This window comes from Lysinibacillus macroides (genome assembly GCF_001281525.1).
In the GTDB taxonomy this organism is placed as follows: domain Bacteria; phylum Bacillota; class Bacilli; order Bacillales_A; family Planococcaceae; genus Lysinibacillus; species Lysinibacillus macroides.
The window spans coordinates 63,028-120,698 of the sequence record NZ_LGCI01000008.1 but is presented as its reverse complement, the minus strand read 5'-3'; the positions used below and the strand labels follow the sequence as shown (position 1 = coordinate 120,698).

The window sequence follows — 57,671 nt, the reverse complement described above, 5'->3', positions numbered from 1 at the left end:
ATCCCATTTCGACATAAATAAGCGTCAAGCTGCGTTTCTCCAGCCCAGGTTTGCAGCCCTCCAGCAAGCGCGTCACTAACACCATATATTTCTGTATAAACATCCTCATACTTCTCAAACAGCACATCCAATTCTTCTCCTACATCAGGCAATGATAAATGAGGTTGCCATATAATTTGATAAGAAACGAAATCACGCTCATCAGCATTGACTTCTTCTACCCCTTCTGGCAACTTTGTCAAAGCTAAATTCGTTAAATCCCCATTATAATAAATAACTTGATGATCAACATCATAGGCGGGTTCATCCATACCTAAAAAGAAATAAAGCATCCCTGATGATGGCCAATGATCTGAAGGTAAAAATGGCAATTCACTTAAATTAATTTGTGCAAGAAAAGTATAAGCTTCCCCATCCTCAGTACAAGGCCAGTCGATAGATGGTGGTAAATCAGGACAACCAGCTATACGGCTACTGCCAACCTGCTTATAATTTTCCTTATCCACAAGAGTAAACTGTAACGAAACTTGGACATGCTCTAGTAAAATTGCTTCCAGTTCGTTCTCTCCTGCTAAATGATATTCATTTAAGAGATCTGCAATCGCTTGTTTACGCCAGCTTTCTCGCATCATTCCCACTCCTTTTTATGGCAAACCTTTTATATAATTTTAGTTTAACATATATGCTAAAATCAAATAAAAGGAGGAATGGACCATGAAAGAAATTGCAGCGTTTTTCAATCTGCCGTTTGAAGATATTCAGGAAATTGTCTATGAAATATCACAACCTATGTATGACCACACTGGAGATTGTTTTTTTGAAGGTTCAGCTTATTTTGTTGCCTACACAATATATGGTGCCAGAATTGAAATTGCTGAGATAGACAGCCGTTTTCTTCAAATCAAAAAACTAATCGAAATTGACCTCTCTTTACAAAACAACAAAGTCCTTTATACAAGGAGTTGAAGCAGATGAGTATCGTACAAATCAAAATCGAGCGCGACAAAAATATTGTAAAATACATTACCCTTATTCGAAAATTTAACAATACGCTACCAATGACTATTATTAAAAGCAATATTGAAAGCAAAAATTATGTTATCCACCATGATTTGTATGCCTATGATGTTGTAGATGATTTACTAAACATCGACCATACAGCTCGCTTTAGACAGCTATTAGCAGACTTAATAACTGCTGGAGCAAAGCTGCAAATTTATTGTGATGAAGAACAATGTACATTGGAATATTTAGACAACAGGATAACAGCCATGCGGGAAATTGAAAAAGAATTGCAATTGGAAATGGATAGGGCCTTAAGAGAAGAATAGCGGGCTATAGAGCAAAACCATTCTCCCTATAGCCCCTTTTCATTTCTCCAAGGGTTCCCTTCATTACTATTCAACCACAAAAGAAAATTATCGGTTACATCATTTTCGCTAGGAACACCATATCCATCACTTACCAATTGGAAATGAACTGCCTCTGCTGTAGCCTCCATTAAAAGCTGATAACCACCGTGATCATTACCAATAGAAATAAAATTAGCCGCATAACCCTGCACTTCATAAGCTTTATTCATTTCAATTAGCTCATCTGTTGAATATACCTTTGCTAAATTACCAAGCATACCGTTAGATATATACAAAAACTCTTTATATACTTTTGGCAACACCCTTTGCAGCTTTCGTTCAACTTTTTGAATATCTTCTACAGTTGCTGGAGCATACAACTCAATTACCCATTCTTTGCAACAAAATTTTGCATCATGTTCTTTAGCCATTTATACCTCCAAAATGTAATCTCTTACTTTACTATATAACAAGCGTTGTTATAAGGCCTTGTAAATATGTATCAAAATCAATATTCATCATCCACTACAAAATAAAATGGATAGATTGCTTTGTCATTATTTCTCATGGACAATCTATTAATTAATAAAGCCTTTTACCTATTTGTCATTACATCCTCTGATAGTGTGAATTTGCCTTCTATCTCTACAATTTCTTCCTACACACTTTTTACCATCAGCGCTTATTAAGTTCTTACTAACGGAGATTGTCTAATATAAAAATAAACCTGAACCATTATCAAACACTAAATAAGCATTTCACATGATAGTTCAGGTTGTTTTATAAGGCTTGTTTTATTTTGCTACACGGCTTTGTAATACTTGAATTCTTTTAGCTAATTTTTGTTTCCATTCATCCGCTAGTGCATCTACAGCTAAAATTCGCTGCATCGCCTCAGCATCTTTATTTTGGAAATACACTTCATTACAATACAACACTGAAATACGCGCAGGATCTTTTTCGATAAGCTCAATTGGTGAATCCGCATATATTGTTCCTTCTTCCAGCACACGTGCAAGAAAGCCTGTATAACCTGTTTCAATTAAACGCTTCAATAAAATATTTGCCTCTGTATATTTATCAATCGTGCTACACGGCACACGTCCCTGAGTGATTTGAATCACTGTTTCACCGATTTTATAAATATCACCAATACAAATATCCGCTTCGGTCATATTGGTTACAGTTAAGTTCTCACCAAATGCTGCTACTGGCAATGTTTTCCCAAGCTCCTGCTCCCACTGAGGATAATGCTCTGCTGGATATAAACAAACAGCACGATCTGGACCACCATGATGCTTTTTATCTGCCACATCATCTCCCTCAAAGCCACATGCTGCTAAATAAACCTCAGGTACAGCCTGCTTTTTAATTCCTGTTATTACTGTACGTCCATTGCCATAATGGAGCTCCTGTGGCATACCAACAGCAAGTGTATGAATTGTTGCTATATTTTTTTCCATATGTATCCCCCTCATCCAAGCCTTGTAGCCTGCACTTAGTTTACTATAATTAGCACTTTATCAGTTATTTTTTTATGTAACAACCTCTTATTGCTAAGTTCAGATAGATGTTGTTGCCTTAAATTAAAGACTCCAAAATATTAGTGCCTATGTATGATATAGTGCTAGAGTATGACTTGAAATTGCTAATTCCAATCGTCTTGTCCTCACTATTAACCTACACACTTTATAAAATGAAAGTATTTTAAATAACTCCTACTTAATTTTAAGATAAAAAGCTGTATCCAAAATAAAAGGATAGACGCAAATAGAATTCACTGCATCTATACTGCAAACTCTACTACAACACAAATACAGCTTTTTTCTTTTCAGTATTACATATTACTTTTATTGTGCTGTATAGCCACCATCTAAAATAATTGCCTGACCAGTCATACCTTTAGCAGAATCACTCGCTAAATAAAGAGCTAAATCTGTAATTTCCTTTACATCCAGTAATCTTTTTTGTGGAACAAGGGGGTATAATACTTCTTCTAGCACTTGTTCGACTTTAATATGACGTGTTTTGGCTAAATCTTCAAATTGATTTCTAACAAGTGCGGTATCCACATATCCTGGACAAATTGCATTCACAGTAATTGAATCTGTGGCAGTTTCCAAAGCTGCGACTTTTGTTAAGCCGATTACACCATGCTTTGCTGAATTGTAGGCTGCTTTTCCAGCAAACCCAATAACACCATTAATCGAAGCCATATTAATAATTCGACCAAATTGCTGATTTCTCATATGTGGCAATGCATATTTCATTGCAATAAATGGTGCAGTTAACATTATTTTTACAAGTAATTCAAATTTTTCTGTAGGAAAATCCTCAATCATAGATATGTGCTGCATACCTGCGTTGTTAATTAAAATATCGAGACGTCCAAAAGTAGCTACAGTAAATTTAATAGCATGCTCAATGTCTGCTTCCTTTGTAACATCACAAACAATTCCTTTAGCCTGTCCCTGTAGCTGAGCAACTGCATTATCTACTGCTTCTTGCGTTAAATCGGAAATAACAACGTATGCTCCAGCTTCAACAAATGCCTTAGCAATATCCAAGCCAATGCCTCTCGCTGCTCCAGTAATAAATAAAACCTTCCCCTTCATAACAACATCTCTCCTCACCTACTAAATTAAATAGCTGTCCAGCCACCATCTACTTTAATTGTTTCGCCTGTCACAAAATTCGCCAAATTTGATGCTAAATACAAGACAGCTCCTGAAATATCTTGCGGCTGTGCAAGCTCTCCCAATAAAATTCGCTTTTCTACATCCGTTTTAAAGGCTTGGTCTGTAAACATTTTTTCTGTTAACTCTGTTTCAATAAATGTTGGTGCCACAGCATTTACTTTTATACCGCATTGAGCCCACTCCACTGCCAATGCTTTTGTTAGTTGCACAAGACCACCTTTACTAGAGCAGTAAGCAGCACGTTTATAATAGCCTACAAACGCCATTTGTGAAGCAATATTAATAATTTTACCGCTCTTTTGAGCCATCATATATTTTGCCGCTGCTTGGCTAGCGAAAAAGGCTGACTTTAAGTTCAAATTTAACACAGTATCCCAATCACTTTCTGTTACCTCCATAGCTGGCTTCGGAATGTTAACACCTGCATTATTCACTAATATATCTATTGTATCAAATGTCGCGGCAGTCTTTTCTATCAATGATGTAATATTAGTAACTTGGCTTAAATCACCTTGCACAGCTAAGCATCTGTCATTAAAAACCTGTAACTCTTGCAGTGTTGCATCGAGGCTTGCTTGATCACGTCCAGCAATGACAACATTCGCATTCAATTTCGCAAATGTTAAGGCAATATCTTTGCCAATCCCTTTGTTTCCCCCTGTCACAATAACAGTTTTGCCCGCTAGTTCAGAAAAGAAGTTCGTCATTATTCCTTCTCCTCTCGTATTTTTAGATCATTTTTCAAAAAATGAATTAATGTTTGCTCACGTTCTGTATTTTTCTGTACGGAAAAATCAGCATCCCAAGTGTAAAAGCCTTCACCACTTTTATCACCAAGCTTTCCTTCATCCACTAGCTTTGTCAGCACCGTGCCTGATTGTGATACGGTACTTAAATCTTCAAATAAGTAATTTGAAATAGCAGAGAATACATCTAAACCTCCCATATCTGCTGTCATTAATGGACCTGTTACTGGTAGACGTCTTCCAATACTATACGTAACTGCTGCATCGATATCTTCTTTTGTCGCTACACCTGCATCAAGAATCGACTGTGCCTCACGAAACAGCGCATACTGAAGCCGATTTCCTATAAAACCCAGTATTTCTTTATGAAGTAGGATAGGATGCTTGTGCATTGCCTTCATAACTTGCATAGCACGTTCTACTGTTGCTAAATTTGTCTGCTCTCCTTTCACTACTTCAACTAAAGGAATTAAATGTGCAGGGTTCCAAAAGTGGGTAACAATTAGTCGTTCTGGGTGCTGCATATTCTCTGCCAATAAGCTAGGCTTAAAACCCGAGGTATTGCTTGCAATCACAACATTTTCGTTGATAACGCTTTCAATTTTTTGATATATATCCTTTTTTAAATCCAAAATTTCTGGAATTGCTTCAATAATAAACGTAGCATGCATAATCACTTCATCTAGCTGATCAGATAAAATAATATTTTGTTGAATATGATTAGCTTCCTCCTTCTTCAACATATCATTAGCACATAATACATTTATTTTTTGCTGCAATCCTTTTTTTGCATTATGAATATCTTGCTGATTCATCCCGTGCATCTTTACTTGCATACCTGCCCAAGCCGCTGACAATGCAATTGAATGCCCCATCGTTCCACAGCCAATAATTGAGATCGTTTCCATACTGATTACTCCTTTTCTTTTTTGAAATTTTGAGCTAAACTTCAACTTGCCCAACAAATATTTTTAGATATTATTCACTGTCAAAAAAGTGTAAATAGCTGCCGAGAAATGCCAGAGTTCACCTGTTTTCCCGACAGCCTTCTATCCTAATTACTTAAATGCCTATACCCATAGAAAATAAAATAACTGCTAAAATAACGCCTAAAAGCGGAACTACTACAGTTAATGCACCAAACGCAGGATATGCATCTTTATGAGTTTCACCTGCAATCGAACGAATCGTCGTTACAACATAGCCACCTTGAGGTAGAGAATCAAGTGAGCCTGAAGAAATAGCTACTGTTCTGTGCAATGCCTCTGCATTAACCCCTAAATCTAAATAGTGTGGTGCTAATAACGGTAGAGCAATAGCCTGTCCACCTGAGGATGAACCCGTTAAACCAGCAATTACCGCAACAGCTAAAGCGCCACCAATAAGAGGGCTTCCAGGAATATCTGTCATAAAGTTTACGGCTGTTTCAAAGGCAGGTGTTGCTTTTACTACGCCACCAAATCCTACAACTGCTGCTGTATTAGCAATAGCAATAACAGCGCCTAATGCCCCTTCTCCAAAAGCCTGACCGATATTTTTGAAATACTTTCGATTAATGATATATGTCGAAATAATACCGCCTGTCAACGCAATAATTAGCGCAGAAGTGCCTAACGAATCATGGAAAATAAACGAAATAATCAATACGACTAATAATGGAAGCATACTTAATAATGGATTTGGTAATGCTGTACGATTCGTACCGGAAGGATCGGTTTCTCTACTAACAAAGCGTTCACCCTTCGCTACAGCTTTGGCAATCATCTTTTTTAACCACCAATAGCCAAATACCATCATAAATACTGCTACGATAAAGCTGACCTCTGCTCCCGCATATGGAGATGTACCTAAAAATTCAATGGGAATCCAGTTTTGAATTTCTGGTGAGCCTGCTGAAGTCATTGTAAAGGTTGTGGAACCAAAGCCAAGAGCTGCTGGAATAAAGCGTCTTGGCAAATCTGCCTGTTTAAACAGGCTCAGTGCCATAGGATAGACCGAAAACGCCACAACAAATAAACTAACGCCGCCATATGTTAATACCGCACAGGCAATCACGACTGCTAGAGCAGCTCGCTTCATACCGATTTTATTTACAATCCATTGCGATACACTATCAGCCGCTCCGCTATCCTCCATTACTTTACCAAATATTGCACCTGTTAAAAACATTAAATACCAAGATGCAATAAAGCCTGTAAATCCTGTCATATAGTTCGTTAAAAAGTTGGCTGCACCTTCTTCAGCTAGCTGTGGAAATAACGGCAAACCATTTAAAATCCCAACTAATATCGCTGTTATCGGTGCTGCAATCAGAAGGTTCATCCCCTTCATTGTCAAATAAATCAACAAAGTCAATCCACCAAATAAACCGATCATGCCTAACATTCTACTTCCCCCAGTCCTCTCAGCGATGTTTTACTTTTTACTGTATCTTCTTACACGAAGTAGCGCTTGTTCTGCATGACCTGCAAAATTCTCTAATTGGCATAAACGTGCAGCATACTCCCCTATATAGGCACTTGCTTCTGGTGTAACCTTTTGATAAGTAACTGTTTTGATGAACTTACCTACCCATAAACCACCTGTATAACGAGCAGCTCCTTTTGTTGGTAAAGTATGATTTGTACCAATTACTTTATCACCATATGCTACATTTGTTTCTGGTCCTAAGAATAAACATCCATAATTAGTCATATTTTCAAGGAAATAATCTGGATCTTCCGTTAAAATTTCAACGTGCTCAAATGCCAAACGGTCCGCTTCAATGCACGCTTCCTCAATAGAGTCCACTAATAAAATTTGACCATAATCTTCCCATGAAACTCTAGCGACATCAGCAGTTGGTAATGTTTCCAGTTGACGCTCAATTTCCTTTACTGTCTCCTCAGCTAACTCTTTTGATGTTGTGATAAGTGCTCCTGGTGATGTTGGTCCATGCTCACCTTGTCCTAAAATATCTGTTGCCACCATTTCTGCATCGGCTGTATGATCTGCCACTACCAATGTTTCAGTTGGACCAGCAAATAAATCGATTCCCACACGTCCATATAGCTGACGTTTCGCCTCTGCTACAAATGCATTACCCGGTCCAACAATCATATCGACAGATTGGATTGTTTCCGTTCCAATCGCCATTGCAGCCATTGCTTGAATGCCACCTAATAAATAAATTTCATCTGCCCCAGCTAATGACATTGCTGCAATTGTTGCATGAGGAATTTCTCCATTAATCGGTGGTGTACAAGCAATCACTCGTTTTACACCTGCTACTTTCGCTGTTAAAACACTCATATGAGCAGAAGCCACCATTGGATAACGTCCACCAGGAATATAGCAGCCTACACTATTTACAGGAATATTTTTATGACCTAGAATCACTCCTGGAATATTCTCTACTTCCACATCATTTAAAGAAGCAAGCTGTGCTTCTGCAAATTCTCGAATATTTTTTTGAGCAAATTGAATATCCTTAATTACATCCTCAGGTACTTTGGAAACGATTTCATTAATTTGTGCTTGAGTCAGACGAAATGATTCAGGTGACCACTTATCAAATTTTTCTGATAATTCACGCACGGCTTTATCGCCTCGCGTTTCTACATCTTTAATTGCCTCTGCCACAATTTGTGACACTTTATAATCATTTGCACTTACCTCTTCTTGTGATTTCCCTGCTTTTAAAATTTGCATTCTTCTTATTCTCCTTCCGAAAATCTCATATTTTCAAAAAATGAAATAATTGCATACGTATGCAAAAATCTATATAGAGAAGGTTATGCTAAAACCTTCAGTTAGTCAACCCCCTTTTATGTTGTTTTTCGAACAATTAATTTTCCATCGATTTCAATATTTTTAGCAAACCCAGTATAATGCTCAATTTCCTTAATTAAATAAGCCATCGTTTCTGCAATCATTTTATCTATTGGTTGTTCCCAAGTTGTTAAATTGTAAGTTGGCCAAGCAGCCATTTCAATATTGTCAAATCCAACGACCTTTGTATCAAATGGAATCGAAATATTATTTTCTCGTAAAGCATCAAGCACACCTAAAGCCATAATATCATTTGCCACAAAAAATCCATCTGGTAAATGTTTTTTTGCAATAATTTCATTTGCTATATCATAACCGCCTTTATAGGTATAGTCAGATGAATATTTCTCTAATTGAATATGATGTTTTTTTAGAATAGTAGTAAACCCTTTTTCACGTTCTATACTTGTCGATGTATTTGCATTACCAGCAATATAAGCTAATGTGGAGCAACCTTCTGCAATTAGAAATTCGCCAATAGCCTCACTTGCATTTAAATTATTACAGCACACAGAGTAAAAACTACTCTTCTCAATCTTTCGGTTAAATAGAACTACAGGAATTTTATTATCTTTAAATTCCTCCATTGCATTTAAAGATAACGTGGCATCTGTAATAATAACAGCTGCTACATGATAATTTAGTAATATATCAATATCATCCTTTTGAATTTCATCATTATTGGTATGAACAAATAAAATACTATAGCCTATTTTTTTAAATTCAGAGGTAAATTGCTTTAACACTTCCGGATAAAAGGGGTTCTGTACTCCTTTCATCACTAATCCAATGATTTTGGTTCGATTTGTAATAAGACTACGTGCAAATTCATTTGGTCGATAGCCTAGTTCCTTTGCTGCCTCCAATACCTTCTCCCTTGTTTTTTGGGAGACTGATGCCCCCTCAAAATATACTCTTGAAACAGAGGATTGTGAAACCCCTGCTAATTTTGCAACATCTTTTGCTGTAACCTTTTGGGTCAAAATCACCCCACCCTTTCATACTAAATTGTTTAAATTTAAAACAGTATTATACTGTCTAATAATACTTTCGGAAAACTGTATGCCGTATTTCTAATTATTTGATAAAAGCGAATCACAAAAATCTATCCAGACCTTTTTCTTAGTCCAACAGGCATTTAGACACCTGTTAAGCCAGCATACACATAACAAATTATGCTATACTATAAGAAAAATATGGTATCTAAGGGGAGACTATGCAGTGAAATTAATTCTGCTTCATGGGCTTGGACAAACCATAGTGTCTTGGCACGCTGTTTGTGAGAAGCTTAAGGAAATAGATGTTGTATTATATCCATTATTTCACGAAATTAATAATAGTGATGAACTTAATTTAGATGTTTTAAATCAACAGCTTTCTTTATTTTTAAGAAAAATAAACGAACCCTATATCCTTTGTGGTTTATCACTGGGAGCCGTTTTAACGTTACAACAAGCAGTGCAAGGCTCACCGCTGTTAAAAGGCTTTATCGTCTCCGGCCCCCAATTTGCACCAAGCAAATTTTTGTTAAGCGTACAAACAATGGTCTTTAAATGCCTGCCTAAGAAAACGTTTGACACGATAGGCATCACAAAAAAGCAAGCCATCTATTTAATGGATTCTATAAAAAACTTACATCTACAACAACAATTACAAGTAATTACCCTACCAGCTATGATTATTTGTGGTTCAAAAGATAAAGTCAATTTAAAGGCAGCCAAACAATTAGCAACTATATTACATAATGTCACTTTACGAATAATAAACAATGGTGGACATGAGCTAAACTCTACGCACCCTCATGAATTTGCACAAGAAATACATCATTTCTTTATAAAAAATCAATTTCTCCCATCTACTTAACTTAATTTTTTCTTCAAATACTATAAAAGCTTAGCAACATCCTTCAACAGGGGCTGCTAAGTTTTTTGCTTCTATGTAGAGAACTTGGTATGTCAACACTAAACTAGACAATTTTTTTAAGGTGTCTATGTTTGTACTCAATTGGGCTTTCATATCCAAGGGTTCCATGAATTCTTATGCTATTAAACCAGTGAACATAGTCCTTTAACTCCCTTGTTAATTCTTCTAAACTACTAAAATGTCTGCCCTTCACAAACTCTGTTTTGATGATTTTGAATGTTGCTTCAGCTACTGCATTATCATACGGGCAGCCCTTCATACTTAAGGATCGTTGGATATTAAAAGTCTTTAAAGCATCATCAATCAAATTATTTTTAAACTCATTTCCACGATCCGTATGAAAAAGCTGTATCTTATTAAGATCGACTTTGATAGAAGCTAACGCACGATAAACGAGTAATGCATCTTTATTTGGCCCTGTACTAAAACCGACGATTTCCCGATTAAAGAGATCGACAAAGACACATACGTAGTTCCATTTTTGATTGACTCTTACGTACGTTAAATCGCTAACGATTGTGGTCATTTCTTGTTCCTGTGCGAATGCACGATTTAGTTCATTTGTTTGTTCTGATTCATTACAGGATTTTGTATGTGGTTTAAATTGAGCGATTGTGTATGAAGAAACGAGACCCTGCTCCTGCATGATGCGCCCAATTCTTCGCCTGGAAACAATATGACCGCGCTTTTTTAATTCTACTTTGATTTTACGTGTTCCATAGTTCTGACGGCTTGCGTGAAAAATATCGATTACATCAGAGGTAACGGGATCCTCCGATACTCTTTCTTTTGCTTCATAATAATAAGTACTTCTAGGGATTTGCAGGACTTTGCACATTGCTGATATCGAGTATTTGTGTTGATTATTCTTGATTACATTTACTTTCGTCCTAGTATCAGCGCGGCTTGCTTTAAAATGTCATTTTCCATTTCTAGTTGCTTGTTTCTTTTTCGGAGTTCCATCAATTCTTTTTGTTCATCTGTTAAATTGTCTTTCTCCTTAAAAGAACCTGATTTTTGACTCTGACTCACCCACTTGTCTAAAGATGAAGGAGTAAGATCATATTCACGAATAATCTCTTTTCTTGGTTTTCCATTTTGGTACAGCTGCACGATCTGTTGCTTGAAATCTTCAGTAAATGTTCGGCGTTCTCTTTTAGTCATGTAGATTCTCCTCAAATGTGTTATTTGTAGTCTACTTGACCTTAAAAATTCTGTCCAACTAAGTGTAGCCTATCCAACTTTAGTGTCCATATGCACTATTTATAGAAAGGTCAAATTATCATTGTAGACCGCTTATAGTGATGACAAAATTATTTGAACTTAAAAATTAGCATGAAATCTCCCATTCTTATATATACCTCCATTCATGCACGGGACTCAGTATCATTTTTTAATTCCTGCTATCCCCCCTATACTTAAACCTTCTAGTCTACTTGTTTTTCCTGTCCATTGTCTCCAACAATTAAGGAAAAATTGCCTTCAAAATTTAGAACTTTATTCTCAAACCTCTTAAAACTTTCCAGATGCAAACTAGTGATACGCCTGTATATCCCTCTTCCTCACTTAATCAATCTGAAGCTTACCATTATTATAAATATAACCAAACCTTTTTAACATCAATACTGTTATTTAATAATGCCAAGAGTTGCTAAGGATTTATAAAAAGCTGTTCACACCAAGATCATAAACAGGGATAAGTAATTAAACTATTTATTTATGAATAGCATTCGCGCAATATCGTACAAGAAAAAAGAAAAGATAGATGTTATTATTTGAGAATCATCACTGATGGGCAAGGGGGTCAATTAAATGAAAGGTGAAACTAGAATCGTTTATCAAGATACTAATTTAGGTATAGAAGCATATCAATTTAAGGGCATTATGCAAAAATTCCCTCCTCATTTTCATGAGTATTACGTGATAGGTTATATCGAAAAAGGAAAACGTCATCTTATTTGTCAAGGAGAAGCTTACACGATACATCCTGGAGATTTACTGCTATTCAATCCATATGACATACATAGCTGTGAACAGATCGATGGAAAAACCTTGGATTACCGTTGTCTTAATATAAGCCCAACAATCATGACAAAACTAATCGTAGAAATTCAAGGAAATGCACAACTCCCATACTTCCAACACAATGTTCTATTTCAAAGTGATATTGTAGATATTCTTAGAGCGTCACATATGGCCATACTGCAACAGGAAAAGGAATTTAGGAAAGAGGAGCTTTTTTTAAATTTAATAGAAAAACTGATTCAAACAAATGCTGATCTCCCTATCCAGTCAAACACAGTAGAAATATCACAAGAAATCGAGGTGATAGCGAATTACTTAGAGGAAAACTATCAACGAACAATTAATCTGGAAGAGTTAAGAGCATTAACAGGATGGAGTAAATATCATCTGTTAAGGACATTTACTAAACAAAAGGGCATTTCACCCTATAGCTATCTGGAAACAATTCGCATTAATCATGCAAAAAAACTTTTAGAAGAAGGGATTCGACCCATTGAGGTTAGCTTTTAACAGGATTTAGTGACCAAAGCCACTTTACAAAATTTTTTAAAAGAACATTTGGTTTAACTCCTAAACAATATCTAAAAAGTTTTGAAACAAAAGAAGTAATGTGAATGAGCATAACAAAATAAATCGAAAGCCTTCCGCTACTAACATACTATTTCATAAATGAAACGACAAGGAGATGCAAATGGACAATTTAGTGGCCTATATATTAATGGCATTAGTAATGACTATGCTGCCTGGCACAGATACAATATTGATTATAAAAAACACACTAAACCACGGTGCCAGAGCTGGGCGTTATACGATACTTGGAATGGCGACTGGGCTTCTTTTCTGGACAATCATTACTGTGTTAGGCTTGTCTATTATTATTGCCCAATCAGCCTTGCTTTTTAATATGATTAAATATTTAGGTGCAGCTTATTTATGCTATTTAGGAATAAGAGCATTATTCACACAAGCGACTTTGTCATTGGAAGAGTTCAAAACAGCACAAGCTTCTGGGCAAAACGCCTATTTGCAAGGAGCAATTAGCAATATCCTTAACCCCAAAACGATTTTAGTGTATATCACATTTATGCCGCAATTTATTGATTTGAATGCCAACATCAATCAGCAATTGATTGTTTTGGGGCTCATTCTTACATTTATTGCAGTGGGCTGGTTTTTACTAGTCGTGTATTTCATGGATATTGCGAAGAAATGGATGAAAAAACCGCTGTTCCAAAATATCTTTCAAAAGTTTGCAGGCATTCTGCTAATTAGCCTTGCTGTAAAGACAGCGACTTAATTATGCACTCAAAATAATGATTTATATGTTTTATAAGCTTAAGCATTTATCATTTTATCTTTGTAAATATTTGAACATACGAAACGATAGAATCACACTTCGCCCATTAACCATATTTTTATTTTAGCTCGTCTAGGCTCTACGTGTTCATTAATTTGGCGACGCATATGATCTTTTGGAATGATTATGCCATATTCGGACTGACTTTTGATCAGAAATCATGGTCGCATCATCTCTAGTTAATTTTTTTATTCTACTAAGCTACGAGAAGTGAAAGAAAAAGCGATTACAGAAATGTAAATACGTTCCCGCAATCGCTTTTTTAATCTTTCGGACTTTTTCAGCTACCTCATGCATTACTGAATTCATTTTATCCAAGCTGGCTAAATTTTAGGGGGCACTTCATAATCAACGCTTGGCATTTTTATTCGTTAAAGCATCATCATTCACGCTTGCGAGCGACTACTGCTAATCGACCATTTTCGGTTGAGTACTCACATGTTGACAGAACAATCAGCTTATCTCCATATTGTGCAGTTACTTTTGTGTCATAAAGTGCGAGCTGTTTAATATTTTGAATATATGAATCAAATGCTTCAGGTGTTGCTATCTGCTCAATTCGGTAATATTTAAAAACGTCATCTGCTTGGTTGTACACTTGGGATAAAATAACGGCTATGATTTCATACTCTTCCTGCTCGTAAAGTGAACTGAACTGGAACGTTGTATGCTCCTTATAGTAGCTTTCATTTTTGTACTTTTCCAAATCTGCAAACATTGATCCGCTTTTCATATGATGCCCATGAATAAGCAAAATAGCTGACTCTTCTATCCGGCTATGTTCATCCAAAAAGGGAAGTCCATTTTTGTTTTTTTCTCGATCAAAACCATGATTAAGATAATACTGTGCATTCTGTTGATTCTGCATAATTGGATAATCAATGCGAGTGCCATCTATTTTCAGCCAACCGATAATATCTGAATTTTGCTTATAAAGCTCTTGAAACTCGGGAAGCATGGACGGCTTTTGTATCTTTGTACTAACGGGTGCAGTTGTTCTCTCATCGTTCGTATTTTCTTTATAACGTATCTCTGCTAGTTTTTTTATCTGCTGATTTTCAGCATAATCTTGCAAGTAATTTTTTGTAAGAGCAACAAGCGAATAAACAAGCAAAACTGTGAAAAAGGCGATAAGAAATTTTCTTATTTTACTCATCTTCTTACCGCCTTTCCCATTACTAAATGTGTTTTTTCTTCTTATTACCAAATAACAGGAAGCCTAGCATGATTAAGGACATAAGCGCCAAGGCCATATAGAAGATCGGCGACACACTATCATCTCCTGTTTTTGGAACATTATCAAGTGTACTATCTTCATTTGCTTCGCTGTTATTGATTTGATGGTTAATATCATTAGGTTGGTTGTTGCTATTCGCATTGAATTGAAGATTATTTTTAGAATTCGGCTTGTTGCTAGGTTCTTCAGCATTATTTCCTAAATCAGGCTTACTTCCCAGATTTTCTAGGTTATTCCCTGGATCTGGGTTGCCCCCTGGATTAGTTGGATTATTCCCTAGATCTGGGTTGCCCTCCGAATTTTCTGGGTTATTCCCTAGATCTGGGTTGCCTCCTGGATTACCTGGATTATTCCTTGGATTTGGGTTGCCTCCTGGATTACCTGGGTTATTCCCTGGATCTGGGTTACCTCCTGGATTACCTGGGTTATTTCCTGGATCTGGGTTGCCTCCTGGATTGCCTGGGTTATTCCCTGGATCTGGGTTACCTCCTGAATTACCTGGGTTATTTCCTGGATCTGGGTTGCCTCCTGGATTGCCTGGGTTATTCCCTGGATCTGGGTTACCTCCTGAATTACCTGGGTTATTTCCTGGATCTGGGTTGCCTCCTGGATTGCCTGGGTTATTCCCTAGATCTGGGTTACCTCCTGAATTTCCTGGATCTGGATTGCCTCCTGGGTTACCGCCTGAAGTAATTGGCTTCATCGGTATATCGTGTCTTACAATATCCCATTCAACAGAAATGATTGGACTTGTATAGGTTTCATAGCCTTCTTTTGTTACAACTAAATAGTAATCCGCCTCTGGGAATACCATATATGCATAAAAGCCATTAAGATTACTAAGTTGCTCTGGGCTAGCGTTATCATTCGGCGCAAAGCCTGGAATTGCCGGCAATACTACCTTCGTGCCTGGGACAATTCCCTTTGCAATATTTCGTGGCGTATTTGCATAATACAATGTTACTGTAGCACCTTCGATTTTTACACCAGTGTTTTCATCCCCTGTCGTTTCATCATAAACAGTGCCATATGGGTCAACTAATTCTTCTGAGATATTCAGCTCGTCAATATTTGCCAAGTTAAGCACTTTATCCTTAACAAGTATTAATTCTTCACCTGATTCAAATTCATATCGTACTTCCAGCATGTAATTAGTTGTTGTTAATCCCTCTGCTGAGAAAGTACCATTTTCCTTTAAAGGAAATGCCTTTGGAGTGCCATTTTCCGAAACATAGTTGCCCGCTGTATCCTTTAAATACACATTTAACTTGCCAGCAAATGCCTCATTCAGCAATGCTGTGTTACCATTAGGCTGCTTGAAAAGTACAATCCCTACAGCAGTAATTTCTGCTGGAATTAAGTCACCCTCTGTTGTCACATCTGTGTCTTCAATAATCGCTTTTTGTGTAAATGGAATAGGTGTTGGTACGCCACCAATAGGAATTATTCGAGTATAAGTGATCGTATACTTCTCATCTCGTTGAACAGGATGATAGTACCTTCCTTCTGAATCAGTAGTGATGGTTTCTTCTTCACCAGTTTCTTCATTTTTTACTACAATCTCTGCATTAGGAATGACTTCTCCAGTTTCATTGTTACGTAAAACACCCGTAAGCGCTGCTGGCATTGTGATGACAATTGCATCATCTTCATTATATGGAACACCTGATGGGCTAGTAGCATCCGTCTTCGCAATCACTTCATGCTCCTTCGGTGTTACCTCCGTCAATTTCGGTGGCGTGTATGAAATTGTCACTTTACCATGCTCATCAGTAATTCCTTTTCCTACTTCTTCACCATCCACGAAAAAGACAACTTCCTCGCCCTCTACTGGCGTGCCATCCTCTCCTGTTAAAGTGGCTGTCAACTCAGTAGGTGTTTTACCATCTCCACGCACCTTTTGAACTTTTGGCTCTAAAGCAAGTGTACCTGGAAGATAACGGGCATTTTCAAATGGTGCCTCAGCAATTTTATTATCCTCGATTGTACCTGTGTACGCTCGGCTTACTGGTGCTGTTGTGTAGCCATCTGTCGTATAGTCTGTTGCTGTTACAGTATATGCCGTATCTTTTACAATTTCTTCAATCAGCAATGTTTGCCCGTGTTTCAATTGGAATTTGTCTCCAGATTTAATCGTTCCTGTAGTACCATCCGATTTCGTATAATGATAGATACTGTCTGCACCTGGACCAGTAAAGCTTACTGTGTATTCAAATTCCTTGCTCTCATCACTGCCATTGCCACTAACTGTGTTGCTAATTAGTAAGCCACCCGGCATCTCTCTACTATTAATATAGTGCGCCTCGGCTGTCTGTCCTTCTGCTATCTTACCTGTAAAGATAAAGTCCCCTGGTGTAGTCGTATAATCCTCATTCGTATAATCTGTCTGGTGAACTGTGTAATCAAGACCCACAGGCAGATTGTGAATAGTAATTTTTTCATCATGCTTCAATACAATTTTTTGACCTGATTGGATTGTTCCTGGCGTGCCATCAGGTTTCGTATACGTGTACGCCCCGTTCGCACCTTCTCCAATGAAAGTAATTGTATATTCAAAGTCTTTACTTTTATTACCACCGCTACCTATTACCGTATTATCAATCAACAGCTGTCCGTGTATTGTTCGGTTGTTGACATACTTCAACTCGGTTACTTTACTCTTTTCAATTGCGCCACTATACACCCAAGTTTCTGGGTCTGTTGTATAGCCATCATCTACATAGCTTTGTTGTGTAACAGTATAAGAAAGACCTTCAAGTAGTTTAGGGAATGTAATTGCCTCGCCATGCTTCAGAATGATAGACTCGCCACTTTTTATAGTAGCTTTTACTCCATCCCTAACATATTCATAATCCGCATTCTCGTCTTCCCCATCAAAGACAATTGTGTAACTAAAATCTTTTTCTTGGTCACTACCATTACCTGTTACCGTGTTATCAATTTTTAAGCCACCCGCAGCAGGAGTTGGCACGATTAATGGGTCATTGGAAGTTATTTTTACACCATCTACCCAAATAGGCTTTCCTGGCGTATTCCCTACATATACTTGATAAACTTTTGTATTTGGTAGGTAAGTGTCTTCATCATAACAAGTTTCTACTAATTCGTAGTACCCTGGATCAGGAAACAGCAGATTAAGTTTTCCATCGTTAGCTGTTGTTCCTTCTGCGATCTTTGTTCCATCGCTCTTTTTATACAATTTAAAGCATACGCCCCTCAATGGATTACCATCTGGATCTACCTTTGTCAATGGTAATAATGCATTGGAACTTGAACTACCAGCTACATCTGAGCTATCTAGCGTAGTTTCACTCTTTGCACTGATAGCTTGCAATCTATCATCGCCCATTAGCTTTACTTCATTGCCCATTTTGTCCCCAGCTTTTGGTTCTTGAGATCTATCAACCTCTGTTTGGTACACAAATTGATAAAGTTTATTTGGGTCGCTCAAATGAAACTTGATAACTGTTGTGCCTCCCGCTCCTGATGCAACCTCCACCTGAACTTCAGCGTTCGGAGCACTAAGATCTAATGCTGTGCCCTCCCGTTCCAGAGTACCACCTGCTGTCAGTTTAGCACGATATACTGCCATACTAGGTGCAGCCAGTATAGGGTTGCCACTTTCATCATAACGTAGCTTCATCCCCGCGCCAATCGTATCCTGCAAGTAAACGCCTTGCTCCATGTTGAATGGTGGCGCATAATTTACTGTCCATTCTAGTACACCTGGAAATGGCTTATTAACAGATTTACTTAGTGCCCGAACAGGTACAATCACCTTACGTTGTTCAGTCACAACCTTTTCTACTCCGCCCCATGTCATATGAAAGTCGGCTTTGTTATACAATACTTGCTTTGTTGTACCATTTGTTGTGTATTCCTCTAAATATTGCGCTAATGCTGCATTTGATGGCCTTGCCTTTACTAAAATTATATAAGGGCTTTCCAATTTAGAGAAATTGAATGTTCCTACATTGCCGCTCTTAGAGAAACTTACGACATGGGCAGACGTTCCTGGTTCAATAATTTTTTTCGCATCGTTCCTCAAATCTGAACGACCTGAAGCATATGCACCATTACTTGAGGAACCTTCCCAAAGCTCAAATTCTTTCTCATCAGAAAACGGTACGAACTCCCAACCTTCAGGTAACGTATCGACTAGTTTAATATTACTAGCTACTCGATTCCCACCATCTTTTTCCATTTCATCGGTATTATAACCTGGCATATTTACACTTAAACGGAAGGTAACTGTTTTCGTTATTTGATCATAAGCGGAAATCGTCCATGCTTCATTATTATCATCTCTAATATAGTTCCTCACATCATTTAGCGTAACATTTTCAAGTGTACCATCTACCTTTAATGGCTTTGACGCAAAGAGCATTTCCTTATTTAACATCGTCACATGAAGATTCACAGAATTTTGTGCGATCTTTACCGCTCCACCATCAAATAATAAGGCACGATTCCATTCCACTTTATTTGTATTAATATTCTGTCTAAAAAGAATGTCTGGATTCGTTTCAAGTGCTCGGAAACTGAAAGAAGCATTCTGATCCGTAGTATAGCCTGTCACTTTGATTAAATCTGCTACCACTTCACCACTCACCGTCAATGGAATAGCTTTCACATTTAGACCGTTTGCACTCTTAAGGCTACCTGGATGATATTGCTTCCAAAGCTGTGCATCATTGGTATTTGCTTTTATTTTTGCAATGGTTGCTGCATCCACCTCATTAGTTGCATCCACAGCATGGTCCAAGACACCTAAATCTCCACCACGCACGAGCACATCATATACTACCGCATCTGGCAAAGCATATTGTGGTTTTAAGCTAACTGTCCATGTCACCCCACCAAGATTGAAATCTTCCTGTGAAACAGTTCCGCCTTTTGCAAATGTATGTGCACCAACAGTAACAATTGCCTCGTCAGTTACTGCAGCAGGTCTTAAACCACTCGTCACATCATTGTTCTGAATATCATTTGGTGTATCCAAATTCCAGTTGGCACGTGGATCAATCCTGAAATTAGAGCCATTTATCACCTTACTCTTTATCACTAGCTCCACTCTACCATCAATATCTCCAAACGAATAAATACCATTCGCATCTGGTGTAATTGATGTTTTAACGGATTGAACACCATCTACCCATGTCTGCCATGTAGCTGAGTCAAATTCCAACCCATCAGGGAGCACATTTGTGATGGTAAAGTCCTTTAAGCCTTTTTTGTTATATACGCTGTTGACATTCACTGTCCATGTGATTGTTTCACTAGAATGGTCATACGAGGCACTGGCTTGAATCCAGTCAGGTGCAGTCCACATTTCTCTTGATGCTCCTGCCTGTACTGTATTACTTTCATCCTTTAGTTGTACAGATGGAGTAAATCCTTGCCCATTATTACGACCAGGATCCATCCCCAAACCTCGATACTCCTTATAGTATAACGCCTTATGAAACCATGCTTGGTACTCAACCTTTGGATCTACTCCTGTCCCATCAGGGAAAGTGTAGCTCAGACTGCCATCTTCATTAATAGTTGGCGTTACCAAAGTGCCATTTACTTTGAAAGTTCCTGGCACATAGACCATACGGTAATCGGAAGGCTTCGTGTAAAAGGTCATTCCATCTACTACTAACTTAATTGTTTGATCTAACTGATCAAAAGAAGACGCAATTGACTGGAAAGTTAAATAGCCATCTTTATATGCCTGTTGATTTGGGTACCACCAAGTCCAGCTACCGTTCTTTGGCGCGTTATCAGCAGCCAATGTAATGCTATACGCCGCCGTAACATCTGGATTTCGTAGCTGATAGGCTGCCCCAAAGATATCAATTGGTTTTATCTCACCATATGCCATTCCAGTTACATCAGTATCAGCAGTCGTTTCAAAGCTGAAGACAATATTTCGTCCAACACCATTGAAAAAGTTATCGTCACCATCAAATACAATTCTGATACTATTTGACGTGAAGTAGGCAGTACCAAGTTTTCTCATACCTGACTCAGTCTGTGCATTTAAAACTTTAGTGGCTGTTGGTAGCACGACTTCCTTGAAATGGTCTTCTCGTTTCAATTCAATCCAGTCACCCTTTTGAATATACATTTCAGGATTGGCATTCGTTGGATTTGAATCATCACCATTTACTGGTAAATCAAGACCTTCCGACTTGAGTGTGAATTGTTGTCTACCTTGAATAGTACCATTTGGATCAATAACAGCATTTCCCTGTTTTACCTCTAGCGGAAATGATAAATTAGCTGCCATAAATATCGCTGTTTTATCCGTAGGACCTACTGACATTGGCATAATTAGCTTATTTGGCATATCCAATGGCATTTCTGCTTCAGATGGATCAGCTTCATTATCTGCTGGCTTATCAGTATCTACTGTGTTTTCTTCATCACTTGCTGGTTCATTAGTAGATGCCGAGTCGCCTTCATTACTTGCTGGCTCATCCATATTCTCTGAACCACCTTCATTACTGGTAGGCTCACCCGTATTCTCTGAGCCACCTTCATTACTTGCCGGCTCATCTGTATTGACGGGTTCACCATCATTGATTGATGGCTCATCGGTACTTGCTGTGCTGTCTTCATTGGCTGGTGTATTATCAGTATTAATGGATTCGTCTACTGCAGACACCTCTGTTGTAGGGTCTATTACACTAGTTGCAGATGCAGGGACAGCGAAGGTCAGTGTTTGCAAAATAAGCATGATTACTAGCCAAATTGACAATACCGATATACTGCGTTTTTGTTTCACTATGAAAACATCCTCCTCTCTTTGATAGTTCTTACCGACTATAGGGGTCTACCTCTCCCCTCCTTGAAATGTTGCGGAGTATCAGATGACTAGGCATGATCCCATATGTCAACGTTTTTGACCACAAGTCTCTGCTGTAAAAGCCCATATAGACTATTTGGCCCTGATATACTTTATCATAAGGAGTTGAACAAAAACTAAACATTACCAATATATGGAAGCGAAAACAATTAAGCATATTGCATTGCTGAAATTTTTTCAAAATCAATTACAGGAAAGGAATTGAGAACTAATATATAGCGTAGAGCAATTTTTTGAAACATGTCAAAATATCGGAGAGAAACCTTGGCGTTGGGATTTTAAAAAAAGCTATTGTCATGAACAACATTTCAGTCAACATCATTCAATTGTAAATTTTCTAAAATACAAAAATAAAGAACTTACTGAATGTCACTAGCGTCGCATAAACAAAGTCTGAATTTTCAGTTTTGGTTTTTCCCGATTTTAATGAAAAATCGAAAACACTAAAACCGAGGTAGTAAACATCCATTTTTTTACTATAACCTTTGACGAGTGCAACAGAGACTAGAAAGCTTTATGGGACGCTATTTTCTTGGATTTTGCGTAACCAAATGTGTGCGGATTTCCATAAAGCAGCTTTTAAATACCGACTAATTTGTAAGTAGGTTCGCTTACTTTTCGTGTTCAACTGGGCCAGTACATTCAAACAGTATACAATCATCGCGATGTAAACTTGGTTATGCACAGCTTGCTCGCTCTGCCCGTAAAACTTTTTGATATTCAAATGTTGTTTCATCCATTTGAAAAACAATTCGATTGCCCAGCGTGATTTGTATAGTTCAGCGATTTCATCTGCACTTAAATCAAATCGATTCGTGAGTAATTGTAACTCGTTTCCTTTTGTATCCAGTACTTTTATCAAACGAAACACATTCTCAGGTCGATTTTGCGTCGTTCCGATGACGACCATTTCATCGGATAAAACCGGTGAATTTTCCGCTAACTCAAATGGTTCAATCAGGCGTATAACCGCATTTTTTCTCAAACGAGAGACGAAGAAGTAGCCTTCATCTGTCATGCGATCGAACCGTTCATAATCCAAATAGCCACGGTCAAACACATACATGCATTCTTTGTCATCAACGAGTACTTCAAGCTGACCGCGATCATGTTCAACCGCGTTTGTAAGCACCGCTTTGTCTGGATAGGAACAACCTTTTTCCATAAAGACAAGGCGCAAATGAAGTTTGATTCCAGATTTGGTTTTACGAAATTTTGCCCATCTATGATTATTCAGGTTCAATGGTAAAGTGCTTGAATCAATGATTTTCGGTGGAGTCGTCATTTTTCGTCTATTTTGAAAATCTGTCTTTTCATGAATTTGTGCAACTAAGTCTAGAAAAATCGTTTGAAAAAACTCAGTCGGAATTTGATTCAGTCGTCTACCTAATTGAGAGAAACTGATCGAATTGAGGTTCGTTGCGTTCTGCAATTCTTCCGAAAAGACACAATCACTTAATGCCCGCAAACTCTCCGTTTCGTGGAGTTGTGCAAATAGTAATAATCTCATAAATGAAGCCATATGAAGCTTCTTTGTATAGTAATTTAATCGGGAGGCTTTCACCAGTTCTTCAACTAAGTCAGTCGAAATAGGTGAAAACCATTGTTCAAATGATGTTTTTCGTGTAAACTTATCCATGCGATGTCCTTTATTTTGGATTTGGATAGGTACCTACCACCAAACCATTATAAAGGCTTTTTTTATGCGATTGATAAGTTACAGAAAATTCTAATTATAATAGTAGGCTTAATTATTTTAATGCGACGCTAGTGACTGAATGTGAGAAATTTAATGTCACTCGACAGTCAGGAAAAAATGCGGACTGTGATAAAGAGGCATTTCTACTCTATAAAGCATTAGGCTGGCAGAAAGACAAGTACGATATTATTTGTGGCGACACAATGAATTCTTTTACGTCAAATACTCTTAGGGAGAGGTTGGATTTTAAATAAAAAAGGGGGAGCAATGATAAAAATAGATATTTATTTTAAGGGGTGAGAGATATTTTAAACAAAATTCCAGACATGGGAGCTGGGTGCGTAACTGAACCAAATCGAATGGCTATCGGTGAATTTTTTACCTGATGGACCTCTAATCGTGGAGAAATTGCTAATCGGCTGGAACTAAGTCAGCCTTTTGTAAGTTTCAACCCTTCTTCTCATCGTCCACCTTTGCTCTCTCCATAATTTCCTGTACTATTGAATCTTTTGCATCCGCATAGTCTTGGACGTGTTTCCATTTACAGCGAGCTGAGTTACGCTTTACATTTGCATACTTATCTCGATCGGAATGGTTAATCCTTAGCCAATTGCGAAATCGCAACATTCGGTCTATCTCAGATGAGCCTTTACTAAATACGTGTAAATTAATATTTGTGTCGGGACCTTTCAATAGGCGGTGTTGAAACCAATCTGGTTCTCGAATACGTAAAGTGTAGCCGGCTCCCTCCAAGTCAGGAACATAAGCACTTTCGTCAGCAGAGTTCTTCACAACCAATAAAATATCAATAATTGGCTTAGCACATAAACCTGATACTGAAGTTGATCCAACGTGCTCCAACTGAAGTACCTTTTTACCAAGTATGGAATAAATCCCTTTAGCCTCTCGGTCAAATAACTTCAGCCATTGCGGATCATAGTCAAGGAGTGTAATTTGTGCATTATGAGGTTTTAGCTCTCCAACCATTACTTCTTGGAGTTTTCTTCATTTGTAGATTTTGCATTGTCGTCTGGCAAAGTCAATTAAATCCCCCTCCATTTCAATTTTTAATAGCATTAAAATATACCACGATTTTCAACATACTACAATAGTCTGATCAGTTTAATACCTATCATTAAATGAGTATCATAGCATATACTTATTCCAGTGTACTGCCCGTTAGTTTCCACAAAATCTATATTAAATACCATACAATAATTCGAATACCTCGATACAGTGTTTTAACTTTCTCACAAAGTATTGCACATATTTGATTGAGACTATTATACTATTATTGATTGACACATCATTTCACCAGATAGCCCGATTAAACACTAATTGTTTTGTTTTATTAAAAAAATAATTCCATTATTTATTTCAAAGACCCAATACAAAAAAAATCCCTACCAAAATTTTTTCTTGGCAGGGAACTATATTATTTTTAATGCATTTTCTTCATTTTTGAGTAGGACAAATGCAATTAAATAGACATTCCCACTTCAAATCAAGTTAGCACCTTATTCCCACTCTATCGTTGCAGGTGGCTTAGAAGTAATATCATACAGCACGCGATTCACGTGTTTTACTTCGTTTACTAGGCGCACAGAGATTTTCTCTAGTACATCCCAAGGGATACGTGCCCAGTCGGAAGTCATGCCGTCGATAGATGTTACGGCACGGATACCGATTGCGTAGTCATACGTACGTGCATCGCCCATCACACCCACTGAACGGATATCTGGTAACACCGTGAAGTATTGCCAAATATCGCGATCAAGACCTGCTTTGGCGATTTCTTCACGTAGGATATAGTCAGATTCGCGTACGATTTCAAGCTTTTCTTCTGTTACTTCACCAAGCACACGGATACCTAAACCAGGACCTGGGAATGGTTGACGCCAAACGATTTTCTCGTCAAGGCCAAGCTCTAAACCTAACGCACGCACTTCATCTTTAAATAATGTTTTCAGTGGTTCAATTAATTGGAATTGCATATCTTCTGGCAGACCACCAACATTATGATGTGATTTGATTGTTTGAGCCGTTGCTGTACCCGATTCAATAATATCTGTGTACAGGGTACCTTGTGCTAGGAAATCCATACCCTCCAGCTTAGCCGCTTCTTCATCAAATACATAAATAAATTCATTTCCAATAATTTTACGTTTTTTCTCTGGATCAGATACACCTGCAAGTTTGTCCATAAAACGCTTACGTGCATCAATTTTGATCAAATTCATGTCGAAGTCTTCTGTGAATGTTTTCATGACCTGCTCCACTTCGCCTTTACGGTTTAAGTTATGGTCTACAAACATACATGTTAATTGATCGCCGATTGCTTTATGGATTAAAACCGCTACAACGGATGAATCTACACCACCGGAAAGCGCACATAATACTTTTTTATCGCCTACTGTTTCACGAATTTTTGCGATTTCTAGCTCAATAAAGTTTGCCATTGACCAATCGCCTTTTGCTTCACAAATATCGAACACGAACTGACGTAACAAGTCATTACCATAGACAGAATGACGTACCTCTGGGTGGAATTGTACGGCATATAGTTTGCGTTCTACGTTTGCCATTGCAGCGATTGGACAGGCTGCACTTGTGGCGATGACTTCAAATCCAGCTGGCACTTCTGTTACATGATCGCCATGACTCATCCATACAACTTGCTCAGTTGGTAGCTCGCCAAATAGCTTATTCGATGCTGTTATTTGAATTTCTGCCTTACCGTATTCACGTGTTTCAGCACCTTCTACTTTACCGCCATTTGTATGTGCCATTAATTGCATACCATAGCAAATCCCTAAAATTGGCAAACCTAATTCAAAGATGGCTGGATCAATATGAAAAGCATTTTCATCATAGACAGAGTTTGGACCACCTGAAAAAATAATACCCACTGCGTTCATTTCTTTAATTTCTTCTGCAGTGATCGTATGTGGGTGCAATTCACTGAAAACACCAAATTCACGGATACGACGCGTAATTAATTGGTTAAATTGGCTACCAAAGTCCAGTACAACGATTTTTTCTTGCTCTTTTAATAAAGGGCTAGCTGACAAAATTTCCACCTCTTCTACTATTTTTAAAGGATATGTTCATGTGTTCAAAGAAAAACGCGAAGAAAGTACACCACTCTCTACGCGCTTATAAGTTCTTACATAATTATAAAGGGGGAATGCGCCACAAAGGCATATCTTGTTTAGACATGCTCTTTGCAACGATGATGGTGGCATTTTAGTATAGAAGTTTAGGCAATCTTTCTCAATAACCTCTTTTCATCTAAATAAAACATCCACCCTCATAGAGAAATCATTTATGGCGATTTCGTAGAAACATTCGAACCCTATTATCGAACTTATATGAAAGCAATCCTTGCATTTTATTTTTTTCATTTTACTCTTTGTCTCGCTTAAAATCAACTGATTGTGCGATTGATTAAATATTCCCAACTTTCTTTCAGCTTTACAAAATCAATCTCTTGCGCTTCATTTCCATAAACGTGCTGCTCATATACAGCTGTGAGCTTTTGCATTTCGTCTGTTTCTAACGCTGCATCCACTCTTTCTGCAAATGCACGCAAAGTTTCCCCATCTCTTTTACGTAGACCAATGCGGGCTAGCTGTTTCAATAAAACATGGTAAGAGGAATCAAAGCTAGACCAATCCGCTGCCTTTTTACGGTATGCACGCACATGCATTTTTGGAATCCATTTTTTACGCTGGAAGAACAAAGTAATCGCTGTGATCAGTAGTAAAACCAACAGCACAACCCATACATACGTGAGTTTTTTCAGCCATGTCCAGATAGCATCTAAGCTCAGTGTTGAACGATTCTGTGTTTTCTGAGCCTCCTGTTGCTGTGGCTGCTCTGGTTTTTGTTCAGGCTCTATTACCTCCTGCTGCTCAGGTGTATCTAATGATAGGTCATAATCAATATTGATATTTCCTGTAAATCCGATTGTAGGCTCAAATTCCATCCAGCCTGCTCCAGGTACATAGGCTTCTACCCATGAATGTGCATTATCGTTTGTCACTTTATATTCGCGCATACCATCTGACATTGTTCCTGGTTGCCCAGGTGCAAAGCCCTTTACCCAGCGAGCTGGTATACCTGCTGAGCGTAACAGCACAACCATAGAGGTTGAAAAATTATCACAATAGCCTACCTTTGTATCAAATAAAAACTGGTCGACATAATCCTGATTTTCAGCCGGAATCGCTGCCTCGGTTTTATCATATCTAAAGCCATTTGTTTTAAAATAATTTTCTACAGCCTTAATTTGATCGTATACGGTAGACTCGTCTTGTATAATCGTCATCGCCAAATCTCTTACGCGTATTGGTAATTCATCTGGCAATTGTAAAAAACGATCAAAGGATGCATCTAACGTTTCAAGTGTAGAAGTATACGACATTTGAAGCTGCTCCATACTATAGATAGGCTCACTATAAGATAATGAATAACTTGGTAGTAATAATGATTCGCCATTGTGCTGCTTAATCAGCACCTTTTCAGTTTGCTCATTCTGAACAAATAAAGCAGAATCTTGAGCTGAAACACCAATGAAACCATATGTTTGAATTAAAAATGGTAACGGTACATCCATTTCTAGCTGAGCCTGACGTTCATCCTCAGGCGATCCCACTTGTAAAGACGTTCTAATTAGCATACCTGACTCGTACGGTACTTCATTCATGCCTTCCTCTGACACAATCCAGCCCTTTGTTGTATACGTATCTTTTGTTTCAACACGCCAGTAATGTCGATCACGGGAAGTAGCAGTGAATACTAATGTATCGTCTCCTTGGAAGGGTCCACCGAGCTGACTATCATCCTCGCCATAACCAACCGTTTTTTGACCTATTCCATTGCCCACTTGACCTGTAACCCCTTTTATAAATGGCACTGGATCTGCCCAGGTCGGTCCTGTCTTTGGTAAATAGAATGCTACCGTACTCACAAGCAGGACAGAAACAAGCATTGGAATAATAACCTTCCATTTTTCTACAATATTACTTGTGGCATCCGCTTGAAGCCATAATCGTTTAACAAACAGCACACCCGTCATAATTAAACCTAATACAACAACCTTTACAATAGCCCCTTTACCATCGTAATCACTAAATGTATCCAATGTGGCAATAAAGAATACCGTCATTCCGAAAAAGTAAAATATATTTTTTTTCACTGAAACCCAATGATGAATTAAATAAATTAACATCCAAATAAGAATAAGGAACAACACAGTTCTAAAAGCATCTGATACTTGTCCAAAATCACCCGATAAAATGGCTGTCATATTCCATTTCCATTCTGATAATAAGAATGGTAAGGTCCCGCTTGATAATACAGGACGATCATTATAAATATAAGCAATAAACCAAGTAATATAACCAAACTTCACTACTCCTGATAATAATGGATGCACTTGTAATAAACTCAGCACTAGTGATAAGCCAATAAAGACTAGGAAAAATTGAAATCCTCCAGTATTTGTTAATTGCATAATAGGCACAAGCCATTCACGTAAAATAAAAAATATAATTAGATAAGCAACAGCTAATTCTAAAAATTCCGCTACGGATTGCTTCACGGCTTCATCACCTCCGTGAATAGTTGATAAAAGTCTGTTGGGTCTACATAAATGATCTGCATATGTTTATAACGTGTCATAAGCTCCGATTGTACAGGTGGCTCTTTTGTCACTATAAAGCAAATACAGCTTTTTACTATATTTGCAAGAGTATGTAGTAACTCCTCTGATACATCACTTGTTACATACAGCAATGTTGCAACTTGCTTGAAGGCTTGTTGATCATAGAAACGAAATTTTACATGCTCTGTAGGTTTTATAGCCGCTAAATGATGCATAGCCTGGTCCAACTGTTTATTTCCCTGAATAACAGGAAATACTTTTGTAATTTCTCCTGCCGCAATAAAGGAGATATCTCCACGTTCTCGCACAATCATTTGTAGCATAGATGCCGCTAGCTCAATTTTTTCTTCAAATAATGGTGAATTTTTAGCGTCCAGCACAAGCATTAACTCCGATGATTGTCGATCCTCAAATTCTTTCGATTGTAGAGTTTGCGTTTTCGCAAATGATTTCCAATGTATCCATGAGAAACGATCTCCGGGTACATACTCACGTAAACCAACAGCCATCGATGTGTCTTTCACAATCGAATAAGGAGATAGCATAGGACCAACATCATATTTTGTTTGGAGAGCAGCATATTTCATCTCTCGTATTCTTGGATAAACGAAAATCGTTTGTTCCTTTTCTGCGATGATTAGCTTTTTAGCCCAGCCAAAAAAGTCATAGAAAAGAATGGTCACGCCTAAATAACGATGCTCTCCACGCGGCATATTGTCCAATTCATAATGCCAGCTAAACCTTTTACGAAAGCCAACGAATTTTACAGCATTCACACTCTGTTTTTTAGCTTGAACGAGCCCTTCACTATCTACTTGTTCCTCTATCACCATATAAGCAAAGGGGAAACGTGTATTTCTTTCTATGGTAATGAAGACTTTTGCCGATTGTCCTCGCTCTACATGTCCGGGCTCAATTCTGCGCTCTACTAGTAAGATATTTTCTTTTACAATAAAGAATAATAATGCATACACTAAAAATGGACACACTGTAAAAAATACAAACCAGCTAACAAATCCGCCCTGAAACATGGCATAACAAAATGTTAACACCATTAATAACAGGACTAGTAGGAAATGCTTGGTTTTGTCAAAGAAAGCCTTTCCTCGCTTCATTGTTCTGCAAACCTTTTTGTTGGCACTGGTGTTTGGGCAATAATACGCTCAAGAATTTCGTCCGCTGTTACATGATCATAACGTGCATCTGGTTTTAAAACCAAGCGATGGCTAAAGACAAATGGTACTAAATATTGAACATCATCTGGCGTTACATAGCTACGCCCTTTCATAAATGCATAGGCTTGAGAAGCTTTCATAAGCGCAATAGTTGCTCGTGGGCTTACGCCTAAATGGACATAATTATGTTCCCTTGTTTGACTTGCAAGCTCCACCATATAACTTTTAACTGAATCTTCTACATAGACACCTTGCACAAGTTCCTGTAATTCAATTAATTGCGCGACAGATAACACAGACTTAATTTGCTCAATCGGTTTGCCATTTTCAGCTCTGCGCAAAATCTCTACTTCCTCTCCCCTTGAAGGGTAACCCATCTTAATTTTTAATAAAAATCGATCAAGCTGAGCTTCTGGTAATGGATATGTTCCTTCATGCTCGATCGGGTTTTGTGTAGCCATTACAAAAAATGGCTGATTAATCGCAAGGGTATTCCCATCAATCGTAACAGAGGTCTCCTCCATAGCCTCAAGTAATGCGGACTGTGTTTTGGGAGAAGTACGATTAATTTCATCCGCTAACACAACATCACCCATAATCGGTCCTGGACGAAATTCAAATTCCATTGTTTTTGGGTTATAAATCGAAATACCCACAACATCAGATGGCAATAAATCGGGTGTAAACTGAATACGTTTAAATTGGGCATCAAAGGACTTTGCAAGGGAGCGTACCATCATTGTCTTGCCAACACCAGGTACATCTTCTAGTAATACATGCCCTCTAGCCAATAAGGCCACAATACTAAGCTCAGCCACCTCTCTTTTCCCAATAATTACCTTTTCTATATTTTCTAGAACATTTTTTATTTGAGAATTCATCAGTCAAAAGCCTCCCATTCCATCAAGTAATTAGGCGAATTGCACACGAACTTATTCTAAGCATAGCGAAATCTGCTTAGTAACACAATTATCTGAAACAGCCATGTATAATTTAGACGAATAAAGAAGAGCTGTTAGAAAGACAAAGCTTTTCCGACAGCCCCTACCTATTATATAACGTTATTATTCTTTAGAGTGTTGCAAAATTAATCTTTTTCATCCTATTTTTTCTAATACCTACATAAAAATTAAAAAGGCTATGGAACAGACAAGTACCAATGTGACCGTTCCATAGCCCTTTACTATTTAGATGGAAGATTGGTAACTATCGAGCCGCTTCTTTTGATTGCTTATATGACTTAGTTTTAATGCAGCTTCATTGAGCTCATGACGAATTCGCAAATTATTATTACTTTCTGTAGGAGCAAATGCTATATGACGGGTTGATTGCTGTGGTTTTGACGTAACAATAGCACTATACTTCTTTTTTTTATTTTTTTGCAAATTATTTTTAAAGGGCTGCTGTTGATTTTGCCCAAAATTATGACTAATATCTCCTGCATGTAAATACTGATTTTCCTGTCGAAAAACACTGCTTGTCGTTGCATCTATCCTCGAAGTTCTCATAGATAAGTTACCCTCCTTTACATCTCCTTCTTCTTTATAGGTATTTATATCGGTATTTTATTCTAAAAATTAATACCTTAGAACCAATTTATATAAAAAGAGTTAGCAAAGGCGCTATTTACTTTTGCTAACTCGCTGTCTCTCTATACTATTTCCAAAAATCATCAAAGATTGTAATCGGCATATGTCGTTTATGCTGGGAACGTAAATAATGGCCTTCCACTATTTGACGGGCTATCTCAGGGATTTCCTTTCCTTCTAAATAGTCATCAATTTGATCATATGATATACCAAGTGCCGCTTCGTCTGGCAAGGCTGGACGATTTTCCTCTAAATCCGCAGTTGGCGTTTTCATATAAAGATGTTCTGGACATTGCAGCTCCGCTAATAATTGCTTACCTTGTCGTTTATTTAAACGAAAGATTGGCATTAAATCTGCTCCACCGTCACCAAATTTTGTGTAAAAGCCTGTAATAGCCTCTGCTGCATGGTCGGTTCCTATTACAACCGCTCCATTCATGGCTGCAATCGAATATTGCACCTTCATTCGTTCACGTGCTTTTTCATTCCCTTTTACAAAATCATTCAGCACAATGCCTGCCTCTGCTAATGCCTTTACACTCGCATCAACCGCATTTTTAATATTCACTGTATACGTTTTTGTAGGGTTTATATAATCAATGGCATCCTGACAATCCTGTTCATCTACCTGCACACCGTATGGTAAGCGTACAGCCCAAAATGAATACTTCGATTCCCCTGCTTCCGCATTTAGTTCATCAATGGCAAGTTGTGTAAGCTTTCCTGTCAACGTGGAATCTTGACCGCCAGAAATACCAAGAACAAAGCCTTTTACAAAGCTATAACGTTGTACATATTCCTTTAAAAAATCAATGGATTTTCGTATCTCCTGCTGTGCATCGATTGTCGGTAATACATGTAATTCCTCAATAATTTGTTGCTGTAAGGTCATTGTACTTACCTCTCCTTTTACATTTGATTCACCATATTGTGGACTTCTTCAATATTTCGCATCTTATTATCCCAGCATTTTTGACTTAAATCGACAGGATATTCCTCTGGATTCATTGCACGTTTATATTCATCCCACAGCAATTCTAAATTTTCTGCTGCATAGTCACGCATTTGCTCTAGTGTAGGATGTTGGTAGTTTATTTCCCCATTTTTGATGACATGTTGATGTAAATTTTTAGCCTCAAAATTAGTGACAAATTTTGATACAAATGTATGGACTGGATGGAACATTTTAATGCGTTCCTCTGCCTGAGGATTTTCATCGTGCATTGTAATATAGTCTCCCTCTGCCTTTCCATTTGTTTTATGGATAATACGGTAGACATTTTTCACGCCTGGTGTCGATACTTTTTCAGCATTCGCCGAAATTTTAATCGTATCCTCAAGACGTCCTTCACTATTTTCGATAGCCACCATTTTATAAACCGCACCTAAAGCCGGTTGGTCATAAGCTGTAATCAATTTTGTACCAATACCCCAAATATCCACTTTTGCACCTTGCGCCTTTAAATTTAAAATCGTATATTCATCTAAATCATTTGAAACAATGATTTTAGCATCGTGGAAGCCTGCATTATCCAGCATACGGCGAGCTTCTTTTGATAGAAATGCGATATCTCCACTATCTAAACGGATACCAATAAAGTTGATTTTATCTCCTAGCTCTTGTGCTACTTTAATAGCTGTTGGTACACCTGATTTCAGCGTATTATAAGTATCAACAAGAAATACACAATCTCGATGACGTTTGGCATAGGCATGAAACGCATCATAATCATTTTTATATGCCTGTACTAATGCATGTGCATGTGTACCAGATACTGGAATGTTAAACAACTTGCCTGCTCGAACATTGCTAGTGGAGGAAAAGCCACCAATAAATGCCGCACGTGTTCCCCAAATAGCCGCATCCATTTCATGTGCACGTCGTGTACCGAATTCCATAGCTACTTCTTCTTTAATAATTTGCTTAATACGACTAGCCTTTGTGGCAATTAATGTTTGGTAATTCACAATATTTAGCAGTGCTGTTTCAATAAGCTGTGCCTCCACTAATGGGGCTTCAATACGAACAATTGGCTCGTTCGCAAAAACTAGCTCTCCTTCCACCATGGAATACATATCCCCTGTAAATCGAATATCTTTTAAATAATCAAGAAAGTCCTCTTGATAGCCCACTTCCTCACGTAAATACGCAATATCTGATTCACTAAAGCGGAAATCACGCAGATAGTTCAACATTCTCTCTAGCCCAGCAAATATGGCATAACCATTGCCAAACGGTAATTTCCTAAAATATAATTCAAAAACAGCATTTTTATTATGTATGCCGTCAGCCCAATAGGATTCTGCCATATTGATTTGATATAAGTCTGTGTGTAGCGCTAAGCTATCATCTGTATAGTTTGAACTCACAAAAACCCCTTCTTCCGCTTTGATAATTAGTCCTAGTATACACTATATACCCAAATTCTTGCGTTTTACATCCACCTTATTTGATGTTAGGTTTTCTCACATAAATAGTCAGAAAATTTGGAACCGTACACAATTTAGACATAAATTTTAATACCGCTTTCATTCCTTTTATAAAAACCTTTCCACCAAGTTATTTCGTATGCAGAAATATATCATGTTATAAAACATTACATGAATTTCAAAATAATAATTGCGCTGTTGTCTATAGCGCTTTAACATGTAAATTAAAATTACGTAAGGAGCTGGTAGTGATGAAAAAAATCGAAGCAATCATTCGTCCTGAAGTTTTTGGAGCCGTAAGGGACGCACTTGCACAGGAAGGTATTGCAGGTCTAAGTGTTTCTGAAATTGCTGGCTGCGGTCGTCAGTTAGGAAGAACAGGTCTATTTCGCGGCAATATGTACGAAATCGAATTTTTACCTAAATTAAAATTAGAAATGGTTGTAGATGACGGCAAAGTTGATGCGACAGTTGAGGTTTTATTGCGTGAGGCAGCAACTGGCAAGGTTGGCGACGGGAAAATTTTTATTTATCCAGTAGAACAGGCAATTCGTATCCGCACAAAAGAAGTCGGATCCGTTGCTGTAGAATAAGGAGGCGATTTCAATGGATGAGGTTTTGTTATCTGTTAATTTAGTTTGGGTGATGCTTGGGACGATTTTAGTATTCTTTATGCACGCAGGATTCGCTATGGTAGAGGCAGGTTTTACACGCTCAAAAAACGCAGTCAATATTATTATGAAAAATTTCCTTACCATTTCACTTGGGGGCATTATCTATTTCTTCTGTGGCTACGCAATTATGTTTGGGGACACAGCAGGTGGCATTATTGGCACAAGCGGCTTTGCATTAAAGGGTGTTGATGATCTTTCATTCTTTATCTTCCAAACAATGTTTGCGGCAACAGGTGCAACGATTTTATCTGGCGCAGTTGCAGAGCGTACTAATATCTTTGCTTATGTTGCTATTATTATACTTATGACTTTAGTAGTTTATCCTGTTGTTGGTCATTGGGTTTGGAGTGGTCAGGGCTGGTTAACAGACTTAGGCTTTGTGGATTTTGCTGGCTCAACGGTTGTGCACTTAACAGGCGCTATTGCAGCATTCGTTGCAGCCGTTATGATCGGACCACGACTTGGTAAATACGATAAAAATGGGCGTGTCAATGTTATTACAGGGCATAGTATTCCATTAGGCGCTTTAGGTGTATTCCTCCTCTGGTTTGGTTGGTTTGGCTTTAATGGCGCATCCACTTTAGCAGCTGATCCTGAGCTAGTGCCAAGCGTTATTGCTAATACATTTTTTGCTGCAGCAGCTGGTGTAGTTGCCACTGCCTTCTATACAAAGTTCCGCTACGGACATATTGATGGCTCTTTAACATTAAACGGCGCTTTAGCAGGACTTGTAGGGATTACAGCAGGGGCTGCCAATGTTAGCATTATTGGCGCTCTTGTGATCGGTATGATTGCTGCACCATTACTTGTGGAGGGTGTGCGTTTCCTTGAATGGAAATTAAAAGTAGATGATCCAGTAGGTGCAATTGCAGTTCATGGTATTTGTGGCATTTGGGGAACATTAGCTGTTGGTTTATTTGATATTGGCGGTCAAGGCTTATTTTATGGCGGTGGCTTCGCGTTACTAGGTGTGCAAGCAGTCGGTGTTATTGCTACTATTGCTTGGGTCAGTGTATCTGTCACAGCAGGTTTATTCATTATTAAAGTCTTTATTCCATTACGTGTAACAGTAGAGGAGGAAGTTGCGGGTCTCGATGTGATGGAACATGGAACACCAGCTTACGAATTCCAAGATATCTTTAAAAGCTCTGCTGTACGAGGAGAAACGTTCGCTCATCGTTTAACGCATTTTGGTAAAACACCAAACAATGTACATGAAGAGCACGTATAGTCAGTCATTAAATCTGCGCTGTCATCTCAGTGATGGCAGGCAGATTTTTTTTAGGCTTATAAGTTCTAAGCTCTCTCTAACTCTAATAAAAATTCCTTCATAGCAAGCCCACTTCGAAAGCCTGTTAACTGACCATTTTTACCAATCACACGATGGCATGGGATAATGGCTAATATTGGGTTTGCGCCAATTGCTCCACCTACAGCTCTTACTGCCTTTGGGTTCCCAATTCGTTGCGCAATATCTGCATACGATACAGTTGTGCCATATGGTAGTTCTCTCAATGCATCCCATATAGCTAATTGAAAGGGTGTCCCCTTCACATGGATAGGCACATCAAATTCAGTAAGCTCCCTTTTAAAATAGGCTGTTAACTGTTCTATATAGGGCCAGAGCTTTTCTTTATTTTTCTCAAAGCAATATCCTTTAAATGGCTTTCGTGCCCATACTTCAACCTCCTCAAACGGCATATTTGGTGTGCCAATATAGACAATGCCCTCGTCTGAAGCCACAATATACATATCTCCCTGCTCATATGTAAATTTATCAACATATAATACTGTCATTGCCTCTGCTCCTTATTTTTCTAATTTTCATCTGCATCTTTTACAGATTTCATGCTACAGTTAGTTTACTTAACTATTGCAAAGGGGTACCTATCCATGAATACGCTATACGAGCCTGCTATTCACTTTCAACAAGTTCATTTCTCAGTAAATGATAAAACGATATTAAAGTCAATTACAGGATCATTTCCAAAAGGGCAAATTACGACACTCGTCGGGCCTTCTGGTGCGGGTAAAACAACCCTATTGAAATTATGTAATGGCCTTCTTTCAGCAACACAAGGGCATATACGGATCGATCAGCAACCCATTTCTGCCTTTGAACCAACAGCCTTAAGAAGACATGTTGGCATTGCTCTGCAGGCTGCCCCTATGATTGCGGGTACTGTATGGGAAAACCTGGCCCTTCCTCGCACATTGCAAGGGAAAAAGCTCTCACAACAAGAAGCAACTCAATATTTAGAGGACGTTGGATTAGCTAAAAGCTTTTTGCATCAATCAATCGATGAATTATCAGGAGGACAGCGGCAAAAGGTCTCCATCGCAAGAACACTTATTAATCAGTCCTCCATTTTATTATTAGATGAAATTACATCCGCACTTGACCGTCAATCCGTCCAAGAAATTGAAAAGTTAATTGTCACTATTAATGAAAAATACAATGTCACAATGATTTGGATTACCCATAATTTACAGCAAGCATTAACAATCGGTCATTATACATGGGTGATGATGGATGGTGAGCTAATTGAGGCGGGCAGAAGCACCTTACTTAATGCACCCACAAACCCGCGTGTAGCAGAATTTATACAGGGGGCGAATCTATGACATACACAGCGTTATCATTAACACTAATTTTTGTCTGCATTCCCCTCCTACTATCTAAAACATTAAAGCTAGGGCTTGAAAAAGATACACTTATCGCAACAGTTCGCTCCATCGTCCAATTGCTTGCAGTGGGCTATATTTTAAAATTTGTCTTTAATGCAAATAGTTATAGCTATATTTTTCTGATGGTTGCATTAATGATTATTGTTGCGACATTAAATGCACGGAAAAAGGGAGCAGGTATCAAGGGCATAACATGGAAGATCGCACTTACCCTTGTTGCGATAGAAATTGTTACACAAGGCGTCTTGCTCGGCTTTCATATCGTGCCGGCAACTGCTCAATATATCATTCCTATTAGCGGTATGTTAATCGGCAATTCCATGGTATTATCTATTTTATTTTTAAATCGTTTTATAGCCGAAATCACCAGTCATAAGAATGAAATGGAGCTTATTTTATCATTGGGTGGAACACCAAAGCAGGCTATTCACCGTCAGTTGATTAGTGCTATAAAAGCTAGTATGATTCCTACCATTGAAAGTCAAAAAACAATCGGCTTAGTGCAGCTTCCAGGTATGATGAGCGGACAAATTATCGGTGGAGCTGATCCTATCCAAGCTGTACAGTTTCAGCTTTTAATTATCTTTGCACTGCTCACAACAGCAACCTTATCTAGTATCATGATTGGCTTTTTAAGCTATCCTGTGCTGTTTAATGAGCGCATGCAAATATTTAACACGACAAACACACGTGGGAACAAAATGTGAATATACAGTATCCTTAGTTCTTAAAAGGAAATGAACGAGTGATTCAATTATTTAAATTTAGTAACAGACAAACGCTAAACGAGAAAAGTCCAACAGAAAATGGGCATATTATATACGTATACAAAGACCGTTGAAAAGCACATAGATGTATCGAAAAACGTGAACCCTGGGAGCGTACAGATATCAATCGGCTTCCTCAAAAGTAAGGAATGGACAGGACTTAAACCATAACCATAACACATAATACGATGATCATAGACGGCAAAACAACGATAGAAAAAACTATTACTAAATAGGCACTGAATACTATTTTTGAGACAGTATGAAAACACCTTATTATACAGCCAGTTGACGGTATTGAACCGGCGACTGGTTGTTTAATTTCGTTTTAATCCGAATATTGTTATAATAGTAAATGTATTCTTCGACAATATTTATGACACACGCATTTGTTGTGCGATAAATATCATCGAGGTAGAACGTTTCAGACTTTAGCGAGGAGTGAAACGTTTCAATTGGGGAATTATCAGCGGGCGTGCCTTTACGAGACATGCTCATGGTCATTCCTTTTTCTTTGACTGCCTTCTGATATGCATAAGATGTGTAAACAGAACCCTGGTCGCTATGCAGGATACAGCCTTCTGGTAGATCGGGTAATTGATTTAGCGTATCTAAGACAAAGTCGGTATCTTGTGTAAAACCAATTGTAAACGCAATAACCTCGCCATTAAATAGGTCTAAGATACTTGAAAGGTACATCATAGATTGTCCAAAAGGCAAGTAAGTAATATCTGTTACGAGCCTTTCTAGCGGTTTTAATGCCGTAAAATCACGTGCTAATAAGTTAGGAACAATGTGAGCTGGTTGTCCCGTACGTTTACGTTTCTTTACCTTTACACGACATTGCCAGCCGTATTTTTGCATCACACGTTGCACCGTTTTCTCACTAATGTCAGTAAGTAATTCTGTGATTTTTCGATAGCCGTATCTGAATTTGTGTAACTTGCACAAGTCGCCAATTTGTTGGTCTCGAAGATCCTTTTGAGTGAATTTATTTTCATTGACCTTCCAGCGATAATACGACGAACGAGCTACACCTAAATGACGGCAGATTTCACCAATCGGCATCCTTTCTTTTAACTCCTCTACTAGCTCTACTACAACTTTTGGGACCACTTCCTCTCCAACTCTGCGTACTTTTTTAACACTTCAATTTGTTGCTTTAAATAACGATTCTCTGCTTGTAACTTAGCGGTTTCACTTTCATATTCAGGCCCTTTGCCAAATGTATATTGTTTTCCTACTGGCTGTTCAAGACGATGTAATTCGCCGTTCTTGTACCATTTCATCCATGTTTTTAACTGAGAATGGTTACGAATATTTAGCTCCTCTAGTACTTGTTTTACAGGAATGCCTGCTAATCTCATTTCAATTGCTTTCATTTTCACTTCCACTGGGTAACTCACTCTTGTCCCCATAGAAAAACACCTCCACATTGATTTGATAAGGTACAATACCCGTTTTTCAACGAAAGGTGTTTTTATTTGTCTCATTTTTTTAGGTCAGTGCCATATGAGGGGAAATCGCACGAGTGTTTCGAGGCTATTAGACGGTAGAAAGCTATCATTGGCATTTAATTATGACCTTTCGTGAAATACCTATCATGCACTGAAAAACAAACAGCTTTTTACTTAAATATCATCCGAAAAACAGCTTTACATGTATGAAAACTGGATGACACAGAAAAAGTTGAGACTACCGAAGAAACGATTTATGATTTGTGCCAACCCAACCAAACATTTAGAAAAGTTATTGGATTTATAAGGAATCCTGAAAAAAGATAACTACGAAACGAGACACTTATCAATGAACTACTAAAAAATTTATTAAGACACATATTCATGTGTTTGTTGTGCAATTAGACAAATAAAATATCGCCATTTAAACCTTTATATGGTATTATTATTTTACAAAAACCATAATCTGGGTATTATCTCCATGAAATAAAAGTGTCGTCTATTTTAGAAATGATAAAACTAGCAAGGCTATCTGTTTCTACTGTCATTAATAATTAAAAGTATATCAAGGAAGAAAAGAGAAAAGTGGTATTAAGATGCAAAAATTGAACTATCAACCTATTATTGTTACTAAACCACAAGTAAAAGTTATTGATGTTACTAGTTTTTATGGTTCATGTAGAGTCAAAGTAAGTAAAGGAATTGGAGGAGAATCATGAAGAAATTTTCACTTATGATTTTATCAATATCTATTTCGCTGTTTCTGATTAGTTGTAGCGAAGAAGGTCAGACAGAGGAAAGATTTCTGTTTGCAGGGGAGATTGACAAAATAATTGTGACTGGTAAAGGTGTCAACCGTGATTTAGGTACACGTACTATTGATAGTGATGCTGAAATTAATGTAATTAAAGAAGCTATGCAAGATGTTGCTGTATCTTCAAAATTCCGCACATTCGAAGAAGCCTTATTCGAACTTGAAGTCATATTTAAAGACGATTTAAAGGAAACTATTGATATATGGTACTATCCGTCAGCTAAAACAAGTGTTTTTTATACAGATAAAATCTACTATTCGATGAATGTTTCAAGAGTTCCAGCGTTAATTAAACTCTTCGAATCCTTTAAATGAATAGTGTAAGATAATAAAATTTAAAAAGGAGATGAGTTTTATGAAAAGATTATTTGCTTTAGTAATACCTCTTATTTGTTGTATTGTATTATTGAGTTTTGGTAATCGTGCTTTGGCTAATGAGCAATTAAATAATGCAGAGGAAATAAGTTATAAACAGGAGGCACAAAGGGAATTATTCGATACTTTGGTTAAAAAGTTAACTATGACACATATGAATATGAGTACAGAAGATTACGGTGATTTATTCTTTGATGAAAATGGAAAACTACATTTCAAATATAAAGAAAGTGTAGTTTCTTCCAATAAAATTTTACAACAGCTATTGGTCAACCTTCGGTCAAATGATATAGAAGTGGAGGCAGGCACATATACACATAAAGATTTACTCGAACAACAAGCGGCTGTCTATTAGGAAATAATAGACTACTATGGAGGAGAAGGCAATTTACCTACTATTTCTTTAGTATCAGATATTTTTGATGAGAAGGTAAAACTCTCATACAATTCTTTAGAGGAAGATTTAATAGCAGAACTAAAATCCAAGTATGGAGATATTTTAGTGTTTTCAAAAAAAGAATTTGAAATACTCGAACTTTACAAATCCCAAAAAGGGAATTGGACCAATTTGGGTGCAGGAATTGGTATTAATATTAATGGAGAGGGTTGTTCTGTTGCGGGAATAGCAAGTAAAAATGGAACTTATTTTTTAATAACTGCTTCTCATTGCTTTCATGGAACTGTAGCATCTAATGGAACTGGTACTCTTGTGAAACAATTTACTTATAATGTAGGTCGTCAACATGCCCAAGCAATGGGAGCAAACTTAGATTTTGGCTTAGTAAAAATAATGGATAATGCTTTAAGTGGAGGGCGATATGCTACTAATGGTATTAGAATATCAACAGATAATAGTACATTAGAAATTTTTGATAACAAACTAATAGCTGCTGACTCTACTAGTCCTGCATTTAGTCAAGTAGTATGTCGTGCGGGTATTATTACAACGAAACAATGCGGTAGAGTAATTCAAAAAGGAGCTATTACGAACAATTGGGCGGATGGGAAAACTAGAAAAGTTTCTATAGTAGTTCCTGATGACTCAAGTGGATTTGGTACAAATGGAGATAGTGGAGGACCTGTATATCGTCCAAATACAACTGGAAATACTTTAACTGGTGTACTTGTAGGTGGAAATGCTTCTTACACCTGTTTTACAGATATAATGGATGGGTTAAATTATTACAGTGCATCCTTGTATACAAGTAATTCGATTGTGAAGGTTGCAAATTAACAATAAGTAGTGGTAAATAGGACGTAAGCCAGAAATATAACAACAATATGGTCTTTCGATATGTATGACAAATAGCCGTGTATCCTTTGTTTTTGGATAGCGGCTATTTTGTATAGGTCGGTATGGTGCATTTCTGGGGTTTGCTGAATTGGAAGATTCAGTAACCCCATAGTAACTCCACTATGTATTATATATATCAATGATAAGTGCCAAATAATTTTTGTATTCGCAAAACGAAGTATACACGACAAACACAAGTGAGGAAAAATAGAAATATACAGTATATCCTCAGTTTTTAAAGGGAGCTGAATGAAATGAATGAGTGATTCAATTATTTAAATTTAGTAACAGACAAACACCAAACGAGAAAAGTCTAATATAAAATGAGCACAACACATGTGTATACAGAGATCGTGAAAAAAACGCATAGTTGTGTCCAAAAACGTGAATACTAGCAGCGCCCAGACACCAATTAGCTTCCTCAAAAGTAAAGTATGGACAGAACTTAAACTACGGCCATGACACATAATACGATGATCATAGGGCAAAACAACGATAGACACAAACTATCATTAAATGTGAAGGAAATCACACGAGCGATTCGAGGATATTAAATGGTGGAAAGCTATCATTGGCATTTAATTATGACCTTTCGTGAAGATACCCATCATGCACTGGAAAAACAAACAACTTTCTACTTAAATATCATCCGAAAATCAGCTTTACATGTATGAAAACTGGATGACACAGAAAAAGTTGAGACTACCGAAGAAACGATTTATGATTTGTGCCAACCCAACCAAACATTTAGAAAAGTTATTGGATTTATAAGGAATCCTGAAAAAAGATAACTACGAAATGAGATACTTATCAATGAATAGACAATTAAGTACCTCGTTTGGTAACCTTTTCTCAAAAAGCGAACCATCAAAAAATTTATTAGGACACATATTCATGTGTTTGTCGTGAAATACACTTAGTGCGAAATAATTATAGTTTTTAAAATTTATGCTATACTAAAAAGAAAATGCAGTTAGGAGAATGACCATGTTATTACGCGATTTTTTCATCCATTTATCTGAAAACCAACTATTAAATAGTGCTGCAAAGAAATACGGTCTAAAATTAGGTGCCCAAAGTGTAGTAGCTGGTACAAATGTTGAAGAAACAATTGCAAGCATTAAAGAACTGAATGCACACAATATTTCTTGTACAGTCGATAACCTAGGTGAATTTGTTTCAAGTAAAGAAGAAGCAACGAAGGCAAAAGAACAAATCCTTACTGTTATTGAAGCCATTCATGATAACGGTGTTGACGCCCATATTTCATTAAAGCCTTCTCAATTAGGCTTAGATATTGATGTTGATTTTTGCTATGACAACTTATATGAAATTGTAGAAAAAGCTGCTGCGTACGATATATTTGTTAACTTTGATATGGAAAATTATGATCGTCTTCAAGTATCCTTTGATATGGTAGAAGAGCTATCGAAAACATTTGATAATGTTGGAACAGTGATTCAATCATACTTTTACCGCGCAAAAGAAGATATTGAAAAGTTCAAGGACTATCGTCTACGTATTGTAAAAGGCGCTTATAAAGAGCCAATCGAGGTAGCCTATCAAGATAAATTAGATATTGACTTAAACTTTATTGAATTAATCGAATATCATTTGCTACATGGTAAGTTTACATCCATCGCAACACATGACCATAATATTATCGCCCATGTGAAACGCTTTGTAGCAGAGCATAATATTCCATTTGATAAATTTGAATTCCAAATGCTCTATGGTTTCCGTACAGAAATGCAAAAGGAGCTTGCTAAAGAAGGCTATAATTTCTGCGTCTATGTGCCATTTGGTGAGGATTGGTACGGCTACTTTATGCGCCGTCTAGCTGAACGTCCACAAAACCTTAATCTTGTAACAAAGCAAGTATTTACGAAAAAAACAAATACAGTGCTTGCAGTAGCAGCAGGTGCATTCGTGCTTGGACGTTTAACAAAACGTAAGAAATAAAGCCATGTAAAAAGAACCTTGCCGCATTTTTAGTGCGATAAGGTTCTTTGTTTATTTATTCCAGCCCTTTTCCTTAAAACGTGCAATAGCTTCAATACGATTGCCGACATTTAATTTTTCTAAAATTGTGGAAATATAGTTGCGCACCGTTCCCGCTGAAAGAAATAGCTCTGCCGCAATTTCCTTTGTCGTCTTGCCCTCTGCTACAAGTGTGAGCACCTGACTTTCACGCTCCGTTAAAGGATTTTCACTATCATCCTCATAAACAAAATCAACAAGCTCTGGTGCATAGATGCGCTTACCGTCCACGATCGTACGGATAGCACTTACTAACTCCTCAATAGGGCTATCTTTTAATAAATACCCCCGTACACTTGCTTTGCGGGCACGCTCAAAATAGCCAGGTCTTGCAAATGTTGTTAAGATAATCACCTTACATGTAGAGCTAGCATTATGCAATGCCTCTGCAGCATCTAAGCCCGTTTTCACTGGCATTTCAATATCCATAATACAAATATCAGGCTGATGCTCTTCCACAAGCATTAATGCTTCCTCACCATTTTTTGCTAAGCCAACGACCTCCATATCTTCCTCCATACTCAATAAAGAGCGAAGAGCGCCTAATAGCATCCCTTGATCTTCAGCAATCACAATTCGTATCATGTCATCAGCCTCATTTCTATGTGTTCTTTAGATTTTCTTGGACATTTTGATGCGTAATCGTTACTGGAATGATGACTGTTAAGGTCGTTCCTTCATCACTTTCAATTTTAAAGGAACCATTGATAAACTCTAAACGTTCTTGCATTCCCTTTAAGCCATTACCAGTTTTCCACGCTTGCTTTTTCTTAATGCCTTGTCCGTTATCTCGAACAATTAAGTAAACCTCTTTAAAATTTTGATGGAAAGCAATTTCACACTTAGTAGCACCACTATGTTTCACAACATTATTAACAGCTTCTTTTAAGCACATGGATAAAACATTTTCGACAAGCGGTGGCACATGTAATGCATGTTTATCGCCTTCAAACACAAATTCCATTTCCGCAGCCTTTAATATTTGAGATATCCGCATTAGTTCATCCTCAAATTTCGCTGTCCGCATATCTGACACTAATTCACGAACCTCTTTTAAGGCAATGCTAGCCGTTTGACGTATATCTTTAATTTCTATTAAAGCTTGCTGTGGGTCACGTGCAATCAGTCTGGATGCTAGATCGCTTTTCAAGCCAATCATGGACAATTTTTGCCCTAATGTATCATGAAGGTCACGTGCAATACGCTGTCGCTCCTCAAAAACAATTAACTCCGCAATACGTTCATTAGCTGTTTCTAGCTGTCCCTCTAAGTTTTCACGCTTATTTTTTGAATAAATGGTCAATGGCAGTAAAACAACTGCTAAAATTGTTAACACAACAAATGGTAACTGGGATAAAAATAATTGCAATTCAATAAAAAAGCCAACACCTGTTGAAATAACTGTAAAGCCAATATGCAAGCCGTACATAATATAAAAGCCAACAGGGCGTCGTATATTGCCGATAAAAAAGGCTGTAAAAATAGATAAATATACATAGCCATATAAAATGGTCATCATGATGTTAATAACCATTTCAAAGCTGATCCACATATACACTAAACCGCTTTTCGCATTCACAGAAAATCGATAGAAAATAAAATAAACCATCAAAAAAGTAATACCGATAGATATTTCTATATAGGATGATTTCCGAAAAATAAAGAAAAACGGAAGGAAACAAAAAATAACCCATAAATATATACTGAGCATTGGATTATTTGGAATAATACTATGCCATTTTCTCAACATAATCTCACGCTCTTTCCTACTTTTCCCTTATTATAACAAGAAAATTAAATTTATGCTGATTACGCCTCAAGTAAGCATTTAAAACAGCCATCTCCCTTAAAAGAGATGGCTGTCCTCGACTAAGCAGCAATACTGCCTTTTTCTTTGCGTCTTATAATGTCATTCACTTCTTTAAACGTTACAAATTTACCCTGCTCTTCATCATATAGCTTATAACGTATGGACTCCAAGCTTGTACGTAAAGTAATGGTTGTCGCCATGTGTAATGGTGGTGTTTCATTATGTGCTTTTTCAAGATTATAGTTAGGTACACGAGGAGCTAAGTGATGCACATGATGGAAACCAATATTCCCTGTCACCCATTGCAAAATTTTTGGCAATTTATAATATGAACTACCCTCAACGGCAGCCTTCACGTAGTCCCACTCTGAGTCATGCTCGAAATAAGAATCTTCATATGTGTGCTGGATATAAAATAACCAAATACCTAGAGAACCAGCAACAAATAACGTAACTCCTTGCACTAATAAAAATGCCTGCCAGCCCATAAAGAAAATTAAAGCAGCACAAACCCCTAAGATAACAATATTTGTTAAAATCGTATTCAAACGTTCCTTCTTTTTCGCATCTTTACGGTTAAAGCGATTTAAAATAAGCACCATATATAAAGGTCCCAGCCCAAACATCACAAACGGATTTCGGTAAAAGCGATACCATAAGCGCTGCCCTTTAGAAGCTTGCATATATTCTTCCACTGTCATCATATCAATATCACCGATACCACGCTTATCTAAGTTCGAGCTTGTTGCATGGTGTATTGTATGTTCACGTTTCCATTTTTCATAGGGGAATGATGTTAACACGCCTGTAAAAAATCCAACCCAGTCGTTTGCCTTTTTACTTTTGAAAAATGAGCCGTGTGTACAATCGTGAAAGATAATAAATGTTCGTACAACAAAGCCTGCTGAAATAATGCTTAAGCCTGCTGTTAGCCATGGTGAAACATCTACTAATAAATAGCCAGCTACCCATAATGCAAGTAACGGTACAATGGTGTTAATCATTTGAAATACACTTTTACCTGTATCTGATTTGGCAAATGGCGCTACATCTTGACGTAATTTTTTTGTTTTTTCTTTATCTGTTGCCATCCTTTACTCCCTCGTTTCTTTTTTTCCTTATGACCTCATCATAAAACAAGCGCCTAATTCATAACAGACGCAAACATCATAAAAAGGATATGACAAATGTCATATCCTTTTTATGATGTTTGTTAATCACTATTTCGTTTAGTTAGCAAGATGTTTCCTGAGTGAGATAATACTGTTGGCTGGTAAGGCAATCTTAGCATCAATCTATCCTTTCTGAATCATATTAATGATAGCCAACTCTTTCGCGCTCTTTTTCTAAAGCAGCCCTGGACTTTTTTATTCCATCTTCAGTGATGCCAAAAAATGATTTGGTAGTGTCGATGGTGAACACATAAGTATTCGCTATCCACATTGCAGATAAACGATTATCTCCTTTAAAATAAATTCTAGTACCATGTAAATTTTGAAATAAAAACAATATAAACAATCAGTTATAAGGAAGAGGTAAATATAAAATGCGAAAAATAGTAGTTTGTTCGATTTTCATAATTGTTCTTCTTGCTGCCTGTTCAAATGGGAGTAAAAATAACGCAACTCAGGAAATCGACATTACTAAGAGATTTTTGGAGGAACATGCAGAAATAGGCTTAACTTATAATGAAGTAAGAAAAAGATTTGGAGCAGAGAAACTGGCTGATGTAGTTGATAATACGGAAACATGGCTATACGATTCAACTCAAAACAATGATTTTGAATATAATCGAAGTTTGGAAGGCGTGGCTTTTGAAGAAATTAAAGAGGGGAATCTTGAATATCAGCTATATATTAACTTCATGGATAAAAAAACCTTCATGTATTCTTATTTTTATTTAGGAAAAGACGGGAAAGTATGGCAATATCAAATAACGTCTAACGGTGAACCGCAAAATAATCCCGTAAGCAACTAAGGCACAAACAAAGTGTTTATGTTTTGCAGTATTAATCCCTATGATAAGTATTTTTCAGCAACCTGATTAATTTTTTGGTTCATCTTAAAATTCATAAGATAAGTTTTCTCTATAGATGTGCGAATCCATGGAATAGAAGTGGAAACATGGATGCATTGGTATAACAGAAGTTAAATCTTCTAAATCCTCAATAAACCCTGCACTCCTCTTTTTCCACCTTCTCATCCCTTTAACACAATTGAACCATCTAGTGTGAGACTAGATGGTTCATTTTCTATAACTTCGGTCCTTTTAACATCAATTGATAAAATACAAGATCCAGCCATTCATCAAATTTATAGCCTGCCTGCTTGATTGTACCTGCATATTCAAAGCCTAATTTTTCATGTGCCCTCATGCTAGCAATATTTTCGCCATCAATACCAGCGATTAGTGTTTTCACACCCTGCTCCTCCGCAATGGCGATTAGCTTATGCATTAGCTTTGTCGCAATGCCCTTTTGATAATGCTCCTTGTGCACATAGACAGAATGCTCCATTGTATATTGATAGCCTGGATATGGACGGAACTGGCTATAGGTTGCAAAGCCAGCTACCATACCATTGTCCTCAAAGACAAGCAATGGATTTTTCGCTGCCTGTTGCTCTTTAAACCATTTTACTTTTTCCGCTAATGTTTGAATGTCATAACGATAAACCGCCTTGCTTGTTAAAATAATATCGTTATAAATAGCCAATACCTCAGGCACATCTTTTTCTTCCATCATGCGAATCATCCAGCTCATCTCCTTTTTCTTACAAAATGACCCTCCATAAAAAAGAGGGTCATGTTTATTATAGTTTACGTTTTATACATTAAAGTAGCGAGCATCAGGATGAGCAAAGACAATGGCTGATACAGATGCCTCTGGCTCCATCATAAAGCCTTCAGTTAAATGAACGCCAATATCCTCAGGCTTTAGCAGACCAAATAACTTCTCTTGGTCCTCTAAGTTTGGACATGCAGGATAGCCAAATGAAAAACGTTGCCCTTGATATTTTGCAGCAAAACGGTCACGCATTGTGAAATCCGTTGCATCAGGGAAGCCCCATTGATCGCGAATTTCCTGATGCATACGCTCCGCAAAGCCCTCTGCTAGCTCTAGTGCAGTTGATTGTAGAGCATGGCTTTCAAGGAATTTCCCATCATCTTTTAACTGACGAGCCTGTGCCATAACCCCTTGTCCAGCCGTTACTACCATTAAAGCAATATAGTCCATCTCACCACTATCAACCGTTTTTAAGAAATCAGCAAGGCATAAAAAAGGTTCTACTTGCTGGCGTGGGAACGTAAAGCGTTCAATTTCTGTTTTGCTATCAGCAGGGTCATAAACAATCACATGCTCCCCATCTGCCTGTGCAGGGAAAAATTGATATAAACCTGATGGCTTTAACAAATCGCTTCTTAAATAATCATCCACTAAATCTTTCAACTCTGTAGCCCTTGCATCTCCAGCCTCAAGCAGTTGCTGCACCTGCCCCTTTAAACCTAGATGGTGCCCTAGCAATGTACGCATATTCACATACGGATATAAATGTGAAACAGCATAGTCCTTTTTCACATGGCGGCGTAAATCAGCAGGTACAAATACTGTCGCTTCCTTTACCGTACGTGCAGGCTTAACTAATACCTCTTTAGCAGGACGAGCAGCACGTTTGGCATCTGCCTCGATACGCTTCTGGCGAGATTCCTCGATTTCTGCTAAAAAGTTTGCACGTGCGTCCTTATCCATTAAGCGATTGGCTTGCTCTAATCCTTGCATCGCATCCTTCGCATAAATAACAGGGCCATTATACTCATCTGCAATTTTTGTTTCTGTAAAGCGTCGTGATAATGCTGCACCACCAACCAAAATTGGTACATTAATCCCCGCTTCTTTAAAATCTTGAGCAGTAATCACCATCTGCTGTGCTGATTTCACAAGCAAGCCTGATAAGCCGATAAAATCTGGCTTTTCCTTACGAATCGCTTCAATCAATTGCGCAGGCGTTACCTTAATACCTAAATCAACAACCTTATAGCCATTATTACTTAAAATAATATCAACAAGGTTTTTCCCAATATCGTGTACATCACCTTTTACAGTAGCGAGCACCATTTTACCTTTACCAGCGCTCTCATCATTTTTTTCCATAAATTGCTCTAAATAAGCAACCGCCGCCTTCATGACACCAGCTGATTGTAAAACCTCCGCTACAATTAGCTGATTATCATTAAATAAACGACCTACCTCAGCCATACCATCCATTAAAGGTCCATTAATAATAGCCAGCGGTGACTCAAAGATTTCACGAGCAGCCTCTAAATCCTCAATAAGCCCCTCTTTTGTACCTTCCAATATATAGTAAGCTAAACGACCTTCAACCGTTTTAGGAATATCCGCTTCCGTTTTTTCTTTCTTTTTATCACGATAGAAATCAGTAAATACGGCTAATGTTTCATCATTTGTATTAAATAATAAATCATTTGCTAGCTTAATTTCCTCTTCTGGAATAGACGCATAACGCTCTAGCTTTTCCGTATTCACAATAGCATAATCTAAGCCTGCCTGTGTACAGTGGTAAAGATAGACGGCATTAAGCACTTCACGGCCAACAGGTGGTAAGCCAAATGAAATATTACTGACGCCAAGTACCGTTAATGTGCGCGGCAATTTTTCTTTAATGAGACGAATACCTTCAACTGTTTCTAAGGCGGAGCCAATATATTGCTCGTCCCCTGTGCCTACCGGGAACATTAATGGATCAAAAATAATATCCTCTGGCGCAAGTCCCCATTTTTCGGTTAATAGCTTATAAGAACGTTCAGCAATTTCAAGCTTACGATAACGGTCAACAGCCATTCCCTGCTCATCAATTGTACCAACGACTAATGAGGCACCATATTTTTTCACAAGCGGCATGACCGCATCAAAGCGCTCTTCCCCATCCTCTAAGTTAATCGAGTTAATAATCGCTTTACCTTGTGAAAATTTCAGCGCTTCCTCAATTACCTTTTCATCCGTTGAATCAATTACAAGAGGAACCTTAACCTTTTTCACAACCTCCTGCATAAAGCCACGCATATCTGCTAACTCATCACGGTCAGGATTCGCTAAACAAATATCAATAACATGTGCACCATTTTTCACCTGTGCACGTGCGATTTCTGCTGCCTCCTCAAATTTGCCATCAATAATTAAATTTTTAAATTTACGAGAGCCAATTACATTTGTTCGCTCCCCAATAAATAATGGACGCATTGAATCGTCATATAATAATGGCTCAATACCTGAAACGGCATGACCATGTGTTGCTTCAGGTAATGGACGTGGCTTTTCATCCTTTAATACCTCACGAATAGCCGCAATATGAGCGGGCGTTGTACCACAGCAGCCCCCCACAATATTAAGCCAGCCTTTCTCCGCAAAGCCTTTTAGTTTTTGTGATAGAGATTCTGGCGACTCATGATAACAGCCTTCCTCATCAGGTAATCCTGCATTTGGATAACAGCTAATATAGCCTGTGGACAGCTCTGCCAATGAACGAATATGATCCGTCATAAACTCTGGTCCTGTTGCACAGTTTAAGCCCACCGATAATGGCTGAATATGCTCAATAGAAATATAAAAAGCATCAATGGTTTGCCCTGCAAGTGTCGTCCCCATTGGCTCAATAGTTCCTGAAATCATTACAGGTAGCTTTTTGCCAGTTACCTCAAAGGCACGTGCTACACCAAGTGTTCCTGCCTTTACATTTAACATATCCTGACTTGTTTCCAGTAACAATACATCTGCGCCTGCCTCAATTAATGCCTTTGCCTGCACATAGAAATTTTCCTCAAGCTCATCAAAGGTAATACCACCTGTGACGGACAATGTTTTTGTTGTTGGACCCATAGCCCCTGCCACAAAACGCGGCCAATCAGAAGTGGAAAAGCTTTCTACTGCTTGACGAGCAATTTCCACTGCACGTTTATTGATTTCTTCTGCTTTCGCACCAAGATCATACTCGTTTAATACAAGTGGCGTGCCCCCAAATGTATTGGTACAAATAATATCTGCGCCTGCCTCTAAATATTTGCGATGAACCTTCTCAATAACATCTGGTCTTGTAAGTACAAGATTTTCGTTACAGCCATCAAGCTCCTCGCCACCAAAATCCTCCGCTGTTAGGTTTTCATTTTGTAGCATTGTACCCATTGCGCCATCAAGGATTAAAATCCGTTTCTCTAGTTGCTCTTCAATCAAGTGCTTAGCCATCTATGCTTACTCCTTTTTTCTGTTCGTCCAATTGTTCAATATATTTCATTAACTCTAATGTCACATCATAGCGTAAAAACGGTGTAATAAGGTAAATACCATTGAAATATTGCGTAGCTACTTCTACTAATTCCTTCGCAATGGCAATACCCTCTCGTGTTGCACGTTCCTTATCATCGCCACAAGTCTTCATTCTTGTTAGTGCATCCTCTGATAATTTTATACCTGGCACCTCGTGATGTAAAAACTCTGCACTTTTATAGCTTGTCACTGGCATAATTCCGATATAAATTGGTGCCTGTAAATGCTTTGTCGCCTCATAAATTTCGACAATTTTTTCCTTTGTATAAACAGGCTGTGAAATAAAATAGTCTGCACCATGTTCAATTTTCTTCTCTAGGCGAGCCACAGCACGATCTAGCACGCGCACATTTGGGTTAAAGGCAGCGGCAACTGAAAAATTCGCTTTTTTACGCAGCGGTTTCCCCGAGAATGAAACTCCTTCATTTAACTGCTTGATTAATTGTATTAACTCCATAGAAGATACATCATAAACACTTGTTGCCCCCGGGAAATCGCCTACCTTTGTAGGGTCACCCGTCACAGCTAACACATCATGAATCCCCAAAGCATTCAGCCCCATTAAATGCGACTGAAGACCAATTAGATTACGATCACGACATGTAATATGTGTAAGGGGACGCACACCATATGTTTCCTTGAGTAAAGCCCCCATCGCAATATTACTAATACGTGGAGAGGCTAGTGAATTGTCTGCCATCATCACAACATCAGCACCTGCATTGTATAATTGCTTGGCTCCCTCAATAAACCCATCAATTTCTAAATGTCTAGGTGTATCTAACTCTACAATAACAGAGCGTTCACGCTTAACCTTTTCATAAAGAGATTCATACTTCGCTGGCTCTGCTTCACGAACAATCTCGATTTTTGTTGGCTTTGCATGCTTCTCACTAACGGGTGATAGCTCTTCTAAATATTTCTTCGCAGCAGCAATATGCTTGGGCGTTGTGCCACAGCAGCCTCCGATTAAACGGACACCTTGGTCACGTAATGCGACAGCCGCTCGACCAAAATAATCAGCCTCCGATTCATAAACAACACGTCCATCCTCAAGGTCAAGGAGAGAGGCATTTGGGTAAGCTGACATAAATGCCTTTTCAGGAAGCTCTACACCTTCAAATGCTTGTATGGTATGATGCGGGCCTAGGCGACAGTTCACGCCCACAATATCAGCGCCTAGTGTCTCTAACTTATGCAATGCCTCGTTTAAAGAAATACCGTTTTGCAAAACACCAGGCTCATGCATTGATACCTGTGCAATAATCGGTACATCTGTTTTTGCTCGCAGCATCGTTAATGTCGCTGTTAATTCTTCAAAATCATAATAGGTTTCAAGTAAAAGGCCATCTGGATTCCCTGCTAGTAACACAGTCGCTTGCTCTTGGGCAGCAGCTAATATTTCCTCTAATGTAGCATCACTTTTACGAATGCCACGAATACCACCGATTGTCCCTAATACAAACTGTCCACCATCTGCTGCTGCACGCTTTGCGATGGTGATCGCTGCTTCATTAAATTGCTGAACACGGGACTCTAGTCCATAACGAGCTAATTTAATGGCATTTGCGCCATATGTATTCGTTTGAATCACATCAGCACCTGCTGCAATATATTCCCTATGAATCTTTTCAATTAACTCAGGTTTCTGCACATTCATTTCCTCATGGCAATATTCCAAACCATAGCCATAAAGCACTGTCCCTATTGCACCATCTGCTGTCAATACATGTGTTTTTAATCTCTCAAGCAATCCCATAAAATAGCCTCTCTTCCTTCCTGTCTCTATACATAATAATAAAAAGCCCTCTTTCATAAAAAAGAAGGCTTTAACGATTTGTCAATGTTGTTCCTTCTCATCTTCGACTCAATAGTCTTCTGGATTTAGCACCTGACATAAAGTTGGTTGCTGAAGCTTCATTGGGCCAGTCCCTCAGCTTCTCTCGATAAGAATTAAGTATGAATTTTTATATAATTAAAAGAATCATATCGTTTACAGGCGAATGAGTCAAGACTATTTCACGCAACAAAGGAATTTTTCACTTAAAGTCTTAGAAATCGACTAATTTTTCTGCAAGCTCCACACCGATTTTTTTGCCGTTTTGAATACAAGCACCAATCCCTACACCAAAATAAGAACAGCCTGCAATTGATAAATTTGGATAGCCCTTATCTAATTCCTGTAGCAGCCCCTGTAATGCTTCACGATGTGCCAAGTCATATTTAGGCATTTGATCAATCCATTTTGTCACATTGACAACAGTAGGTTTGTCCTCTATACCTAGGCTTTTTCGAACATCCGCTAAGGCAACAGCCGCCAATTCCTCATCTGTCATTGCACGTAACTGCTCATACGCTGGATTAATACTTTTATAAAAGAGTCGCACAAGTAATTTGCTATCTTTCGATGTATGCTTCCACTTACGGCTTGTCCAAGTTGCTGCATTACAGACAACATCAGAGTTATGTGACACAATATAACCCGTTCCATCTGCTGGTAATCGAGCGTCTGGTACATCAAAGCCTAAATAAATTGTAATTGCTGAGGCTGTTGTAAATTGATCAAAATAATGATCCAAAGCCGTATCCTGTAAGACACCTTGGACAGCTTCGTTTGGCAGTGCTAAAACAGCATAATCTGCTACAATGCTTGTATTATTTGCTAAAGAAATCATATAGTGCTTTTCTTGCTTTTTAACACTGATCGTTGCAACACCCTTAATAATTTCCACATCCGTTAATGTTTGTTCTAATCGATTAATAAAGGAAGACAAACCATTTTGAAATGATATAAACTTCTTATTTGCTGCCTGTGTAAATTGTTCACGATTTGCATCAAAGCCTTTGATAATACTGCCGTAATTATTTTTATAATCAATTAAATACGGTAAGGTAGAGGCAATTGAAAGCTGATATAAGTCTCCAGAATAAACACCAGCCAGCACTGGAGCAATTTGATTTTGCACAAGCTCCTTCCCTAAATAATAGGTTAAAAACTCGCCAATTGAGCTTTCTTTTGTAAATCCTTTATTTGGTAATACTAAGTCTTTTAATGCTTCTTGTTTACCCTGCTCCGAAATAAGCGTACTTTGCTCAAGAGATGCAACGCTCATTGGTATACCAAATGTAGAATCTATAGGAATCGCATGAAGCTCATTATTTGTATAAATATAGGAAGTGCCTGTTTCGTTGTAAACTAGTTGCTCTGCAAAGTCCAGCTCCTGCACAAGCTCCATTACACCTTGATGACGAGCGACAATGGAATCAGCGCCTGTTTCCATAATAAAGCCTTGCTCATAGGTTGAATGTAATTTACCACCTAAATATGTATTTTTCTCTACAAGCACTAATCGTACATCTATATTTTTTTCCTTGACCTGACGTTGCAAATAATGCATTGTACATAAACCTGTCATGCCGCCACCTAATACAACAACTGTTTTCATCATAAACCGCCCCTATTTTTAGTTCTTCCTCTCTACAGTATAAACCTTTTTTAGTGAAAATTACGCTCAACCCTTTACAAAATTAGCAAAAGAGATATGTTTCAAATGATTTCAAAACATACCTCTTTCTGTTGCGAAAGCGAAGCGACAGCAACAAAACGATTTTCTGGGCGAAAGCGTAGTGCAACGCAGCGATAGCACAAAACAGTTTCCTGCACAACAGCACAGCGTCAATTAAAAAACCGATTGGTGAAATTAACAATCATTCGTAATGAGGAAAACCCTACTGATTGAAGGTCCACTGTATAGCCCTCCCTAATCTCCATTCGCGTATTTCCGAGATAGGTAAGATTTCTATAGCGCTTAAGTATTCAATATACATTGTTTAATCATTTAAGTTTTGTGCAAAGCTCGCTAATTTTTCTGCTGAATTGGCGACCTCACTAAAAGAACTACCTAGCTCATTTAAGATTTCTACGATGGCTTGTATTTTTTGCACTATGCAATCATTTTGACCCTTTGCTTCTGTCATCGCTCCTAGTATATTCGTAAATTGGCCCTCCGTCTGTGACATATTTTCCTCACCAGATGCAACCTCATCTTGAATATTTGTCAGTGAGTCTTCTAGTTTCTCCATTCGTTCACTTGTTTTTTGTAGTAACAATGCAACAGCTGTAACTGAATCCTTTGTTTGAATAGATAATTTTCGAACTTCATCAGCCACTACACTAAAGCCCTTACCCGCTTCTCCAGCGCGAGCCGCTTCAATAGCAGCATTCAAAGCTAATAGATTCGTTTGATTCGCAATATTGGTCACTACGCTCATAATCGATTCCATTTCCTTTGACATACCCGCTAAATGTTCTATATTTTCCTCTATATAGATTGAACTTTAGAACCTAACACAAAGTCGGTCGATTATACCTTGTGTATCTTCACTTTGACAACGGATAAATTCACGAACAGCGAGTTTGATTTGCGATGTACTTGAAAAAAAGACATTATGAATGACGCTGTCTTTCAACCATTTCCATAGCCCCTCAATTAAATTCAATTGCGGGCTGTAAGGTGGTAAAAACACCAGTTGTAATCGATTTTGATGCAGCTTTAAAAAAGGCTGAATGAGCTTCGCATGATGAATGCGAGCGTTATCGAGGATCATGACAATTTTTCCATTTGGGTAATGAGCAATGACTTTTTCTAAGAAACGCAGGAAGACTTCTGCATCGTATTTCTCTTCTTCGACGCAGAAGATTTCACCTGTTTCATAATTTAACGTACCGATTAATTTCACGCCTTGATGCTTACCGTATGTGGGGATTTGACGCTGTTTCCCTTTTGGAAACCATGACTTTTGAATGGCTTGGTAGTCACGAATCATGGACTCATCTTGAAAGAGAAG

The 57,671-nt window shown here is 37.9% G+C and carries 44 protein-coding genes, 2 pseudogenes and 2 riboswitches (1 of these 48 running past the window's edge); of the genes and pseudogenes, 14 read left to right on the top strand and 32 right to left on the bottom strand.

Annotated elements, in window-relative coordinates; translation table 11 throughout:
• Positions 1 to 629, bottom strand: partial view of a YwqG family protein gene (locus tag ADM90_RS12680; protein WP_053995365.1) — the 5' portion only. 205 nt of this gene lie to the left of the window's left edge; the window shows 629 of its 834 coding nt (coding positions 1-629); it begins with the start codon at positions 627 to 629; its stop codon lies off the left edge, out of view.
• Between the two features lie 85 nt (positions 630 to 714).
• Here ADM90_RS12680 and ADM90_RS12675 point away from each other — a divergent pair, with 85 nt between their 5' ends.
• Positions 715 to 966, top strand: a complete 252-nt coding sequence (locus tag ADM90_RS12675) for a hypothetical protein (RefSeq protein WP_053995364.1) — start codon at positions 715 to 717, stop codon at positions 964 to 966.
• A gap of 5 nt (positions 967 to 971) precedes the next feature.
• Positions 972 to 1,331, top strand: a complete 360-nt coding sequence (locus ADM90_RS12670; protein WP_053995363.1) for a hypothetical protein — start codon at positions 972 to 974, stop codon at positions 1,329 to 1,331.
• Between the two features lie 26 nt (positions 1,332 to 1,357).
• Here the strand turns inward: ADM90_RS12670 and ADM90_RS12665 are convergent, their stop codons facing one another.
• From ADM90_RS12665 to ADM90_RS12630, 8 genes are all read right to left on the bottom strand, one after another.
• Positions 1,358 to 1,783, bottom strand: coding sequence for an SMI1/KNR4 family protein (locus tag ADM90_RS12665; RefSeq protein ID WP_053995362.1), 426 nt, complete (start codon positions 1,781 to 1,783; stop codon positions 1,358 to 1,360).
• 363 nt (positions 1,784 to 2,146) lie between these two features.
• The gene (locus ADM90_RS12660; protein WP_053995361.1) at positions 2,147 to 2,815 is read right to left on the bottom strand and encodes an MOSC domain-containing protein; all 669 of its coding nucleotides are present in this window, start codon (positions 2,813 to 2,815) and stop codon (positions 2,147 to 2,149) included.
• 387 nt (positions 2,816 to 3,202) lie between these two features.
• Positions 3,203 to 3,967, bottom strand: coding sequence for a 3-hydroxybutyrate dehydrogenase (locus ADM90_RS12655; RefSeq protein WP_053995360.1), 765 nt, complete (start codon positions 3,965 to 3,967; stop codon positions 3,203 to 3,205).
• Positions 3,968 to 3,993: 26 nt separating this feature from the next.
• Positions 3,994 to 4,758: an SDR family NAD(P)-dependent oxidoreductase gene (locus ADM90_RS12650; RefSeq protein WP_053995359.1), complete on the bottom strand. Its 765-nt coding sequence runs from the start codon at positions 4,756 to 4,758 to the stop codon at positions 3,994 to 3,996.
• Positions 4,758 to 5,705: a 3-hydroxyacyl-CoA dehydrogenase family protein gene (locus tag ADM90_RS12645; RefSeq protein WP_053995358.1), complete on the bottom strand. Its 948-nt coding sequence runs from the start codon at positions 5,703 to 5,705 to the stop codon at positions 4,758 to 4,760. Before ADM90_RS12645 ends, ADM90_RS12650 begins: the two co-directional genes overlap by 1 nt.
• Before the next feature lie 154 nt (positions 5,706 to 5,859).
• Positions 5,860 to 7,182 carry a GntP family permease gene (locus tag ADM90_RS12640; protein WP_053995357.1) on the bottom strand — a complete coding sequence of 441 codons (1,323 nt, stop codon included), beginning with the start codon at positions 7,180 to 7,182 and terminating at the stop codon, positions 5,860 to 5,862.
• Positions 7,183 to 7,212: 30 nt separating this feature from the next.
• Positions 7,213 to 8,487, bottom strand: coding sequence for a histidinol dehydrogenase (gene hisD, locus ADM90_RS12635; protein WP_053995356.1), 1,275 nt, complete (start codon positions 8,485 to 8,487; stop codon positions 7,213 to 7,215).
• A gap of 116 nt (positions 8,488 to 8,603) precedes the next feature.
• Positions 8,604 to 9,590, bottom strand: a complete 987-nt coding sequence (locus ADM90_RS12630) for a LacI family DNA-binding transcriptional regulator (protein WP_053995355.1) — start codon at positions 9,588 to 9,590, stop codon at positions 8,604 to 8,606.
• A gap of 238 nt (positions 9,591 to 9,828) precedes the next feature.
• Between ADM90_RS12630 and ADM90_RS12625 the strand changes: the two genes are divergently transcribed.
• Positions 9,829 to 10,470, top strand: a complete 642-nt coding sequence (locus ADM90_RS12625) for an alpha/beta fold hydrolase (RefSeq protein ID WP_053995354.1) — start codon at positions 9,829 to 9,831, stop codon at positions 10,468 to 10,470.
• 103 nt (positions 10,471 to 10,573) lie between these two features.
• On the opposite strand, the gene ADM90_RS12620 is transcribed toward ADM90_RS12625, so the two are convergent.
• Positions 10,574 to 11,694 (bottom strand): IS3 family transposase gene (locus tag ADM90_RS12620; protein ID WP_152927986.1). Its coding sequence is split into 2 segments (ribosomal slippage): positions 10,574 to 11,445 and positions 11,445 to 11,694, totalling 1,122 coding nucleotides; the frame shifts between segments, so codons are not numbered across the junction.
• Positions 11,695 to 12,342: 648 nt separating this feature from the next.
• On the opposite strand from ADM90_RS12620, the pseudogene ADM90_RS12610 reads away from it, so the two are divergent.
• Positions 12,343 to 13,169: pseudogene (locus ADM90_RS12610) on the top strand (AraC family ligand binding domain-containing protein).
• A gap of 77 nt (positions 13,170 to 13,246) precedes the next feature.
• Positions 13,247 to 13,852 (top strand): LysE family translocator, encoded by a 606-nt coding sequence (locus ADM90_RS12605; RefSeq protein WP_053995353.1) that lies wholly within the window; start codon positions 13,247 to 13,249, stop codon positions 13,850 to 13,852.
• Between the two features lie 442 nt (positions 13,853 to 14,294).
• Here ADM90_RS12605 and srtB read toward each other — a convergent pair whose 3' ends face one another.
• From srtB to ADM90_RS12550, 11 genes are all read right to left on the bottom strand, one after another.
• Complete coding sequence (gene srtB, locus ADM90_RS12600; protein ID WP_053995352.1) at positions 14,295 to 15,068, bottom strand: class B sortase; 774 nt, start codon at positions 15,066 to 15,068, stop codon at positions 14,295 to 14,297.
• Between the two features lie 22 nt (positions 15,069 to 15,090).
• Positions 15,091 to 21,924, bottom strand: coding sequence for a DUF7601 domain-containing protein (locus tag ADM90_RS12595; RefSeq protein WP_053995351.1), 6,834 nt, complete (start codon positions 21,922 to 21,924; stop codon positions 15,091 to 15,093).
• A 595-nt stretch (positions 21,925 to 22,519) separates the two neighbouring features.
• A complete protein-coding gene (locus tag ADM90_RS12590; protein ID WP_053994015.1) occupies positions 22,520 to 23,644 on the bottom strand; it encodes an IS4 family transposase in 1,125 nt (374 codons plus the stop codon).
• A gap of 507 nt (positions 23,645 to 24,151) precedes the next feature.
• Positions 24,152 to 24,691: a GrpB family protein gene (locus ADM90_RS12585; RefSeq protein WP_053995350.1), complete on the bottom strand. Its 540-nt coding sequence runs from the start codon at positions 24,689 to 24,691 to the stop codon at positions 24,152 to 24,154.
• A 530-nt stretch (positions 24,692 to 25,221) separates the two neighbouring features.
• Entirely contained in the window at positions 25,222 to 26,775 is a 1,554-nt protein-coding gene (guaA, locus tag ADM90_RS12580) for a glutamine-hydrolyzing GMP synthase (protein ID WP_053995349.1), read from the bottom strand.
• Positions 26,776 to 26,997: 222 nt separating this feature from the next.
• Positions 26,998 to 27,099: riboswitch (purine riboswitch) on the bottom strand.
• A 32-nt stretch (positions 27,100 to 27,131) separates the two neighbouring features.
• Complete coding sequence (locus ADM90_RS12575; protein ID WP_053995348.1) at positions 27,132 to 29,309, bottom strand: transglutaminase TgpA family protein; 2,178 nt, start codon at positions 29,307 to 29,309, stop codon at positions 27,132 to 27,134.
• Positions 29,306 to 30,487, bottom strand: coding sequence for a DUF58 domain-containing protein (locus ADM90_RS12570; RefSeq protein ID WP_053995347.1), 1,182 nt, complete (start codon positions 30,485 to 30,487; stop codon positions 29,306 to 29,308). Before ADM90_RS12570 ends, ADM90_RS12575 begins: the two co-directional genes overlap by 4 nt.
• Positions 30,484 to 31,428 carry an AAA family ATPase gene (locus ADM90_RS12565; RefSeq protein WP_053995346.1) on the bottom strand — a complete coding sequence of 315 codons (945 nt, stop codon included), beginning with the start codon at positions 31,426 to 31,428 and terminating at the stop codon, positions 30,484 to 30,486. The genes ADM90_RS12570 and ADM90_RS12565 overlap by 4 nt, the downstream gene beginning before the upstream one ends.
• Positions 31,429 to 31,734: 306 nt before the next feature.
• Positions 31,735 to 32,055 (bottom strand): hypothetical protein, encoded by a 321-nt coding sequence (locus ADM90_RS12560; protein WP_053995345.1) that lies wholly within the window; start codon positions 32,053 to 32,055, stop codon positions 31,735 to 31,737.
• A gap of 148 nt (positions 32,056 to 32,203) precedes the next feature.
• The gene (nadE, locus tag ADM90_RS12555; protein ID WP_053995344.1) at positions 32,204 to 33,028 is read right to left on the bottom strand and encodes an ammonia-dependent NAD(+) synthetase; all 825 of its coding nucleotides are present in this window, start codon (positions 33,026 to 33,028) and stop codon (positions 32,204 to 32,206) included.
• A 17-nt stretch (positions 33,029 to 33,045) separates the two neighbouring features.
• Entirely contained in the window at positions 33,046 to 34,506 is a 1,461-nt protein-coding gene (locus ADM90_RS12550; RefSeq protein WP_053995343.1) for a nicotinate phosphoribosyltransferase, read from the bottom strand.
• A 311-nt stretch (positions 34,507 to 34,817) separates the two neighbouring features.
• Between ADM90_RS12550 and ADM90_RS12545 the strand changes: the two genes are divergently transcribed.
• Both ADM90_RS12545 and ADM90_RS12540 read left to right on the top strand, forming a co-directional pair.
• Complete coding sequence (locus ADM90_RS12545) at positions 34,818 to 35,159, top strand: P-II family nitrogen regulator (RefSeq protein WP_053995342.1); 342 nt, start codon at positions 34,818 to 34,820, stop codon at positions 35,157 to 35,159.
• Positions 35,160 to 35,172: 13 nt separating this feature from the next.
• Positions 35,173 to 36,471, top strand: coding sequence for an ammonium transporter (locus tag ADM90_RS12540; RefSeq protein WP_053995341.1), 1,299 nt, complete (start codon positions 35,173 to 35,175; stop codon positions 36,469 to 36,471).
• Between the two features lie 65 nt (positions 36,472 to 36,536).
• On the opposite strand, the gene ADM90_RS12535 is transcribed toward ADM90_RS12540, so the two are convergent.
• The gene (locus tag ADM90_RS12535) at positions 36,537 to 37,037 is read right to left on the bottom strand and encodes a methylated-DNA--[protein]-cysteine S-methyltransferase (RefSeq protein ID WP_053995340.1); all 501 of its coding nucleotides are present in this window, start codon (positions 37,035 to 37,037) and stop codon (positions 36,537 to 36,539) included.
• Between the two features lie 96 nt (positions 37,038 to 37,133).
• Between ADM90_RS12535 and ADM90_RS12530 the strand changes: the two genes are divergently transcribed.
• Positions 37,134 to 37,865, top strand: coding sequence for an ABC transporter ATP-binding protein (locus tag ADM90_RS12530; protein ID WP_053995339.1), 732 nt, complete (start codon positions 37,134 to 37,136; stop codon positions 37,863 to 37,865).
• Positions 37,862 to 38,635, top strand: a complete 774-nt coding sequence (locus ADM90_RS12525; RefSeq protein WP_053995338.1) for an ABC transporter permease — start codon at positions 37,862 to 37,864, stop codon at positions 38,633 to 38,635. Before ADM90_RS12530 ends, ADM90_RS12525 begins: the two co-directional genes overlap by 4 nt.
• A gap of 336 nt (positions 38,636 to 38,971) precedes the next feature.
• On the opposite strand, the gene ADM90_RS12520 is transcribed toward ADM90_RS12525, so the two are convergent.
• Positions 38,972 to 40,113, bottom strand: a protein-coding gene (locus tag ADM90_RS12520) for an IS3 family transposase (protein WP_152927953.1) whose coding sequence is annotated in 2 segments (ribosomal slippage) — positions 38,972 to 39,840 and positions 39,840 to 40,113 — 1,143 coding nt in all. Because the reading frame shifts where the segments join, the coding sequence is not laid out codon by codon here.
• Between the two features lie 754 nt (positions 40,114 to 40,867).
• Between ADM90_RS12520 and ADM90_RS12510 the strand changes: the two genes are divergently transcribed.
• The 4 genes from ADM90_RS12510 (at position 40,868) to ADM90_RS12490 (ending at position 44,597) form a co-directional block, all read left to right on the top strand.
• On the top strand, positions 40,868 to 41,281 hold the full coding sequence (locus ADM90_RS12510; RefSeq protein ID WP_053995337.1) for a hypothetical protein: 414 nt from the start codon (positions 40,868 to 40,870) through the stop codon (positions 41,279 to 41,281).
• A 40-nt stretch (positions 41,282 to 41,321) separates the two neighbouring features.
• Positions 41,322 to 41,696, top strand: a complete 375-nt coding sequence (locus ADM90_RS12505) for a hypothetical protein (protein ID WP_053995336.1) — start codon at positions 41,322 to 41,324, stop codon at positions 41,694 to 41,696.
• Between the two features lie 147 nt (positions 41,697 to 41,843).
• On the top strand, positions 41,844 to 42,575 hold the full coding sequence (locus tag ADM90_RS12500) for a trypsin-like serine protease (protein WP_053995335.1): 732 nt from the start codon (positions 41,844 to 41,846) through the stop codon (positions 42,573 to 42,575).
• Between the two features lie 1,047 nt (positions 42,576 to 43,622).
• Complete coding sequence (locus tag ADM90_RS12490; protein ID WP_053995334.1) at positions 43,623 to 44,597, top strand: proline dehydrogenase family protein; 975 nt, start codon at positions 43,623 to 43,625, stop codon at positions 44,595 to 44,597.
• Positions 44,598 to 44,648: 51 nt separating this feature from the next.
• On the opposite strand, the gene ADM90_RS12485 is transcribed toward ADM90_RS12490, so the two are convergent.
• From ADM90_RS12485 to desA, 3 genes are all read right to left on the bottom strand, one after another.
• Complete coding sequence (locus ADM90_RS12485) at positions 44,649 to 45,260, bottom strand: response regulator transcription factor (protein WP_053995333.1); 612 nt, start codon at positions 45,258 to 45,260, stop codon at positions 44,649 to 44,651.
• 16 nt (positions 45,261 to 45,276) lie between these two features.
• On the bottom strand, positions 45,277 to 46,425 hold the full coding sequence (locus tag ADM90_RS12480; RefSeq protein WP_420704494.1) for a sensor histidine kinase: 1,149 nt from the start codon (positions 46,423 to 46,425) through the stop codon (positions 45,277 to 45,279).
• A gap of 119 nt (positions 46,426 to 46,544) precedes the next feature.
• A complete protein-coding gene (desA, locus tag ADM90_RS12475) occupies positions 46,545 to 47,576 on the bottom strand; it encodes a Delta(5) desaturase DesA (RefSeq protein ID WP_053995332.1) in 1,032 nt (343 codons plus the stop codon).
• Positions 47,577 to 48,031: 455 nt separating this feature from the next.
• On the opposite strand from desA, the gene ADM90_RS12470 reads away from it, so the two are divergent.
• Positions 48,032 to 48,463 (top strand): hypothetical protein, encoded by a 432-nt coding sequence (locus ADM90_RS12470; protein ID WP_053995331.1) that lies wholly within the window; start codon positions 48,032 to 48,034, stop codon positions 48,461 to 48,463.
• A gap of 274 nt (positions 48,464 to 48,737) precedes the next feature.
• Here the strand turns inward: ADM90_RS12470 and ADM90_RS12465 are convergent, their stop codons facing one another.
• The 6 genes and pseudogenes from ADM90_RS12465 to ADM90_RS12440 form a co-directional block, all read right to left on the bottom strand.
• On the bottom strand, positions 48,738 to 49,238 hold the full coding sequence (locus ADM90_RS12465) for a GNAT family N-acetyltransferase (RefSeq protein ID WP_053995330.1): 501 nt from the start codon (positions 49,236 to 49,238) through the stop codon (positions 48,738 to 48,740).
• Between the two features lie 72 nt (positions 49,239 to 49,310).
• Complete coding sequence (metH, locus tag ADM90_RS12460) at positions 49,311 to 52,742, bottom strand: methionine synthase (RefSeq protein WP_053995329.1); 3,432 nt, start codon at positions 52,740 to 52,742, stop codon at positions 49,311 to 49,313.
• A complete protein-coding gene (locus ADM90_RS12455; protein WP_053995328.1) occupies positions 52,735 to 54,582 on the bottom strand; it encodes a bifunctional homocysteine S-methyltransferase/methylenetetrahydrofolate reductase in 1,848 nt (615 codons plus the stop codon). Before ADM90_RS12455 ends, metH begins: the two co-directional genes overlap by 8 nt.
• 94 nt (positions 54,583 to 54,676) lie before the next feature.
• Positions 54,677 to 54,776, bottom strand: a riboswitch (SAM riboswitch).
• A gap of 98 nt (positions 54,777 to 54,874) precedes the next feature.
• Complete coding sequence (locus tag ADM90_RS12450) at positions 54,875 to 56,269, bottom strand: protoporphyrinogen oxidase (protein WP_053995327.1); 1,395 nt, start codon at positions 56,267 to 56,269, stop codon at positions 54,875 to 54,877.
• 385 nt (positions 56,270 to 56,654) lie between these two features.
• Positions 56,655 to 57,143: pseudogene (locus ADM90_RS12445) on the bottom strand (methyl-accepting chemotaxis protein); the annotation flags it as partial.
• 18 nt (positions 57,144 to 57,161) lie between these two features.
• On the bottom strand, positions 57,162 to 57,671 hold a 510-nt coding region (locus ADM90_RS12440), incomplete at its 5' end, for an IS630 family transposase (protein WP_152928024.1).

What these genes read in the sequence shown, in the direction of transcription:
- ADM90_RS12670 (WP_053995363.1), top strand. Translation starts at nt 972, where the DNA reads ATGAGTATCGTACAAATCAAAATCGAGCGCGACAAAAATATTGTAAAA.
- ADM90_RS12590 (WP_053994015.1), bottom strand. Translation starts at nt 23,644, where the DNA reads ATGGATAAGTTTACACGAAAAACATCATTTGAACAATGGTTTTCACCT.
- ADM90_RS12570 (WP_053995347.1), bottom strand. Translation starts at nt 30,487, where the DNA reads ATGAAGCGAGGAAAGGCTTTCTTTGACAAAACCAAGCATTTCCTACTA.
- ADM90_RS12540 (WP_053995341.1), top strand. Translation starts at nt 35,173, where the DNA reads ATGGATGAGGTTTTGTTATCTGTTAATTTAGTTTGGGTGATGCTTGGG.
- nadE (WP_053995344.1), bottom strand. Translation starts at nt 33,028, where the DNA reads ATGACCTTACAGCAACAAATTATTGAGGAATTACATGTATTACCGACA.
- ADM90_RS12650 (WP_053995359.1), bottom strand. Translation starts at nt 4,758, where the DNA reads ATGACGAACTTCTTTTCTGAACTAGCGGGCAAAACTGTTATTGTGACA.
- ADM90_RS12665 (WP_053995362.1), bottom strand. Translation starts at nt 1,783, where the DNA reads ATGGCTAAAGAACATGATGCAAAATTTTGTTGCAAAGAATGGGTAATT.
- srtB (WP_053995352.1), bottom strand. Translation starts at nt 15,068, where the DNA reads ATGAGTAAAATAAGAAAATTTCTTATCGCCTTTTTCACAGTTTTGCTT.
- ADM90_RS12675 (WP_053995364.1), top strand. Translation starts at nt 715, where the DNA reads ATGAAAGAAATTGCAGCGTTTTTCAATCTGCCGTTTGAAGATATTCAG.
- metH (WP_053995329.1), bottom strand. Translation starts at nt 52,742, where the DNA reads ATGGCTAAGCACTTGATTGAAGAGCAACTAGAGAAACGGATTTTAATC.
- ADM90_RS12490 (WP_053995334.1), top strand. Translation starts at nt 43,623, where the DNA reads ATGTTATTACGCGATTTTTTCATCCATTTATCTGAAAACCAACTATTA.
- ADM90_RS12465 (WP_053995330.1), bottom strand. Translation starts at nt 49,238, where the DNA reads ATGATTCGCATGATGGAAGAAAAAGATGTGCCTGAGGTATTGGCTATT.
- ADM90_RS12530 (WP_053995339.1), top strand. Translation starts at nt 37,134, where the DNA reads ATGAATACGCTATACGAGCCTGCTATTCACTTTCAACAAGTTCATTTC.
- ADM90_RS12455 (WP_053995328.1), bottom strand. Translation starts at nt 54,582, where the DNA reads ATGGGATTGCTTGAGAGATTAAAAACACATGTATTGACAGCAGATGGT.
- ADM90_RS12640 (WP_053995357.1), bottom strand. Translation starts at nt 7,182, where the DNA reads ATGTTAGGCATGATCGGTTTATTTGGTGGATTGACTTTGTTGATTTAT.
- ADM90_RS12485 (WP_053995333.1), bottom strand. Translation starts at nt 45,260, where the DNA reads ATGATACGAATTGTGATTGCTGAAGATCAAGGGATGCTATTAGGCGCT.
- ADM90_RS12510 (WP_053995337.1), top strand. Translation starts at nt 40,868, where the DNA reads ATGAAGAAATTTTCACTTATGATTTTATCAATATCTATTTCGCTGTTT.
- ADM90_RS12480 (WP_420704494.1), bottom strand. Translation starts at nt 46,425, where the DNA reads ATGTTGAGAAAATGGCATAGTATTATTCCAAATAATCCAATGCTCAGT.
- ADM90_RS12525 (WP_053995338.1), top strand. Translation starts at nt 37,862, where the DNA reads ATGACATACACAGCGTTATCATTAACACTAATTTTTGTCTGCATTCCC.
- ADM90_RS12535 (WP_053995340.1), bottom strand. Translation starts at nt 37,037, where the DNA reads ATGACAGTATTATATGTTGATAAATTTACATATGAGCAGGGAGATATG.
- ADM90_RS12565 (WP_053995346.1), bottom strand. Translation starts at nt 31,428, where the DNA reads ATGAATTCTCAAATAAAAAATGTTCTAGAAAATATAGAAAAGGTAATT.
- ADM90_RS12655 (WP_053995360.1), bottom strand. Translation starts at nt 3,967, where the DNA reads ATGAAGGGGAAGGTTTTATTTATTACTGGAGCAGCGAGAGGCATTGGC.
- ADM90_RS12585 (WP_053995350.1), bottom strand. Translation starts at nt 24,691, where the DNA reads ATGGTTGGAGAGCTAAAACCTCATAATGCACAAATTACACTCCTTGAC.
- hisD (WP_053995356.1), bottom strand. Translation starts at nt 8,487, where the DNA reads ATGCAAATTTTAAAAGCAGGGAAATCACAAGAAGAGGTAAGTGCAAAT.
- ADM90_RS12560 (WP_053995345.1), bottom strand. Translation starts at nt 32,055, where the DNA reads ATGAGAACTTCGAGGATAGATGCAACGACAAGCAGTGTTTTTCGACAG.
- ADM90_RS12605 (WP_053995353.1), top strand. Translation starts at nt 13,247, where the DNA reads ATGGACAATTTAGTGGCCTATATATTAATGGCATTAGTAATGACTATG.
- ADM90_RS12660 (WP_053995361.1), bottom strand. Translation starts at nt 2,815, where the DNA reads ATGGAAAAAAATATAGCAACAATTCATACACTTGCTGTTGGTATGCCA.
- ADM90_RS12645 (WP_053995358.1), bottom strand. Translation starts at nt 5,705, where the DNA reads ATGGAAACGATCTCAATTATTGGCTGTGGAACGATGGGGCATTCAATT.
- ADM90_RS12505 (WP_053995336.1), top strand. Translation starts at nt 41,322, where the DNA reads ATGAAAAGATTATTTGCTTTAGTAATACCTCTTATTTGTTGTATTGTA.
- desA (WP_053995332.1), bottom strand. Translation starts at nt 47,576, where the DNA reads ATGGCAACAGATAAAGAAAAAACAAAAAAATTACGTCAAGATGTAGCG.
- ADM90_RS12450 (WP_053995327.1), bottom strand. Translation starts at nt 56,269, where the DNA reads ATGAAAACAGTTGTTGTATTAGGTGGCGGCATGACAGGTTTATGTACA.
- ADM90_RS12545 (WP_053995342.1), top strand. Translation starts at nt 34,818, where the DNA reads ATGAAAAAAATCGAAGCAATCATTCGTCCTGAAGTTTTTGGAGCCGTA.
- ADM90_RS12470 (WP_053995331.1), top strand. Translation starts at nt 48,032, where the DNA reads ATGCGAAAAATAGTAGTTTGTTCGATTTTCATAATTGTTCTTCTTGCT.